This window comes from Moritella viscosa (assembly GCF_900120065.1).
Taxonomy (GTDB): Bacteria; Pseudomonadota; Gammaproteobacteria; order Enterobacterales; family Moritellaceae; genus Moritella; species Moritella viscosa.
Genome location: NZ_FPLG01000115.1, coordinates 1 through 57,671 on the forward strand (window position 1 = coordinate 1; position 57,671 = coordinate 57,671).

Sequence of the window (57,671 nt, forward strand, 5' to 3'; positions counted from 1 at the left end):
ATTTTAAACGGGGTTTAACAGTTGTAATAAGTCCCAGTTAGAGGTGTCAGGTTTGTCACCGTTAGAAATGTCATGTTTATTAGTAATGATTCTGTTCAAGCCATTCTATTTACTACAAAATTACCGTGCGCTACGTGAAATCTGAAATACTTTGCCACTATAGTTACAGCAGATTTCACACAGCGCACATGTCATTTTAGTGTTTGATTATTGAAATTACCTAGCTGACTTGATATTTCAGAACTCGAGGCAAACATTGTGTTACCACAGAACCATCATAATTTTCTTTAACGCGTTGCTACGTAAAATCTAAGTTAGCTTTCCTTGTGATTTACACAGCGCTCATTATAGATTTGTATTATCAATGAATAGATTCTGTGATCACTTGTCTGTTTTTGATTTAGGAATCGATTAGCTAAATTTGGATTTACAGTTCTTAGCCTGGTAATAATTTCTGCTTTAATCTAGCTGACCATTAAATATGATTTTGTTTACCTAGCATCATTTCAATGCGAATTCCTATTAGATTAATATGACTGAACCAATCAATTCTAAATATACGAATTGGAATTTAAGATGACATTTGAGCAGCTCCTAGATGAAATTTACTAACTAGGATGTTACTTACTGATTCAGATTTCACCTAGCGTCACGTAAAAACGTTATGTTATTGATTTAATTGTTAATAATAACGATAAAGTCTCGGTTTTGCGGAACGCTATTTACCACTGTGTTTATACACAGTCAAATATCTAACCCTGTAAAACCATGACTTTTAATTATAGTTTAGAAATATTTGGTACAAGCTCCCTATCCTTTTTTTATGCTGATAAGACGTTTAAATGTTAAGGTCGGACATAATAATGATTGTGTATAATGGTTCGTTTTTGGTGCATAATGGCGTTTGTCACGCCTAATAGTTGATTTATGACTCATTAAACAAGCTTGTATTTAATGCGCCATTTTAGGTTCATTATAACCACTTTGCGGTATAATTAGTATGTAGAACACATAACTAAGCCGAATCAAATTTAGAACCTTATGGCGTAATTTAGGGCTTTGATATTACTGTATATAACAAAACACTCTTTATGTTAAAGGAGCCGCATATTGCTGAATTTATCGCTCCAGATGAAAAACCCCGTCATTTATGTCGGGGATGTAAGTCTTTAATGCGTAGCATTAACATTACTTAGGTCTGTTTTGCTGTTCTATATAAGCTGTTAATACATCAAGTGATGCACCACCGCTAGATTGGATATAAAATGTATGACACCAACGCTGTTTATCAAACATTGGAAAAGTACTTTCCAGATGCACAAATTATCATTCCGCCGAAAGATAATACGTTTGCGGATGAGTTCCATCATTCAAAACGAATGAGTAATTTAATTGAAAGCTTTGCTTTAGGGATAATGCGCTGGCAGAAACTTCGGCATTATGGACGGCGAAATGTGTCAGAAACTGCGATGCAGAGGTATAAAAAAATACTTGGGAATAAGTTACACAGTAGAAATTTTAGTAATCAAAATCAGGAAATATTATTAGGTTGTTCCATATTAAATCGCTTCACTCATCTCGGGATGCCCAATAGCTACCGAGTTGCCTGATCACGTTCAAAGACAAGTGAGATTGAGTATTGCAACAAAGCCCTTTGCGACAGAACCTGTTTGGGTGCATAAGCAGGACGATACCTGCTTATGCCTATTATGAATAGTTAAATTTGAAGAATGTTAGTTGCCGCCGTAGACGGCCTATGTTCACGATGGTTAATAATTAAGAACTTGCACTAAATTCTTTTGATAAAGCCTTTGATATTGAAATTTTTCCTTCGCCTGGGCTAAGAGAATAACTTTCTGATAAAGATTTTACAATAATTTTATTATCAACTCTCGCCAATATAGTTGCCGATGTACCAAAACCTATCATACCATCATCAGTGTAGTAAGGGAAAGTGGACACATTATTATAACTAACGGTAATTACGCTGTTTGGTTTCGCCCTAGATGATGCGTACGTTATTAATGATTCATCAAAGTTTTTCGCTAAGTAATTGGCCAGAAAATCATTATTCATTATTCCTTCCACTTTAGGTATTGTAGTATCTTCGAGTAATTCGAAAACCTCAATTGCTTTTTTTACCCCTATTGTACTAGTGAAACCGTCCAGAATCTCTGATGTGCCTGTATGTACTTGATACAGATACCCCCCCTTTCGGGCGAGAATCGTGGTACAACCGCTCAGTTCTCCGCTCGTAATGATTACTGGTTTGTTTACCTTCACTGCTTCAAGCTCTATTTTGATACCATTTGCCCCACGAGTGGAATTTGATATGTTAATAATAGCCGCGTTATTGGTAAGATTATTTTCCTTCCAGTAAGTTAAGCCGAGTGCAGACGGATCTGCCATAATTTCACCAGTATAGGTGTTTAATGTTGGGAAACCATTCACCCCTATCGTATTATTATAGAAATGTCTGTCATAGCCAGCCTCATTAAGCGGACTTTTTCTAATGTAGAAATCAGTACGGAGCTCGTCTGCGTTGGCTGAAATAAAATTCAGATCAATTGTACGCTGACGTGTCGATGCTATATTTCCCCGCCCTTTGAGGACATTAATATCTCCCTTAGCTAATCTATTAAAGTTAATACTGGCTTTTTCAGCGATATTTTTTTTATAAAATATTCGGCGTAAGAATTTTTGTAAGATTGGTAATTCTAATGGAGATGGGGGTTCAGGGAACGAAAACCTCCGGTCAACAACAGCCAACACTTCAACAGGAGCTTCATCAATAATTGCCCAGTGATTAGCATGCGAAGTTTCATTATTACTTACGACAAACTTTAATTTTACTTTTACTACAACAAGAAAATGTCGTCTGCTCACCACATCTGCACTTTTATAATCTGTAGTGTACACAGTAGTGCTTACGCCCTCTTGTGGATTTGCATCTATAGAAATATCTTTTAATTCTCCGTCGCTTCCACCTGCTGTTTTGTTATTTGCAATATTCCATGCTTCTTGTTCAGTTGTCCCTCTCATCAGGATTAAATCCTGTTCATTAAATTGGGTACGATCCTCAATGAAATTATGCATATCCATTTCTGACGTTGGTTTCGGTAATCTTGAGTCCAAATCAGGATATAAAAGTGGGCTGTCATCGTTGATAAAATATAACTCATGAGATGAAGGTAATTCGGAATATGGTTGGTCTTCAAAAAACGTAGGTAGTTCGAGTGTATTAAAATCGAATGGTTTCCCACCGTTTAGCCCGCCACCACGAATCCATAGAATTTTATTATCATATTCGGTGCGATAAACTCTTCGTGAAAAAATTTCATATCCAGTTTTAATGTCCGCTTCATAATAGATACCGCTTAGAGCACTACCCTTGACAGCTATGATTTTATTGTTTTCATCACTAAGTTTTACGATATTTACAGACTGTTTGGTTTTTTCGATATTGATTTCTAATACACTCGTTGAAGATATTTCATCTTTATTAATGCTATATCCTTTAAGAAAATCATCAATATTTTTATCATTCAATACGTTCTCTTTATTACTTACAGATAGACCAAGTAAATTCTTGTTTGCAACGGCCTTACTAATGATGAATGGAATTGCAAAAGATAGACCTAACAATACTGAATTTGTCACCAGTCCCGGAATCGCTGAACGACGCTCTTCGAAAGTATCACCATTGATTAACTTATCAAAACTGAGTCCCACGCTGGTGGAAAGAATACCCAAACTAAGCGGAAGAGATAATTCTGGAAGTACGACATCAAATATTGGAGCCATTGATAAAATTGTCTGAAGCATATTTAGTGCGTCTTCTTTTAATGCTTCAGCATCTGATGTTATAAGTGTATCACCATCGCTAAAACTACGTTTCTTGACTAAAATAGCCATCGCCTCAAAAATATTTCTTTCAGTAATTTTTTTAGGGGAGTAAAAAAAGTAAGACTCATTAAATCCGTGATCTTTCTTTATTCCATTAAGAACTGTATTAACACCAGAATAGGAAGTTCCATCTTGTCTATCAAATAAAGAAAAATGCGTAGCAAATAAACTTGCGTTATCTTTTTCTTCTTTAATTAGTTCTTTAAGACGACCACGTAAACTATTACGGTTATTTGAAAATAAAAATGGATTTTTTGCACCGGGAATAAAAAGCATTACTTTTTCTTTATTCTCAGCCCAAAAAATATCAGAGGAGTAGTAACCATATACATCTAAGAAAAATAATGATATATTTTTATCTCGATTTAATGCATCCATGGCAAAATCATGTTCCTCTTTACTGACTAAGTTATTTTTATGAAGATATAAAATTGAGGAAACATAATAATTTTTAAGTAATAGTTTTAATCTTTCATAATATTGCGACCAATAATCAGATAAAGCTTTATTGTAAAGACCAGCAAAGTCACAATCGTATATAAAGCTCAGATATTCTGATGGGAGCATTTTTGCTTCGTTTTTTTCGTCAAATAAAGTTGCACTGCTTGTTCTATATATTCCCGCTACGGCGTTTGCATCGTCATAAGTTGAAAAACGATTACTAATATTAAGCATTGCTGCTTGTGTGAGTGTCATTACATTTGTTTTATGTTCATCTAGATGATCCCATCCTGTGTAAGATCTGTGATTACTTCGGGATTGAGAGAATTGGATAAAATAAAGATTATCAGGATCTGCCCAGTTAAACCAATGTAAGTCGGTGTTGAACCTATCTTTAATATAATCACTAATTATTTTTTCAGGTGAAGGAAATTGCGATATAAGTTCATTGTATTCATAAAGGTATTTTTGTTGCCATTGATCATTCATAATATTATTTCCTCATCAAAAAACACATAACATGTTCTTATGGATATTTGGGGGTGGTCATAGCTAAATGTATTTATAGAACAATACACTTAGATTAAAAAAGGCTTTGTCGCTTAATTAAGATAGAAGGTATATCTACCCCATTGAGCTTAATTCTTAAACGATATACTGAGTTTCGGGTATTCCTAGCCCTGTAAGCTTGTTTAACGCTTTAATCATTACATAAAAACTTTCTCGTCTGATATAATAAAAGCTACAAAATAAGATAATCTTTTTTGTTAAGAAAGCTATTAATTTATTGTAAGTCACTGTAAGTGCAATATAGTAATGTCACATTCTAACAATTTAGAGATGTCACATTTTTGTATACTTGGTCGTAACTAATCCAAGCATCGAATTGTGCCATGTTGATTACTATGAGCGAAAAAGAACTGCATCGTTTATGTGTTTGGTCATAAGCGGATCACTCAAATAGCGGCCGCTACACTGCTAAATCTAACCCGCAGACATATTTCAATAACTTGTTAATACATACCGCCTTCATGGCGATATTGGATGAGTATCTAAGCGCCGTAACATGCCGAGCAATCGGCGCTATCCAGCCTAATTTAGAGAACAAATCCTCAACATAGCTAAAGATAAATACAGCGACTTCAAACCCACATTTGCTTGTGAAAAACTATTAGAGAATCACAACATCAAGCTATCTAGTGAAACGCTCCGTCAATGGATGGTCGCAGATGGCTTGTGGACTGTTCGCCGCCGTAAAAAACGGCAAATCTATCGGCCCCGATATCGACGAAATTGTGTTGACGAATTAATTTAAATCGATGGTTCTCATCATGATGGGTCGAAGGCCGTTCACCTAAATGCTGTTTACTCGTATTTATTGATGGCGCGACAAGTAAATTAATGTCCCTTTATTTCTGTGAAGCTGAAACCACCTATGATTTATAGTTTAGAAATATTTGGTACAATTTTTTTATGCTGATAAGACGTTTAAATGTTAAGATCGGACATAAGAACGATTGTGTATAATGGCTGTTTTTTTGTGCATTATTAGCGCTTAGTGCGCCTAATGGTTGATTTACGACTCATTAAACAATGTTGTATTTAATGCGCCACTTTAGGTTCATTATAACTACTTTGAGGTATAATGAGTATGTAGAGTAGAGCACATAACTAAGCTGAATCAAATTTAGAATCTTATGGCGTAATTTAGGGCCTTGATACTGCTGTATAGAACAAAGACACTCTTTAGATTCTAATTTTAATAAGAGTAGATTATTAAAAACAGTTAACCTTGAGAAATCCTGCGATCTTGGCAAAACCGTATTGTTGCAGAGAGTTAACCCCCGTAAGACAGTACGGGTACTATAAATTTGAATTCATCGCATCGCTTTAAAAAGCAAAAAACCACCATATAAAACAGTGGCTTAGCTGTATGAATTCTAATATTTAGACAAGAGTACACTATTAAAGATAGTGTACTCTTAATTATCTACAGTGGATTAAAGCTCGAACCTTTAGTTCGAATACTTGGTGTTTTTTTAGTATCTGCATTTTCAAATATTAGCTCTGTATTACATTCTTCGTTTGGGCAATGAAATATGCAAGCTGGAAATATTTTATATACATCTATTGAAATTTCTTTTTCACAGTTTGGACATTTCAAATTTCGAGATAAAGTCATGATAAACCTTCTTAAAATATTATATAAAAGATAACAAAACTATATCATTAAGAGTTCTAAGTTTATGCGCAATATCCACCTTTATGATGCGGACCAGAACCTCCGTACGGATGTTCTCCTTTTGGACAGGCCATTGCAGACATTGATGAAACACCAAGTAAAACAACAATTGTTGCAGCTATTATCTTTTTCATAGTAAACCTTTTAAGTATTTGAAATTTTTTGAGATATTATCTCATAAATGCCATTCTTAAAAGATTGAAAAGTTATAGATACGTAGATTAATAGAATAGAATACATTATTAATTTTATGACTTCGCATAATGCGGATTATGTGTAAATACCGCTTCGCGGCCTGCCTGTTCCAGTGTTGCAGGCAGGTAAATGTTTAACATAATCACGTTGCTATTATGCGCAGTGTTGTTACAGGTCCCAGATAGAGATGTCAGGATTGGCACCGTTAGAAATGTCATATTTTCAGACTTAACGTAGTATTATGTAAACAGCTATACTATTGATTTTAATGTTAATAATGATTTCAAAGTCTCGATTTTACGGTTCCTTAATTAACACTGCATTTATATACAGTTAAATATCAAACCCCGTAAAACAATGACTTTTAACTGTAGTTTAGAAACGTTTGTTACAAGACCCCTATCCTTTTTTGCTGCTAGCAAGATGTTTCAGGCTGGCTATAATGTAATATTAAATTATAGCCAGCGTATAGGAGTTAATATTAATGGACATTCAAGAATTCATATCTAATGGAGGTGGAGAAACCGCCATTATTATCAGCTTGCTAGGTGCGCTCTGGGCTATATATTCGAATGTAATAACCAATAAACGAATAAAAACTCACAAAAGTAAATTGGAAGAGTTAACTCGTATTAAAAAAGACAGTGATTACCGAAAACTGGAACTATATAAAACTGTCTTAAAACCATTAACAGGCCTAGCGGCCAAAATGACTCAAGAAGACAAACTGAGTCTTGATGATATAAACCAATTTGATAAAGAACGACTAGAGATTTCAGCACAGTTAGCTTTATTTGCTTCAAGTGATGTATTTGACAAGTTCGCTGAATTAGTCGATTACATTCATAATTCACAAGAACAATTTAGTACTATCGACGAATTCGAATTTGAAGTGTTCCGCGTCAAAATGCTTAAACTCCTTAGTGAAATGAGACGTGATATAGGCTTTCACAAAGATGAAATTACTTACAAAGGCTATAGATAGATGTCAAATGGCGCAGTGTGAAACCTGACATGTTTCGCGGGCAAAGCACAGCAGGTTTCACACTGCACACATGTTATTATTCCGCTTAGTTAATGAAATTACCTATCTCACTTTAAACATCCTTCATCGCTATATTTTTATTCAAGTTCCCTATTCCTTTTACTGCTACCTGGATGTTAAAACTAATGCCGAAATTGAAGTAGTTATAGGGTTAGCAATTAAAACAATTAAATTAATGTTCCATTTAGTGAGCATTAATGTCACTTTTAACCTATAATGAGCACATAAGAGAACATTAAAGGGTTGATATGAATTATTCAAACATGACAGCACCTGCAATCGCCACGGTGATTGGTGAAAGACTAAAGACCTACCGCCTTAACGCGAACAAGACCCAAGCATCAATCGCTAAAGACGTAGGATTAACCCGTAAAAAGATAGCCAATGCTGAGAATGGGCAATGCTCACTCGAAACCATGATTATTATTATGCAAGCGCTAGACGTTATAGACCAAATAGATATTTTTCTTCCGGCAACTCAGATATCACCGGTTCAGCTTGTCCAACTACATGGGAATGAACGAAAAAGAGCATCTAGCCCAAGAGAACAACCAAAACAAGAACCCGAAAACGAGGATAACCTAGGATGGTAAAAGAAGTTATTGAGGTCAGTTACAACGATCTTGCTGTCGGCGCTGCCAGTTACGACCCAGTGACAAAACAAAGCGCGTTTGAGTACGATCCTAGCTTCATTTCTAGTGGCATTGAACTCTCTCCGCTAATGATGCCACTCTCTAAGAAAATTTATTCATTCCCATCAATAGATCACGCCACTTTTAAAGGTCTTTCTGGGCTTTTGGCCGACTCTTTACCAGATGATTTCGGTAATACAGTCCTCAATGCTTGGGTAGCTCGAAATGGACGATTACCCAGTGAAATAACCCCGCTTGAACGCTTAAAGTATACGGGAGCAAGAGGGATGGGGGCATTGTCTTACTCCCCGCCAAAGAGATACGGTAACTCTTTCAATAAATCGCAAGAGATAGAGATCAAGTCTCTGGTTTCTGTTGCTCAAAACATTCTCTCTGAGAGGCAAGGCTTTGGGGTTGAACTTGATCATGCAGGCCGTGAAAACAAAGACGCCATGTTAGAGCTTATGTCTGTTGGTATGAGCGCCGGTGGAGCCAGACCTAAAGCGGTTTTAGCATTTAACAAGGACTTTAGCGAAGTGCGTTCCGGCCAAGTTGAAGTCCCTGACGGATTTACCCATTACTTAATGAAATTCGATGGTGTCAGTGAACACAACAAGAACAAAGAGACATTTGGTGACCCACTAGGTTACGGCGCGATGGAGTATACATATTATCTCATGGCAAATAAGCTTTGCGGTATTGAGATGATGCCAACTCAACTATTGAACGAAGGTGATCGTCGCCACTTTATCACCCAACGTTTCGATAGAATCGGAAACAAGCGCGTACATGTACAAACCCTGAATGCAATGGCACATGTTAGCTACAAGCAAGCGGGCTCATACTCGTATGAGGAATTATTTGGAGTCGTCCGTCAACTAAGATTGAAAGCTCCCGAGGCTATGCAGCTATTAAGACGCTTGATCTTCAATATCATATCGCGCAACCATGACGATCACTCAAAGAACTTTGGATTCATGATGAACGATGCCGGAGACTGGTCTCTTTCTCCCGCTTACGACATTGCATACTCATACAAGCCAGATAGTCATTGGGTAAGTTGTCACTGGATGACACTCAACGGTAAGCGTGACCATTTTGAGCGTAGTGATTTCTATAGCCTGAGTACACTAAGTCCCCTATTTACTAAGAAACTTATAGATGAAACCATCGACGAAATCACACAGCATGTATCTACGTGGCGTGCGCTAGCTACCGAACAAGCTGTTCCGCTATCGTTAATTGATGAAGTCGAGTCAAACCTAAGGCTTCACATTTAGCAATTAATCACAGAGGTGCGACCAGAATATTTGGTTGCACCTTTTAAGCCCTTCACACTAAATGTAAACAATCATGTGTGACCTCTTTTGAAACAAAATCGTACTATGCTGATTCCGATGCAATCGTTTTGCTCGGATTGGACTTAGTATTGTGTAACTGATAGGTGACAGTTTGGTTTTGTATATTAAATTCCATTGTCGGTTGCCAGATACTTGCTTCCCTGTGTGTTACCACAATTACTGTCGCTTTTAGAGAATGAACATGTTCTGCGATAAGTCTCTCAGTGGTATCATCAAGCGCCGAAGTCGCTTCATCAAAAATCAGTATAGGTGCTTGCTTGATTAGAGCGCGTGCAATAGCCAACCTTTGTTTCTCGCCACCGGATAACGCCGCACCTTTTTGCCCAACAAGTTGATGAATGCCTAATTCAGAACGTTCTATCACCTCACTTAACTGAGCATGCCTTGCATATCGCTCGATTTCTTCATCGCTCGCATCGGGTTTACCTAAGCGGATGTTGTCTGCCAAAGTACCAGTGAAAACAATAGGATCTTGTGCAACGTAAGAAAAATATTGAGTGAGCACGTCGTAACGGGTTTGTTTTATGTCGACACAACCCAGGGTAATTCGACCTTGTGTAGGGTCATCAAATCGCATTAGCAAACCTAACAGAGTACTCTTACCACCGCCACTTGGTCCATTAATCACAACTTTCGCGCCTTCTGTAATTTCTGCGTTTGCACCAATAAAAATGTCTGAGCAGCCAACATTATACAACTGTAATTTGTGATTATTTGGCTGCAGAGCATTTTCTGGTTTAGGCTCTGGCAAGCTTGGTACCGTGGTTAAATGAATATAGTCTTTAATCGCCGCGCGTACATCATTAATCGCAAACCCAGCCAATGCTAACTCGCCCAAAGGCGCTGCTGCTCTAGTGATGAGTATCAAAAGCGATAAAATCAATAGTGGCTCTGTTATACCAGAGACAACCAAGTAACTCGCCATACCTGCCAGCGGTAAAATTGTCGCGAGCGTCGATACAAATGTGGTTTTAGATGCCGCACGGTTGATGCTTTTGTGAACTTTTTCTTGCTTAGTCCAACTTGCTTCAATTCGTTCAACTGCCCGCTTTGGACCCGCGGTCGCGCGCAGTAGATCGAGGTTGTCGATCAGTTCGAGTGTGTATTTGGTAGCATTCACATCTGCGCTGTGTCGATCGCTATCGGTATGGATCAGTGCCAATTGCGCTTTATATTGAATGAATAACGCGCTTGCGAGTAATGCTGCACTCAGCGCCGCTATGATTAAACCACCAACTAGGCCAATTCCAACCACCAGAAATAAAGGTAGGAGTGGCGCATGTAGGAAGATTTGCAGTTGGTGAGCAGGTATGCTCATAAAACCAGGAATACCACGCTCAGCCAGTTGAGTTGTTTGCGTTCTGTGATGGTCTGTAAACCAAGCTAGCTTTGCTTGGTTAAGAGCTTTACCGAGCGCTGAATAGAGATCACCAGTAAGTTTTGCTCCGGACAAAAAGCCAGATCGTGTGACAATCACTGTCGCCATGATTGCGGCAGCCGCTGCCACCAAAACATACATAGGTGTTTGCTGTTCAACGATGGCTAGGGCCAAAACAGTGTAGGCTGCAGCTTCCAGTACGGCAACGAGAACCCAACCAGTGCCAAGAAGGTACAGCCGACGCTTTGCCTGTTCTGGAAGTGCTTTACTAACGGAATTAGTGCTGTTGTTCGTCATACGTCTTCGTCCTGTTTGTCAGCGTTTCGAGTTAATTTCAGCGTAAAATTTGCTTGCTGAGCGAGGTCAGAGTCATGGGTCACCACAATAATGGTCTTACCTTGTTGGTGAGCCAGTGAACGCAAGTTTTGCATCACAAGCAACGCTGTTTCCTTATCAAGGGCGCTAGTAGGCTCGTCAAGTAAGATTATGTTGGCGTTACTTAAGAACACGTTAGCAAGAGAGATGCGTTGTTGTTGCCCGCCCGAGAGAGAGGCTGCGTCCGCTGCAAGATCAATAATCAACTGGGCGTGGCTCAGTGCATCGCGAAACGTATCGTCAGTGGCATCTGGTGTAGCCAATTGCAGATTCTCTCGCACCGTTGTTTTCAAAACACCAGTGTTTTGGGGTACGTAACGTATTGCATTATGTCGCGATACTTCATCAAGGTCTGATATGTCATCATGACCTAGGGTAACGGTCCCTGATGAAGGCTGTTCGTAACCGGATAAGATACGTAAAAAAGTACTTTTACCAACGCCACTCGGGCCCATGATGGCTGTAAAAGAACCCGGAAGAAAAGAGTAAGAAAGATCGTTGATGATCGTGTTTTGCTCGGTGACAACCTTGATGTGTTCGGCATGTAACGAGTCTGATTTACACTCTCGCTTGACTTGGCCTGAAGCGATGGTGCTTTCTTGTAAAAAGTCGCTGATGTGTTTAGCGGCGTTTTTACCTGCCGTTACATAGTCTAAGCCGTGGCCCAACTTTAGCACAGGTGTCACGATGGCAAGGCCAAAAAAGAAAACCGAAGCCATGGCCGCAGGGCTTAACTGATAGGAAATCGTGTAAGCGATAGCTAAAGTGGCGACCGCTTGTAGCAGCGCTACAGAAACCGCAGCAGCAAGTGCAACATTGCTAACCCACTTTACGATACCGTCTGTAAAGCGTTGCGTGGCATGTCGATAATTGGCAATGGCGCCAGATTGAGTACCATAAATACGGTTGACTCGGATGCCCCTTGTGTAGTCATTCACTGCAGTGACAATCTCACCCATAATGTTCATGCGTTCTACGCCATATTTGGCCGCATATTTGGGTAGAAATACCAGATAATAAAGTGAGGCGAGAAGACCTGGAATAAGGGCTAAAAGAGCAATTGGCCCTGCCAAACTCAACATGATGAGGATGGACGCCAATGGCACCAACATGAACGTGACAAATTCAGACGGTAAGTGGGCAATCATATGGTGCAGTGTATTAATGTCCTCCGAAGCCAAGCGACGAAGTTGATTCTCACCATATCGAGAGACGGTTTTATTTGGCAACCTGGCGAGATGCTGAGCCATTTGACGGCGTACCTGAGAGGAAAATTGGGCTTCAGCTTCATGCACCCACCAAGATGCTAATGAAGAGACCGCGGCGCTAACAATCCAAAGTCCGATTGCACTGTAAACCCATTTACTCGAGAGGTCGTCAATCAGTTGTATTAAACACAATAGTGCGCCTATTTTTGCAAGTGCAGCGACCACTTCAGCAAAGGTGCCCAACATGAGCTTGGCGATTGATGGTTGTAACGCTGGCATCAGCGTAGGAGTGAGATAGTGTTGGCTGATTTTATTTATCATACTCTTCCCCATTTATTGAAGTGATGGGAAAAGGTGTGGGATTGATATGTTGAGCGTATAAGACTCTCGCTAAGTTTCATATTAAGCCTATTCAATTTGGTGTGAAACGTTTAACTGATTGTTTATATTACTGACCTACCAAAAATTCATTACTAACTCGTTCTCACCACTGGCGCTTTGGATGCAGTAATCAGGTTTCAAGTCGTAAATAATATGTTCGATAAGTGAGCCTACTTTTAAATTTTATAGTAATAGGCATAATATGAGCAATATGATAAGAATTAGCAATTAATACTTTCAGTTATGTCGAAAAGTTAGCGATATAAATCAAAGTGTTGTAATTTAATAGGCATTCTATTAATACGTAAAATAGTTAGGTTATATATTATCCAGGTGGCACAATTACAATTCACCATGGGAATCGAATGTTAAAATATCAAATATGTTAAACTTATCTGAAAAAGCTTTCCATTCAGTGAAAACGAACGATTAAAATATAGATGAAAATTGAAACATGATGATAAAGAAGAATAAGCCAGTTAGGATAACTCTCGCTCATATCAATGACACGCACTCCTACTTTGAACCTCAATCACTGCAATTACAGCTTAACATTGAGGGAAAAAGTATATCGCCTTATGTTAGTAATGGCGGGTTTTCCCGTATAGCGACCAGAGCTAAGCAACTTAAAGCGACTGCCCTGCAAAATAATCGAGATTTTATATTTGTTCATGCCGGAGATTGCTTTCAGGGGACACTCTATTTCTCGCTGTTTAAAGGTAAAGCCAACTCAGATATGCTCAATGCACTGGGCATTGATGTGATGACAATTGGTAATCATGAATTAGATATGGGTAATGAACCTGTGGCTGCATTTTTAGATCGTATTCAGTTCCCACTGTTAGCGGGTAACTGGGACCTTTCTAACGAAATAAAAACGAAGTCTCATTATTTAAACGGCCGGCCTAACTTATTCTCTTATCAGGCTGATCAGCAGACGGCACGCTGGATGACTCGTGTTGTAGATGGCGAGCCCGTTGCAATATTCGGGGTATCATTGGATAAGATGGCCGATATAGCGAATGTAGATCCGGACACGCCATTTATTAATGCCTTTGAAACAGCCTGCAATACTGTTCGAGCTATCCGAAAGTCAGGTATTAATAAGATAATATTAGTGAGTCATCTTGGTTTTGATGGTGATTGTGAATTAGCGAAAGAAGTGGATGGTATCAGCTTGATTGTTGGCGGCCATAGCCACACGCTTCTCGGCGATTTCAGTGACCTAGGACTGAAAAAAGAATTTGAATACGGACATCAGGTTAAAGGTACATATATTGTACAAGCTGGTTTTCATTCACAGGCACTTGGTCACTGTGAGATTGATTTCGCCGCCGATGGTTCGGTTAGCACTTTCAAGGGCAAAAATGAGCTGCTTATTGGTCGCCGACTTTGTATTGATGCAAGCTTGTTAACAACCAATGATGATGAAGTCCATGCAAAGGCGAGCCTCTACCTCACTCAACATGAAAATGTGGTTGTATGTAAAAAAGATCCGATACTACAAAGCTTGCTACAAGATAAATATATCCCGAGAGTACGTAAATTACAAAATACCGTGATTGCTAAGTTAGCAGAGGATATGCGACATATCCGCATTCCTGATCTGAAGGGAGGTAGTGATATTGCCCCGCTAGTAGCCGAATCTTTTGCTCATATGATGAATAAAGATGGTTATCGAGTCGACTTTGCAATTCATAATGCTGGCGGCGTGAGAACGTCTTTACACCGGGGTAATATTTCCATTGGTGATATTGCTGGTAAGCTACTTCCCTTTGCCGTTCCCATTGGCGTTTATCGCATCAAAGGCAAATATATCGCACAGGCACTAGAGGGTGCAATCAACAACGCCACCAATAATGGGATGCTTGGCTCTGGCTCGGGAAGTTACCCTTATACTCATAACTTGAATTTCAGCTATTACGCTGAACGTCCCCGTGGTGAGCGAATTGCTAAACTTACTATTTATACGGAAGAAGATGGTTGGAACGATATCGATCATGAAATGATCTATTACGGAACCTCTTCCGCTTATACTATGAAAGGTAAAGAAGGTTATGAAGCATTAACCATGATGGAAACGGAAGGGATTGTTACCCAACATTCGATGGCAGATTGCTTCATTGATTTTATCCAAACAAACTATAAATAGGCTTCACATTAGCAGTTGTGATTTGGAACCGATGCGAACATATAATTGATGAATAAATGCTTTAAGCCCCATGATAGAACTGAAATGGCTTAGCGTTTGGGCTTCAAAGAGTTCGATCTTCATCACATTTTGTCATGCAAAATTTACCAACTAAGTGAATCCTACTTATGTGTAATGAAAAAACTAGATAGGTTGATTTTATACAGTGTTATTGGTATTTCGGTGAATGTAGTCTCAGTTTGTCAAAAGGCGGTCAAGTTTATCTTGTAGCCTAGAATTAATGTCAATATACTCAATTACATAGCTAGCCTTGTATATAACTTATAAGACTAAATAAATAATTTACAGGACGATTCATTTTCCCATCAATATGTAATCATTACTATCGCTCTACCCTTCACTCGTTCAGCCGGATTCGAAAACGATCCTTTATCTTAAGACTAACTTGATAGTGGTTTACTATTTGGTATATTAGTGGTTGTATCAATCTTTTAAACATTTAGGAAAAAATAATGAATAAGTTGTTCGTATTATTACTACTATTGGCCGCAAATTTCGCCCACGCATTTAATATCGGAGACGCGATACCTCGTTTTGAAATTACCGATCAATTTGACCAAGTGCATACAATCAAAGCGGATACCCAAAATATTATTGTCGCTGGTGATAAAGATACCAGTAGTATCATTCGTGATTTCTTATTAGCTCAGGACAAAGGTTTTTTAGCGGCTCACCAAGCTTATTATGTGGCTGACATATCAGGGATGCCAAGTTTAATTAGCAAATTCTTTGCTTTGCCTAAAATGAGAAAATATCCATTTTCAATTTTGTTATTAGATGATAGTAACAAAGACAAATTCTCAAAAAAAGAAGATCATATTACGATTTATACGGTAAGTGAAGGAAAAATATCTGAGATTAAATATATTAAAACAGCTACTGAGTTAGCCGCTGTCTTTGAATAAATCGTCATTTTCCTCTTGTTTGGTCGGTACTTTGATGCCTCAGATGTCAATCAAAAGGGTCAGAGTTATTGTTCTAGCTAATAATACACATTAAGGAATGAAGGCGTCTAATTGACGCCCTAACACGCGGTATAAAAGCCCAATACCCTCACCCTGAGAGGCCTATTGGACATAAATGAGCCATTTTACCACTCAGCCCCCCTGAACCCTTCAAAACCGATTTCAACCTATAATAATTTCGGATAGATAATGTTGTACTATTCTGGTTAATCTCGCTTACACGAACTTGATATTTGGATAAAAGGTTGAATGGTATCTGGGACAGATGTTTGTCTGATCTTGAGTCTGAAGTATTCGATAATAATTTGGAAAATAAATTGTAAATACCAACTGCTGAAAGTAACAATACAATTGGTTTCGTTACACTCAATTCATTGATTAAAGGAGCCATGAAAGAAAAACAAAGAGGTCAGAACACTTAATTACTGAACTGTTTTTGTGAGGATTTGTCAGAAAAAGTTACCTTGAATACGTCTTAAATATGTTAAAGCATTCTGTTAGAATAATAGGCTATTGATTAAAGAATACCGAGCCAGCATGTCAGAGTTTAAAGAATTTTCACTTTTAGAGTCAATTATTGACCGCGTTAGTCTTAAAGGCTATAAACAGCCCACACCAATCCAAAAAGAATGTATCCCAGCTCTTATTAATGGGAATGACCTTCTTGGTATAGCGCAAACGGGAACAGGAAAAACTGCGGCTTTTTCATTGCCTATTATCAATAATTTTGGGCGGAATAAAATAGATATCAAAGCTAAGAGCACGCGTTCACTCATACTAACGCCTACAAGAGAGCTTGCCTCGCAAATAATGCAAAACATTGACGACTACTCTGATGGTTTAGGGCTTAAAACTAAGGTTGTTTATGGTGGTGTAGGAAGACAAGATCAAGTTGACTCTATCGCACTTGGACTTGATATTTTAGTCGCCACCCCTGGAAGGTTATTGGATTTAATTAAAACGGGCGATATAAATTTTAAGGCGTTAGAAGTATTTGTGTTAGATGAAGCAGATACAATGCTTGATATGGGGTTCTTTAAGGATGTTCAAAGCATCATATCTAAACTGCCAAAGAACCGACAAACACTATTGTTTTCAGCTACTATGCCACCTAAAATAGAGATACTTGCAGAAGCAATATTAACGGATCCAACAAAAATTCAAATTACTGCTAAAACGGTTACTATCGACTTGATTAATCAAAGCGTATACCATCTTGAAAAATCGAATAAAGTACCTTTGCTATTTAATATCCTGAAAGAATCTGACTATAAAAAAGTCCTCATCTTCTGTAAAACAAAGCCTGGCGCAGACATCATTGTTAACGCACTCGAAGAAGCATCAATAACTGCCGCTAGCCTTCACAGTGGTAAAACACAAGCAGCAAGAGAGGAAGCGTTACAACACTTTAAAGACGCTAATTTAACCGTATTAGTTGCAACTGATGTTGCTGCTCGTGGGATTGATGTTGATAATATTACTTTAGTCATTAACTATAACCTACCTGAAGATCCAAGAAACTACATACACCGTATAGGACGAACTGCGCGTGCAGGGAAAAGTGGAATGGCCATTTCATTTGCTGTCGAAAATGATATAACGCTATTAAAGAGTATTGAAAAGAGCATAGGCCAAGTCATTCCTGTTGTTACAGAACAGCCTTTCCATAAAGAGTTTGCTGAAGCACCTAAAAAAGTCAAAAAAAAGGTTAAAAAAAGAAATAGAAGGTGAGAATACCGACTCTAAGCCATCCTGACAGGAATGGCTTAGAGCTTCAAAGATTATGGTTCACTAAAATTAGCGATGAATCTGATTGCTAAAATAACTTAATTACTACATTAACCATACTCATGATAATTTTAGATAGCCCTTATTTGAAATGCATTTATATAGTAAGACATTTCAAGTCAGTTAATTGCTTATCTTCCTGTCAACAGGCATCAGATTTTTTTCGTTAGCACTAATTATATTAGCAATTTCATCATAAACAGCTCTGATTCTTGGTGTAGTAGTTTCGCTAGCGTGGCTAACTAACCATAGAGGCTCAGGTTTAATCAGGGGCGTTTCAATTGGGGTTAAACCGTCGGATAAAAAATGAGGTAATATTCCTGCGCCTACACCACTACGAATTGCTGCTTCTTGGGATGCAAGTGTATTAAATCTAATATTAGGAGAACGATTAGTGAGTTTAGCCAACCACTTCTCTGAAGGTAAATCTATATGGCTATCCCAACCAACTAAAGGGACATTATCTAGGACTGATTTTTGGCCTTTTGATACAAACATTCCTGATGACATACTACCAACTTTGCGGACAGTTAATGATCCTTTTTCTGGACGCTTTAAACGTAAAGCAATGTCTGCATCACCTCTTGCTATACCTACATTATATATGCCTGTAACTATTTGCAATTCAAGCTTTGGGTAGTTCTGAATAAAGGGTTGCAATTGGGGGATAACAATACGTAACGCTATCATTTCTGGAAGAGCCACTCTCACAACGCCTTCGTATTCTTTGTTTTTAGTTCTGAATTGGGTTTTTAGAGATACTAACGATTTTTCTACATTTTCGGCTTCTCGGTAAAATAATAAACCATCAGTAGTTGGCTGGTAACCTGTCGGGTGCTTGATGAAAAGTGTCGTCCCGATTTCATGCTCTAAATTAGCGACTTTACGACCTACCGTTTGTGGACTAACGCCCAATTCAGATGCCGCTTTACTGAGACTTCCATTACGAATAACGGCAGTGAAAAAATAGATATTTTCAAAATTCATTTAAACTCCAAAAATGGAAATCTGTTTTCCAATGCTTTCCATTTTAAAGGGGCTTAAAAGGTTTTACAATTTGTAATCACTTTTAAATAACTACTGAGGCGTAAAATGGATACTCTTTTAGACACTGCACCGTTGTCTTCGATTGAAACAGTTAAAGCTTATTTGGCCGCTTTTTCCGAAAAAAATATCGAAAACGCACTTAAATATGTAAGTGACGATGCCATTTGGCATATTGATGGTGACCCCATTTTAAAAACGGTGGGTATAATTCAAGGTAAGGTTGCAATTAAACAATGGTTACAGCGTTTTCCCGAGGGTTTTCAGCCTATCGGCTTTACGCTAGAACCATTAATTGATTCTTCACCCGATGTCATCGCTATTGGTCACTTTCGTCACCGTATAGTGAAAACAGAAGCTATTGCGGACGGTCATTTTATGATTCGGTTCACCACAAATAATGGGAAAATAACGCGATATCAAATTTTTGAAGATTCTCTCATGCTGTCTAAAGCACATCACAGCAACAATCCTCACCGTTCAGCGTTAGTCAATGGTGTCCAATATGGCTGGGATGACCATGGTGGAGGTTCAACGTTAATATTTCTACATGGTTTATTTCTTGACCGAACATTTTGGTCTCCCGTTATTAGTCACATTGAGACACAATGTCGTTGCGTTGTATTTGATATGCCAGGTCATGGCTCTAGTGGTTGGCGTGACGGATTAGATCTAAATACTATTGCTGATGATATAGCTTTGTGGATTATTGAAAATAACATCAATAATGTAACCTTGGTAGGCCACAGCCAAGGGGGGATGATTGCTTTACGAATCGCGATTAAATATCCTCAACTGCTAAAGAAACTAGTGCTAATCAACACTACCGCACAAGCTGAGAATCCTTTGAATATACCTTTATGGCACCTGCGCCAATCTTTATTATTGTCATCAGATGATGACAATAGACGTAGTTTTTTTGAAGATATACAAAAGGTTAAATATTCCTCCTCTTGGTTAAAAGACCAACCTAACCACACAGAAAAAGAAATAAATAAACTGATGAATACTGCTCCAAAGTTGCTTTCCCATGCCATGGATGCAGCGATCATCCGGAGAGAAGATATACGTAGCCTACTAAAAAATATAACAATAGATACAATAGTACTTGTAGGAGATCAAGACTCTGCAACCCCACCAGATCATGGGGAAGAAATTACACAATTAATGCCTTATGCTACCTGTTATACTGTAGAAAAGGCTGGTCACTCTATTCCAATTGAAAACCCTAAAGCATTGGCGCAATATTTAGTATTGGCAATTCAAGAGAGTTGAATTGATCTGCACTGTGAATAACGCAGAGAGATAATCGTATAACCAGAGTTGCTTATTATGATAACGGGCGCTTACCAAACCGCACAACGCTGCTTTAATCCTTTGTATTCACAACACTTTGAAGTTTTTCCGCGGTGACAAAGCGTCCGTTCATAGCCATGTTAAGCTAAACTCTCTTGGTCATTTTAAGGTCAATGATAGTTTCACCTTCAAACTCCTCTGATACATAACCATCTACAAACTCGAAACCATGTTTCGAGTAAAAACGAATTGCTGGTTCATTGTTATCAAGTACATAGAGATTGATAGTATTTACGCCTTGAGCTGTCGCCTCTGTTTGTAAGAAATGCATGAATTTGCTACCTAAGTTTTTCCCATAAACACTCGGGAAAAGGTAAAGCTTACTTAACTCCAATTCTCTTGAAACCTGTGATTTCACACTAAATGACATAAAGCCAAGTATTTTATTGTTACTTTCTGCCACAACAACTTTTTCAATATTCATTGAAATTATTTTCTTCCATTCATCGACGCGAGATGACTCGGTATGACCAGATATGTACTTTTCTGGCATCAGTCCAGCAAACGAGGTTTTCCATGAGATCACATGTATATTGGCAATTTCTTTAGCATCCGCCAGTGTTGCTTTTCTTAAGTTAATATCCACAACTTCATCCTGAATCCTAATGCCCTGTTAACAGACAAAATATTGCTGGTTAGAATAACCAACTGTATTTTGTCCTTGTTTAAATTCTTGTTAGAAGCACTTTGTACTTAAAACTTAGACTCTATTTTACCAATAAATTTATCAACCTTTAATTCAGTGAGCTGTTCACTTTTATATAAAGATAACATCTTGAATTTACAATTAGTTGCGCAAGCACCTAACAAAGCTAATTTAATAACTTTTTTTACAGGTTTTCTCAAAATAAAAGTATCAACCCACCAAGGTGAACCAAGAGTTGTTACGACTTTCATTTCTTTTAAATTACCCAAGCATTGCTTAATAGGCCCATAATCCGAAGCATGTTCATATGCGTGTCCTGGCGCCCATACCCGATCAAACCAACCTTTTAAAATAGCAGGAAAACCAAACCACCAAGTCGGAAAAATTAGAACTAATGACTCAGCTTGCTTTAATTGAGTTATATCAGACTTCAATTGCAAGTCATCAAAGTGATCTTTGTAATAACTTTCTCTTTCAGATTTACTTAATACTGGATTAAAATTTTCGGCATACAGATCTTTGACGGTCACTTGATAACCTTGCTTCTTTAAATGAGCTATTGTTTTATCTGCTAAATGTTTGCAAAGACTATTTTCTAAAGGGTGTGCTAATACGACTAAACAGTTCACGATACCTCCTTGTGCTTCTAACAGTTTTTATACAGAATTCCGTATGATGTGAATCCGGTTTTAATTTAATTGCCATCAACAATATCAAATTTACTTTATATTACAAGTAGATATATAAAAACATCTGTAATCTATCAAATAAAATAAAAACGCAAACAAGATAAGCCAATTATACCTGTATATAAAACGAGGTTTACGATTGACCAACTGTATAACGCACTTTAGGACAATTCGGCTTAGATCGATCACAGCTTGTAGCGCTATGACTCTAAGCCATCGTTGGATAAAACGGACTTGAACTAGTCGATAGTCGTGTTATCAATGAATGTGAGTGGAGGCATCGTGCGGTGATCTATTTCTAAATGGAAAATAAAACACCCTTCACTTGATGGAGCGGACCGGCAACAACACCGCAAAAGGTTTAACGACGACAGCATCGCCAAATCCCCAAACCATACGTTCTGGGTTTATTGGCATTATTTTTCGGAGGCGGTTTAAAATGGCACTGTTAGAACCGATCACTACCACAGTATTAAATAATGTAGTACCGCTAAATTCCGAGTCAATCTCATTCATTCCCATCACCTAACTCAAGCTGGACGCGAACTAGAACCTATTGTGATGGGTCTGGGAGAATGGGGATCTCGTTGGGAGCGAAGTCAAATGTCGGATGATGATCTGAGTGTCGAATTGTTAATGTGGGACATGCGCCGCACTATTAATAGTTCAGCATTACCTCAGGAGCGCACTGTATTGCACTTTGAATTTAAAGATTTGGGTAAAGTTTATCGCAATTGGTGGTTGCTGGTAGAAAAAGGGCAACTTGGTTATTAGTGGTACCTCATATCTGATGAAAAACATCCCGCAATGGTTAGCTTTCAGCGAATTTTCTAGTATTAAGAGTGGCTAAATTCAATCCATCACTTATAAGAATTTCTTATTACGTATAAATATTATTAGTTATACTAATTTCAATGTCTTTTATAAACTGCCCACATCTTATGATTTTATCCATGTTGAACTTGGTATTATCAGTATTTTTGTCTGGAGCGGATTTATCAATGACACATATAGAAGACATTTATCAAACTAATATAAAATTATTAAATCAATGTGATATTGCGTTTAATGAATGGAAGCATGAACCTATCACTGATACCGAAACAGATGATAGAGTAATGGCTGAATTGAAAATTACAGGGGCTTTAACTAAAAGTTTATTTTTGAAAATTAAAGGCGGAGGTTTTGCTCTGTTTTTAACAGACAAGCGTAAACGATTAAATAGTAAGTTAATAAAATCCGTGTTGGGCAAGCGCGTGTCAATTTGCAGTGATGAAGAAATGATTGAACAAATTGGCTGTATTCCTGGTGCAGTGTGTCCTTTTGGTTTACCCGAACACATACAACTGGTGGTCGATACTGACCTATATGACAGTGATGAATTACTTTATACGCCGGGCTATCCAACAGGAACAATCGGCATTCCAGGGCCTAGTTTACCGATGTTGCTTACGCATTTACCAAATCTCGTGCATGAAATTTAAATGTATTGTAAGTTAACTGTGGATCTAACCCACTTTAAGGCCGAAACGGCTTAGTACTACAACACTTAGCCTGAACTGAAAAACCTTGTTAGATTACAGATTCTAACAAGGTTTATGGGGATTAAGCTACATGCCGCTACAACGGCAAGTCAGAATAAAATCCGGTTTGTGTGAAAACTTCTTTTATTTTTGAAGCTTTCTCAGAGTAACCTAGGGCGGATGCTGAAGATATCAATCCGTCTACTAGGTCTTTACTGCTTGAATAAGATCTGTTTTACCCGTTGTTTTAAACTGGTAGTATTCAGCTATTATAGCTGAGAAATGTTCTGACCAACCTCCTAAACTATCCCTAAAATCATTTATATTTTCGAATGAATGCCCCCTTTTTACCTGTGTAAGCATAGGTCAATTCATGAACTAAAACATCACTACTTGTACTAAGTGAATATATATATTCAATTTCACTACCATCATTATGTATACCATCGGAAATCAAGATATGATTTTTAAATTGTTGATGCTTTTCAACATCAGAGCGAACATACTGAGCGTTACTACCATACCAATAGTGCGATATGATTGGAGCACTACATTATTGGGATTTTAGTTTGCGATGGGGTGATATTATTAGTGATTATGAATGGAATTACAATTATGCATGGGCTGCTAACTTAGCAGGGACTAAACCTATACAATTTCAGCAAGTCGTTTTATAAAATTTTGATTAAGCCCCCTATATTTTCTGATTACTTTCAGGGTGCTTACAGCTGATTACGTTAAATCGACCTTGCGCTTAACTATATAATCGAAAGCAACACGCCCCCCGCTAAAGATAACAACTTGCAGCAATAGAGTTCCCCATAATACATGCTGAGCGTAAGCGGCGGCGGCAATATCTTCCAAGCTAATAACAGCCACAATATTGACGAAAAATAACCCCAATGCAGAGAAGCGACTTGCTAATCCAGCCATCAATAATAAGGGGAGAATGATCTCAGCAGCAGTCCCTAAATAAGCAGCTAGTTCATAAGGCAATAATGGTACGTGATATTCCTCTTCAAATAGAAATAACGTACTGTCCCAGTTGTTTAGCTTTGTCAGTCCAGATGAAAAGAAAGCCCAACCGACATAAAAACGTGCGGCCAGTAATGCAACAGGTTCTAACATACTTACTTTTTCTATAATACGTCGATAAATTTGATTAGCTGATAACAACAATGAGTTTGAAGTATTCATGGTTAACTCTCTTTAAAATAATGAATTAAGTTATGTTCGATTGCGCTAATCAACCAAACTTGAAATGAAAATCGACTATCATGCCGCACAGTATCAAGCGACTGAGCTAGTGAGTTACCTGACATTAAAGATAAAATGAAGCGCCCTTCACTCTCTGTTAACTTGGTTATTTGGGGTTGAAACTCAGATCGATAAATCATGACAATATGTTCCACCAGCACTGACGATAATGCCTGCTTAGCAAGATTAAAAGCACGATCCCGCTGCACTTGATTATCGTGATGGTGTGCGTCAAAAATCTCTACTACAGGATAGCTTGTGCTCAGTAATTTCACATTGTCGTTAAATGTAATAAAGACATGTTCAGGATCGCAATTAACCAGTAGTTGTAATGACGTTTGCTCTAATGTTTGATCTTGACCATGTAACGCACAATGAACATGCCAATCCAAAGCCGTACAACTAGCAAGATACGGATAATCCACACCAATTTCCGTTGCTGTGATAAATTCAGAAAATTCAGCGCCCCATTGTCCCCAGTCACCTTGAATTGGTGGGGATATTTTCAGAAACTGCTGGACCAAAAAAGTACTAATATCACTATCAAGTAATTCAAACACGGTCGGAAAAGTGATGCTTAGCGCACGTTCAGCATTAGCTAACAAATTACGACGATAAATGCTTATACCTTGAGCGCTAAAGCCATTTAGAGTTGCGCCTGATTCCTCTTCACTCCAAATCGTATCCAATAGTCGCTGTTGTTCATTGATAAAAGAATCATCCATCACTAGCCCCCAATACTGCATTAGCTATAGCACGTGCCTTTTCTGCTTCGCCAACTAACACTGACCACGCTGGTAAATCTGAATCCCATTCAACTAATGTTGGCAGAGCTCCAAAGCGTGTTAATGCTTGCCGATATCCTTCCCAAACTTCATCAGAAACAGGACACGCATGATCATCAATGACCATTTGCCCATCAGGAACCACACTGCAACCAGCGAGATGTATCTGCGCGACGCTATTCACTGGTAACGTATTTATATAATCAGTGACCGATTTCTGAATATTTCCGCCTTCAAAATTTAAGCTATTCACCGCAATATTGTTAATATCGAGTAATATTTTAGCGCCTGTCTGTTTACACAGTTTCGTTAGAAATTCGGCTTCAGAAAAATAACTTTCATCAAATTGCACATAAGCTGACACATTTTCAATAATCAGCTCACGCCCTAAGTACGATTGCACTTTATCTATTTGTTCGCACATTCGATTTAGATTATGACGCGTATGCGCTATCGGCAATAAGTCACCGCTGTGTATTAGTTGCCCATGCATTTGTTTTTGTAATAGTCCCCAGGTAAAACAAGCATGTTCAGACATTAGAAAAGGATCGATGGTTTGCGTTAATTGCTTTAAACGCATTAAATAACTCGCAGGTATATCCTGTAACGATCCAAGACCCATAGACGTTGAATGCAAACTAACAGGATAGGCCTCTCTTACTTGCTTAAGGACAGATAATGCAGCGCCACCTTGTCCAAAGAAGTTCTCTGAATGCACTTCCACAAAGTCAACTTGCTTAGCCGACGTTAATATGTCGGTAAAGTGTGGGTGCCTTAGTCCAACACCCACTAATATATCTTTACTATGTACCGACATAACATTCTCCTAAATCTTATTTAGAGGCCAAATATAATTGCTTGGCTTCTTGCTTTGACAATCCACCTAATGTTGAACAAGTACCTTTTGTGACTAATTTCCACTCACCTTTATCATTACTCAGGCTTGATTGACCTGCACATGAATGGGTACCGGCTAAGTTCGCACAATCGTTTTGACCCGCTTTCGCTATGCCATAACACTTTTCTTTTTTACTTGCAGCTTCAGCAGAGGCTATAACACCTGTAGACATCACAGCCGCTAATGCAGCACTTACTATTAATTTATTATTCATAATGGTTCCTATATCGTTAAAGCGTCATTAGTACGTTCCAAGGATTCAATATTAGTCGTACACTTTTTCGATTTGTTCTTCGGTTAATCCTTTAATATCAATCCAGTTAACTTGCGCTGTTTCGATATAACCAGGAATATCAGTGTTCCATTTTGTCTGAACAGCTTTGTTGTAGTTCAGGTACAATTTGTCGCCACGAATATGCCAAGCAGTTGGGTCTGTATCTAATTTTTTATTCAATGCCACACCCATCGCGCAAAAACCGCCATATTGTGGTGCATATTTACTTGGATCTGCTTTGAATAAATCGCGGTTATCAGCAGATGAAAACTGATAAATGGCGCCCTTGTAAGCGGCTGTGAAATCGTTCGACCCTTTAGTTGGTGTACCTTTTGTAAAGTAAGAAACAGTATCGTAACCACTGATTGCGATGTCATTACTGCTCGCATTTACTTCAATATTTGCAGCAAAAGTTAAGCTGCTAGCGACAAGTGCAGTCGTCATGAATGTTGATTTTACAAATGTTGAAAGCTTCATAGTATTCTCCGTATTTTATGAAAAGTTTAATGTTAACCATTTACGCGTTCGAAGGTTTTCTCCTTGGTTGTAAATATAGTGCTTTCAATCATTCAAAAGGGATGACATAGTCCTAACATTGAACCCAATCGTCCAAAATTGTTTTAAACGAGGTAATAATGGATCCGTTATCAGTCATTCTTCAACGATTCTCAATGAATACCGAAGTGTTTTTTACCGGTCATCTTTGTGGTATTTCTAATTTCAATCGAGAGCCAAACAAAGGCCATTTACATCTATTGCAAAGTGGTGAGATCACGATAATCGATGAGCATGGAACGTCACATTTAATCAATGAACCTACAGTGATGTTTTTCCCTACACAACATGCGCACCGTGTAATCGCCAGTGAAGAAAACCCGCCAAAATTGGTCTGTGCAAGTATCGTTTATAATGAAAATACAGTGAATCCGATTGCTGATGCCCTGCCAAGATTACTGTGCTTCAAACTCAGTGAAAACCAATCGCTAATGAAAACCGCGCAGTGGTTATTTGAAGAGGCATTTAATGAAGATAGCGGACGACTTCCAATGATTAACTCGTTGACAGATATCTTTATTATTTACGTGCTACGCCATGTTATTGATAACAATATTATGCAGTATGGTCTGCTCGCAGGATTAGCCCATCCGCAAATATCGAAAGTGTTATTAGCTATACACGAGACACCTGAGCGACAATGGGGGTTAGAAGAGATGGCTGAACTAGCGCTTATGTCTCGATCAAAGTTTGCCGACGTATTTAAGCGTACTGTTGGTCAAAGCCCTGGCGATTATATAATTGATTGGCGTATTGTTGTGGCTAAGGGTCTACTATTACAAAACAAGCCAGTGGCCCTTGTTGCTAATGCCGTAGGTTATGAAAATGGTTCAGCGCTAGCGCGAGTATTTAGGAAGAAACTTGGCATCTCACCTAAGCAGTGGATCGAACAAACGCCTTAATAAAAAAGGGTTAGCACAATGCTAACCCTCTTATTCTTTATTGCTATTTACAGCAAATTAGTACTCTGTTTTATACAAGACTCGTCAACATAGCATCTGAATATTCAACTAAATCCTTACCATCTCGAACACGCTCGACATAATCAGGATTGGCAATAAATGGTCGACCTATCGCCAGAAGATCAAATTTATCATCTGCAATTGCTTTGCTACCAGCTTCAGCGGTAAAGCTACCCACTCCCACTAATGTCTTGTTATAAATACTGCGAACATAACTTGACGCTCGACCACCTAAATAGTCAAATTCCATCGAATCATCGAAAATACCAATATGTAAGAAGGCTAAATCACGTTTCTCAAGTTCAGGAACAAGATAATCGAATACAGCACGATCACGGCTATCACCAGCCATATTGAAATATGCACCCGGTGATACACGCAGTGCAGTTCTTTCATTACCAATACGAGCAATGATTGCATCAACAACCTCGAGTGCAAAACGAGACATGTTTTCAGGTGTCTCGCCATATTCATCACTACGGCGGTTACTATTATGGTGTAAGAATTGGTCAATTAAATACCCATTAGCACCGTGAATTTCAACACCATCAAACCCGGCGTCTATAGCATTTTCCGCAGCTTGAGAATAATCACTGACTAACTCAGCAATCTTTTCAACCGATGCAGACTTTGGTATTTGGTAAGTCAGCTCACGCATTCTAGGTACACTACCTTCAACACCTACAGCAGAAGGCGCCATTACATCTTGGTTCCCCGTATTTGCTTGGTAAAAGTGTGGGTGTGCTACACGGCCTGTATGCCAGAGCTGTGCAAAAATTTTGCCACCGTTTTTATGTACCGCATCAGTTACGGTTCTCCAACCAACGATTTGTGCTGGCGTAAAGATACCTGGAGTATTTGGATAACCTTGACCGTCTGGACGTATGATCACCGCTTCAGAAATGATTAAACCGGCCTCACCCCGACGACCATAGTAATCAGCCATATCTTGAGTCGGTACCAATTCATCATCAGCCATACAGCGAGTCAGAGGAGCCATGAGAATACGATTTTTTAAAGATAAAGTCTTATTAAGTACATAAGTTTGAAATAAATTGTCAGTCATAGCGATGTCCGTTTCTTGAATGTACGTTCAAGATATTCTTTTTTGAATGATCATTCAAGATCTATTTTTGAATAAACATTCAAAGTTGATTACAATGGACTTCATTACATAATATGACTCAGCGATAAAGAGTCTCAAGAAGAGTTACCGACTAGCCATGCGTATTGCAGAATTTGATAGAGAGAAAGTACTGAGATCTGCTATGACCTCCTTTATGGATAAAGGTTACGGTAAGACCAGTATGCAAGATTTGAAAAAGGCGACAGGTTTACACCCTGGTTCTATCTATTGTGCGTTTGAAAATAAACGTGGCCTTCTCTTGGCCGCATTAGAGCAGTACCGACTGGATAAAAATGCAGTATTCACAGGGATATTTTCCGGTCAAAAACCGGTGCTTACTGAGCTTAAGTCTTATCTGGATCATATTGTTTTAGAGTGTCAGAGTTGTGATACCTCGCGAGCTTGCTTACTGACAAAAGCATTGAATGAAGTTGCCGAACAAGATGAAGAAGTACACGACATTATCACGCTTCATCTCGCTAACTGGCAACAAGCTATTACCTTAGTCTTGCAAAAAGCTATTGATCAAAAAGAAATTATCAGCGATCGCAACGCTGATGATCGCGCTCATTATCTGATGATGGGTATATATGGATTAAGAACATTCGCCCACACACACCCTGAAGGTAATACCATAAAACAGTTAGCTGAGCAGCTTTTTCAGGATGTGTGTCGATAACTAAATTTTAAAATATTCGGTTTGTGAACGCTTAAGCTTCCTACGGTACGACAGCCAAACACGCAAAGGCATATTTACTATTCATGTCTGCGGGTATGTACTTATTAGAATTAATAACAAACGTCCCATTTGGCTCTTTTGTAACATACGCTTGTGTCGAAAGGTAGATAGGCCATTGGTGCTTACCTGACGGAATAACACCGTCACTAAAATTAATTGCAGAGCTAATAACCCCTGGTGCACCATAGGTGCGTAAACAAAAATCATTGGCTTGTTTCGGTGTCATTTTAAGCCCCTTTACTGTATTGCCCCCTTCTCGAATGATGCTTGGCTCGGCAGAAAGAAACCCAGGATCTTTATCTAAATTCAGTTCTTTAAATTCGGCCCATGTATATGGACGTCTAATACGATATTTATTCCCTGCTACAATTACATTTACTTCACGTTTATAGTTCATTGCTATGCGGCTATGATCATTAAAGTCAAAAATCATTCCGCCCTTTAGTTTGTTGTTCGCTTTCATTTCTCGACAAATATCATCATCATTTTGAATGTCATCGTCGACTGACACACATAGCGATATAGGATATAGATTACTAAAGCTAGGGTCCGCAGTATCGACAGCTAGTGGTTTTACTTTATTATCTGTAAAATCTAACGCCATTGCTGTCGTTAGCATTTTAGAAGCTGACTTCCAATAAGACAGTTTAAAATCTGGATAACCTGCTAAGTAGGGTGTAATCACCCCACCTTCTTTAAATTCACCGTGTCCTTCAAACCATGCAATGTCTTCGGTTACACATTCTATACAGCCTTTCTCTTTTGCATTCACGGGGGTAACACAGAATCGAATTTGATTACCTTTACCTTCGTCGCTAATTTGTAGCGTGTAATTTTGAGCTCGGCTAACAACAGTATCAATGTTATTTTTAATCACACTCCATTCAAATAGACTACTTGTTTGGTGATCGTTGTTTAAATCAAAGTATTTATATTGGCCGGATAAGGTATGCTCACCAAAACGAACCCCCTGTATCCTAATATTCATTGCGCGTGGCTTTGAATCTTTAACAGCCCAGACGGTTTCTTCTGGAGTACAAGTTACGACACTGTTTTTAGGCAAACCTGTTTGAGCATAAGCTGTCACACAGCCTTTTAACTTAGCCCCTACCATACTATCTTTGAGCTGCAGTGATCGTGTCGAAGCAACTCTCGTTCCATTTTTATACCAGTTAAAAGATGTTTTACTAGTATCTTCTTTATCGCTATCACGGTCTGAGAAATTGTAAGTTAGATATAGGCTTTGACCTATCTCAATATTGCGAGGTAGCGGCGTCAAATCAACGTCTGGTCGCTCACCCTGCTGTGGTTGAATTGCGTTGGTTTTACCTGAGCAAGCTAATTTAATTTTTGTTTTCTTATCGAATACGCAAACTGAAATTTTCTGGCCTTCATCATCACTGGTTAATTGATATTGGTCTTGTGTTATACCTAAGATTGGTTGACTATTTCGGTACCACTGAATGGTAGTAGAATAATCACTGTCATCAAATACCCAAACATTTAAAGGAGAACCAACGATATTATTGGTTGCGGCATTAGGAATTGATACTTTAGGCGTAGCAGGTACATATTTACTATCGATAAGTAGTGGTGTCGAACACGTTTTATTTCCTTCTAAACGATCCCCTCGGTTAATCGGATTAACACAAAAATGTATTTCAAGTCCGACATAATTATTGTCCATTGGGATACGATAGCGACTACCTTTATGAACTAAGTTACCTCCTATTTCCCAAAATATATCTGATGCATCTTTTGCAGTTGGGATACTTGCAGAAATAAAAGTGTATGAGCCCTTCAATTCATCACCAAGTTCAATCACATCCCCGTCTAAATTTTTGAATGATACGTTTATTACTTCAGGATTTGATGCACTCTTCGTAGGTGCAGTACGGCAGTCTCCACCTCCGCTACCGCCGCAAGCAACTAGTGATGCGGTACAAACAGCAACGAATATTTTTTTCAACATGATTAACTCTTTTTATATTTCAATAGCATAACCGAAATAATTATCTCGGTTTACTCGGTAGGTTAAAGATTTCAACAATAGATTGTGCCGTTATTCCACTATGCACACTTACTATTAACTGCATGCATTCTAATTATTTTATAATTAAAGAACAATAATGGTTTTGTAAGTGTTTGTTGTATATATTTAATTGACAATAATAGTATTGCTTTATCACTGTAAACCGATTATCATCACCGCGTTTAATTCTATCTATTTAAATTCACCACTCAACTGTAAAGGAGAAATATTATGACAATTACATCGACATCCTTTGCAGGTCTTATCCGATAACGGGTTTACTTAGCTATTTCTTATTACATTAAGAAAGTCTAATACCTAATATCTGTTTTTCAGTTCACACCAAAAACACCAGACCTGCCAATTCGTTTTACGTTTAAATCCTATTTAAAGGAATTGGTATTATGGGCAAATCAGTCCAAAAAATCACTGACAATATAAGCCTTATTGCATCCAAAAACACTTGGGTAGAAGGTCTAGCAATCGAACAGCTTGTTAAAACATCAACTTTACCGGGCATGCTTCAAGCTGCAGGTATGCCTGATTTACACCCAGGTAGAGGTTACCCAATTGGAGCTGCCTTTTACACTCAAAACAAAATTTATCCCGCATTAGTAGGTAATGATATAGGCTGTGGCATGTCACTTTGGCAAACGTCAGCAAAAGTATCAAAAATAAACTTACCAAAACTATCAAAACGGTTTGCCAACATTGAATTGCCACTAGACGAAAGTTGGTCTTCCACGATTGAAACCAGGAAAAATGACAAATCAATTAAGACATCAAACTTTGACTATGCCCTTGGAACCATTGGAGGAGGTAATCATTTTGCTGAATTTCAGGCTATTGAAGACATTTATGATCAACAAATATTCGATACTCTGGGATTAGACAAGCGGCACTTACAGCTACTTGTTCATTCAGGTTCTAGGGGGTTTGGTCAATCTATATTAGTTGAACATATAACACAGTGTAATCACGATGGTCTTGTAACACACGGTCCTGATTTCGAGCATTATTTATCACTGCACAATGAAGCTGTACGCTGGGCAGAACTTAATCGAGAGCTCATTGCACAACGCTTCTTAACAGCAATTAAATCTCAAGGTCATTGTATCCTTGATATAAACCATAATTTGGTGTCACCCAAAAATATCAACGGGAAATCGGGCTGGTTACATCGTAAAGGTGCCACCCCGAGCGATCAAGGCTGCGTGGTAATACCAGGTTCCCGGGGCGACTACACTTACCTTGTAAAGCCACTTTTATCAAATATTGATATATCAAACTTAAGTTTGTTTTCATTAGCACATGGTGCAGGAAGAAAATGGAAGCGTGGTGAATGCCAAGGACGTTTAAGCCATAAATACAAGCGTAATGATATGATTAGAACAGCACTAGGCAGTCATGTTATTTGTGGCAATAAAACATTACTTTATGATGAAGCACCACAGGCATATAAGGATTGTGCCAGCGTTGTCGGAGATATGGTCGATGCTGGATTAGTTAAGATAATTGCAAAACTACGCCCAGTACTCACTTTCAAAACAAATGGAGATTGTTCATCATGATATTATTGCAATTATCAGCAGGCCAAGGACCACTGGAATGTAGTAAAGCCGTTGGTCTGGCTTTTCGTTCGATTGAAAAGCAATGTGCTATTGATAAACTTAAATTTGATGTTATTGATATCACTAAAACCTCAAAATCAGGCTGCTATAAATCAGTATTAATCCAACTTGGCGATAATCAGAGTCAAGCCCAAGCAAAAGCAATTACAATATCTTGGCAAGGTGTAATGCAATGGGTTTGCCAAAGTCCTTATCGCCCCAAACACAAACGTAAAAACTGGTTCTTTAGTGGTAAAATGTTCGAGGTAAATGAAATACAATTAGATCAAGCAATTAAGTTTCAATCTTGTAGAGCATCAGGTGCAGGAGGACAGCATGTGAATTGTACAGATTCCGCAATTAGAGCAACTCATATCGCTACCGGCTTATCAGTCCGTATAGAGAGCGAACGCAGTCAGCATGCAAATAAGCGTTTGGCCAAAGCATTACTATTTCAAAAAATTGAATCTAAAAAATTAGATGATATGACAAAACAAGAAAAGCAGCGTTGGCAGCAGCACTGGGATCTAGAACGTGGTAATCCAGTCAACACATTTCATGGTCCTAAGTTTACGTTATAACTTGATTTTTTGAATATTTATTCAACGCTGTGTTGACTCTGGTATATGATAAAATCACATCACGATATGGTTGTAAATTGCTAAATTAACGGTTTGAGGCCTTAACGATTCTTGGGAAGTCGTTAAGGCCTTGTCAACAATCATAAACTTTAACCTTGCTATTTTCAGAATAGCAAAAGGACTATATGGGTAAGGTATACTGCAATTAATAAATTATAAATATGAATACTCTTATTCAGTGTAAGCAAGCATTGTATTTAACGAGATCATTAGTGATAGGTACTATCAAAAATTAATTCAATTGTAACTAAAATTACAACTCACAAGTTGGACCTCTTTAATATTGAAAGTCCTTATTATTAAAGTTAAAGTGTTTAAATTATCCTTATAATTTATGATGTTGTAATATGAAGACAATTGCTCCCGTTAACTTTCTCGATAAAGTTAAATTTGAAATAGCTAAATATAATAATCCACAATATTTTGTTCAATTTTGGCAGTTAGATGGGCGCTTGGACAATAAACGCTTAAAATCCGCCCTTGAAAAAGTTTATAAATCTATTCCGAAACTGCAAACAAAACTAGTCTATCAAGATAATAAATACATATATCAATCATTTGAGTATAAAGACAACTTCATTCTAGAAGAAACCGAACAGTGTCCGGTAGCAGCTCTACAGTCTACTTTAAACAATAATTTTCAAAATTTAGTATCTGAGGCAAACTTTGCCCCTTTTATCGTAATCAAGTTTGATGAACGTGGTAGTGATAAATCGGTTTTGGGCTTGCTTATTAACCATGTATTTTGTGATGCACCATCTGGCTATTTATTTAAAAATCAGCTAATTACCGCATACAACAACATAGACGTGGATTTGTCTGACACAGAGTGGTGCTTGTCTGATGAGCAGTTTATACAGCAATCAGTTAGTGATCATACCGCGTTTCATGAAGCCTTAGAGCAGCACCGGTCACTATCTAAAAGCTTTTTATCTGAAGCTAATCAGGTTGATCTTTTCTATCACGAAAATACAGATAATACAGTTACTTTTGATTTCTTTGATATCGATACCACTACGATTAAAAAACCAGATGGTATGAGCCTTAATACACTGATTTCTTCTGCCATTGCCAAAGCTGTTATGCAATTGAAGACAGATACATTGCAAGGCCGTATATCCATGTCAATTACTGCAAATGCACGTAAAAATAAAGACAAGTTATTCGGAAATTTTGTAAGCGCTATTCCAGTCAAACTGGAAGAAGGTCGAATGGAACATATTACGTCAGCGTTTCAGCAGCAAATTGACACCTTTAAAATCAATCCTCTAAAACCTTTGTTATCTTACGCGGGGTTTTCAACTAGCTTTGCTAATGCAACACCAAATCAGTTGATGGATACCTTCAGGTTACTCAGCTCTAAGTCTAATCTTTATATCTCGAATTTTGGTCATTTTAATCGTAACCAAGATGAACATTTAGAGTTTTATGGCTCGACGACAATAAAAGCTGGGGGCTTCAATTTCCCATTACAAGGACATTATGGTCTGATAGTTACTTTAGTTCCCAGTGGCGACAACATTGGGGTTGGGGTTGCTGTTTCTCCTTCAGTTTTTAATGAGGTCGATTTAAACCGCTTTAAAAGTCTGGTTCAAAAATACCTTAGTTCTATTTAAATTTTTGCCGGTTTACGTAAACCGGCAAAATTAGTATTTTATTTTTGACTCATAGATTTTAAGCGACTACCTCTATCAGTTCTTCATCCAAGTCAAATGAAGCATTGATCAGTTTTTTAGTGTAATCGTGCTGAGGATTGTGGAATATTTCCTCAGCCGTCCCCTGCTCCATAACGCACCCTTTTTGCATCACCAATACCCGGTCAGATAGTGCTTTGACGACTGAAAGGTCATGGCTGATGAAAATGAAACCAATGTTATGTTTTATCTGGATCTCTTTAAGCAAGTCAATCACGGTGAGCTGAACAGAGCGATCAAGCGCAGAGGTAGGTTCATCCAACAAAATAAAAGACGGATTCAAGATCAGTGCTCTCGCAATTGCAATTCGTTGACGCTGACCACCCGAAAACTCGTGCGGATAACGATTGATTGAATTCGGTTCTAAGCGTACTTCTTCAAGAGCCAGACAGGCTTTTTGTAAACGTTCCTTTTTGGACATCAAAGGTTTGTGAACCCTTAAACCTTCAGTAATAATTTCACCAACTGTCATACGCGGTGACAAAGATCCGTACGGGTCTTGGAAAACCATCTGTACGTCTTTTTTGAGTTCAAATTTTTCCTTATCACTGAGTAAACTGAGATCTTGACCTTTATAGGAGAGATTACCTGTAAATGGCAGCAAGCCAATGATAGCACGGCCTAGAGTTGATTTACCTGAGCCTGATTCACCGACAATACCCAATGTTTCTCCCTGTTTAAGTGTGAGTGAAATACCCTTCACGGCCTCAAAATATTCACACTTACTAGGGATGAAGTGTGATTTAATCAAGTAATTAACGCGGATATTTTCAGCTCTAAGCAGCTCTATAGCCGTTGCTTTGACTGGCTGTTTTTGACCTTTCGGAATAGAGTTAATTAGCATTTTTGTATATTCGTGCTGTGGTTCTCGGAAAAGTAGTCCGGTCTCACCTTCTTCCACGATTACACCTTTACACATCACGAGCACTCTGTCTGCAAGGTGTTTAACAACACCGAGGTCGTGTGTTATAAACAAAATTGCCATGCCCATTTTTTTTTGGATTTCTTTAATTAAATCCAACACCTCTGCCTGCACTGTAACATCTAACGCAGTGGTTGGTTCATCGGCAATTAAAATGTCAGGTTCATTGATAAGTGCCATTGCAATCATAATGCGTTGTAGTTGACCGCCTGAAAATTCATGTGGAAACTTACTGTAAGCTTGTTCTGCATTTGGTAAATGAACGAGATTAAAGAGCTTCAAGACATGTATTTTGGCCTGCTTTTTCGACACTTTTCGATGGCACATCATGGCTTCAGCAACCTGAGTTCCGACCCTTAAATATGGGTTAAGAGAGGTCATCGGCTCTTGGAAAATCATGCCAATACGGTCACCTCGGATAGATTGCATTTGACGTTCTGTTTTATCTAAGATCGATTGGCCTTCAAAAATAATACTCGATTTAGAAGAGACGATCCCATTATCCGGTAATAGGCTCATTAAGGCACTTGATGATACCGATTTACCGGAACCCGATTCGCCGACAATAGCCAGGGTCTCACCGGATTTCAAATCAAAGTTAACATTTTTCACCGCATCAACAATTCCGTCATTGGTAGTGAAACTGACGGAAAGGTTACGAACTTGAAGAATAGGTTGGTTTAGCATGATAATCCTTATCAATTTAAAAGATGCGTTGAATGGTGTGAGTCAGAGGTCACTCTTAACTTAGCAAAATGATGATGCGCTTTCTGGATATTTTCGTATTGAAGCATCCACTGCTCATCGCGTTGAGCGTGACAAAAAGCGCCCATATGGCGTAAAATATCTTCACTTTTATTATCAATAAGCGTCATTGTTCGTTGAACAAGATCGCTTGTTTCAAGAGAAATAAATTGGAATAGCGCATAACACTGGTTTAATGCTGCAAATACGCGTTTCTGCTGCCCCATTTGATTGAGAATTTCAGACTGTGCAACAGTGGCATCTCTTAATCCTAATAACAAGCATGAAAACTGACATGGTTTAATATGCTCGTTTTCTAAAGCCTGATGAATATGTATAGGTAGATTATCTAAAACCTCCCCATATAGTTGATGAGCTTCAGGCCAATGCCCATGTTCCATTAGCTCTTCAGCCCTTAGGTAACGCATCCAGCATTGCTGCAATTCCATAATAGACCTCAAATTTGTAAGACAAATTAATATTAATGAGAATTGATTTCAATTGCAAATCAAAATCATTCTCGTGGTGAGATGTATCACTAAAATAATAACGTCGCACTATTTATACGGTATTTAATCAATTGTAGAGGCGAATTAAGCTATAAATATCGATGACTAAAACAGAAATAAAAAATCTGATAATTTACAAACTAACTAAAATTAATCCTTTTAAAAACCGGATTTAAGAGCTTAAAAAGACTAACCCCTTATAAGTAGATACACCCGAATTAACTAACTATTTTAGAGTAATATGCTAAAAAAAGGTGACAAAGTTAACAGAACGTAACCAACAAAACGTTAGTCGCATATCATCCGCATAACACCATTTTGCGATACAACGAGCTACACCGACAACCAGCAAGCAGTGCGTTACACCTGAAATTCCCACTCGCTCGATACAATAATCCGCCATATGTCAATGCCAATTGTTGAGAAAATGTTTATTTATTGCTAATTTATTTTTCCATGGAGCGGGAAATACCATATTGAATAGTGAATTATTCTACTGGTAGCGCTTAAATAAGATAAAACATGGATGGAATTGAATATGATCTCTAAGGTTAGTTGCTACTTTGCTGTAATATTAAGCATGTTTACCTCTTCGGCTTTTGCCGCCAGTGAATCAGTCGGGTTTGATAAGGCTGTTGATCAGTTCTTTAATGAAAACCTCAGTTGGTTTGCTAACACTATTTTCACCTCAGTTCCTGTTAATGGGACAAACTTCCCCATTATTGTAGGCTGGTTATTTATTGCTGCCATTATTTTCACATTTTATTTTGGTTTTGTTCAGTTTAAGCGTTTTGGTTTAGCGGTTAAGATCGTCAAAGGTGACTTCACTGATCCGAACAATAGTGAACCTGGTCAGGTTACTCACTTCCAAGCGTTAACAACTGCACTTTCTGGAACGGTCGGACTTGGTAATATTGCCGGTGTTGGTGCCGCTCTAGCCATTGGTGGTCCCGGTGCAACGTTCTGGATGATTCTGTGTGGCCTACTCGGTATGGCTTCAAAGTTCTGTGAATGTACACTTGGTGTTAAGTACCGTAACGAGCTACCAAACGGTGAAGTATCGGGTGGCCCAATGTATTACCTAAGTCGAGGTTTAAAAGAACGTGGGTTTGCCAACTTAGGTAAAGTATTGGCTGTCGGCTTTGCAATTATGACTATTTTAGGCGCACTTGGTGGTGGCAACATGTTCCAAGGTAACCAAGCTAATGCAATGATTGTACAAACCTTGGGTCTTCCTGATGGCTATGGCTGGGTTACAGGTGTTATCTTAGCGACGATGGTTGGATCGGTTATTATTGGTGGTATGCCGTCAATTGCAAGGGTAACGGGAAAACTTGTTCCTACAATGGCACTGTTATATGTAGGCATGTCAGTTATTGTGCTTGTATCTAATGCATCTATGATTGGTGATGCATTTGCCCAAATCATTGAAGGTGCCTTCACTGGTGCTGGTGTTGCAGGTGGTTTTGTTGGAGCATTAATCCAAGGTATGAAACGTGCTACATTCTCAAATGAAGCTGGTGTCGGTTCTGCAGCCATTGCGCATGCAGCAGTAAAAACGAAAGAACCTGTGACTGAAGGTTTAGTTTCAGTACTCGAACCATTCATTGATACCGTGATTATTTGTACCATGACGGCTCTAGTTATCACAATTTCAGGTATGAACAACGGAGAGCTAAGTGGCGTAACGCTTACAGCTGCAGCATTTACTGAAACGGCAGATATATTCCAGTATATTCTTGCTGTTGCGGTGGTGATGTTTGCTTTCTCAACGATGATCTCATGGTCTTATTATGGACTTAAGGCTTGGACTTATTTATTCGGTGAAGGTAAAACGACAGAGCTAGTCTATAAAGTTATGTTCTGTGGTTTTGTGGTCATCGGTGCAAGCGTTAGCTTTGGCGCTGTGATTGATTTCTCTGATGCGGCTATCTTTGCAATGTCTATCTTCAATATCATCGGTTTGTATTTCTTAATGCCAGTTGTTAAAAAAGAGCTACAATCCTTTATTGCCCGTGTAAAATCCGGTGAAATAAAAGATTATAGTAAAGAAGGTGTACTGGTTTCAAAAGAGTTAAATAACTAATTTAATAAGTCTCCTCTTTTTAAATAATAAATAGTCCGGTCAATCGTATTGACCGGACTATTCCTATCGCACAGCATCAAATTCAGACAATCTCTTATAAAATAGCACTCCGTCATTCATTAACCCAGTAAATGCAGGTAGTTACAACTGTTCTCATAAATTATCAATTCAGATTGAATGAAATGACAAATTTGGAATTATAAGTTGCCTATCTATAACATTTCGATATATAACACTGCTATTGATTGTTTTGTGTATACTTATAGAATATAATCTCGCATCTCTTGCTTGGCAAGCAAGAAAAAGATCATTAAAAACAGTTAGTTATATTGTTTTGTGATTGTTATTTTATAATTATATTTAAACAGGTAATAAAATGAAGACGATCTTTAAATGTGCACTACTTGCATCAACGACTATCCTATTATCTGCGTGTGGCGGTGGTGGCAGTGGTGGTACTCAAAATAAAGTTGTCCCGCCAACTGAAGCGATAATCGTCCAATCAGGTCTATATAAAGTGGATGGTCAGGAAGCATTTTTAATGGTTTCTCAGCAGGATAAAACGAAACCAGCAATATTAAGCTACAAAGACTTAAGAACAGATCCAGTAACGATTAAAAAATTAGTTTCTTTTGCTCTCGTATTTGACGATACTGAAATAACAGATCAATCATTCATTACAGCAATGGGATATTTTAAAATACCTAACACGCAAAATATAGAGCCAGAACCAGTTCAAGTAAACATTACTGGTACATCCCCATTAAGTCTTGAATGGATAAATCACAATAAAGATTCGGATTCTCTTGGTAACATGTCGCGCAGTATTTTACAGTCAATACCGGTAACATCTTTAGGTGGTACTTGGGAAAATGGTGATGTAAGTATGACTATAAATAATTCAAATGTCGAAATTACAACTTCAAAATGTAATGTAAGCGGTGAATTACTTAAAGATTTTACAACTTACTATTCTGACAATATCACTGGTAATACAGGTGATTGTAGAATTAACGGATTAGTAATGATGAGCCATGAACATAATTGGTTTGTTACTTTCAATCGCAAAGACGCAAGCAATCAATTTTATAAGTTAACAAAAAAATAATTTTTATTGTTAATCCGGGTGTCCATACATTCGGATTAACTTAATCATCCCTCCGTAACATAGCGAATGAGATTTAAAAAATTGGTATGGTATTATCAGACTTTTCACTTTTTAACTCAACTTTTCCAATCTATTCCTAATTCATTAATATCTATAATAAAAACATTATAAAATTGATACTAAAAACAATCAAAATTTAATTTTGATTGTTAAAAAACTTATTTTGATTATATAATACGTAGCTATAATTTCATTTTTCAACGGTATATTGGTTTGGAAGTCAAAGAATTAAAAGTCTTGTTTGATAATGGTGGTCTTAAATCTGTCACTATAAAACGTGCACCCTTAATGGATGGTTATATCTTAATTGCAGAAACAACGAATAAGAATGTACATGTGATGACCTCACAACGTGAGGAATCAAATACACCACGTGCATTTAAAAGTATTGATGCAGCAGCTGCGAATGCACAAAAGATTGGTTTTAAGAAGATAAGTATCGATTTAAGCTAGTTTCAAATATAGCTGTATATAAACACAGTTATATTTAAATCCCCGTAGAAGTAACAATTCTACGGGGATTCTATTATTTATTCAGCACTAAATAGGCTATATTGATTGCTACTAACCGGTCTTTTTCTTCCTCTGAAATAAAACTGGCCTCAATAGCATTAAAAGTGAATTGTGCAATTTCTGATTTTGACATGTCGTGCGCATTACTCACTGCCATGAAGTTATCTGTCATATAACCACCAAAGTATGCCGGATCATCAGAATTAATCGTAACGCATACATTCTTTCGTAATAATTCAACAATGTTATGTTCTTCCATTTTTTCAAATACCTTAAGCTTAATATTTGATAACGGGCAAACGGTCAGCGGCGTTCGCAGTGTTGCTAACTCTTTAACTAACGTTTCATCATCAGAACAACGTACACCATGATCAACACGCGTAATTTTCAACAGCTCTAATGCATCGCGAATACTACTCGCAGGACCTTCTTCACCAGCATGCGCAACAGTTAAAAAACCTTCATTCATCGCAGCTTTAAAAACACGTTCGAATTTACTGGCTGGATTGCCACTTTCTGACGAATCTAACCCGACACCGACAATCTTATCTTTGTATTCAAGTGATTGATTTAATGTTATAAATGCGGATTTTTCATCAAGGTGGCGTAAAAAGCACATTATTAATTGGCTTGTAATACCAAGCTCTTTAACCGCTTTAGATAATGCGTTATGAATACCGTTCACAACAGTATCAAAACTAATGCCGCGTTCTGTGTGTGTTTGTGGATCGAAGAATATCTCGGTGTGAACAACATTGTCATTTTTACAACGCAGTAGATAAGTCCATGTAAGATCGAAAAAATCTTGTTCTGTGATTAATACATTAGCGCCTTGATAATAGATATCTAAAAATGATTGCAGATTATGGAAATTGTAAGCATCTCTAACATCTTCGAATGACTTGAAGGGAATATCAATATCATTGCGTGCAGCAAGTTCGAACATCAGCTCGGGTTCAAGCGTACCTTCGATGTGTAAATGAAGTTCGACTTTCGGTAAATTTTGAATAAATTGTTTCATGATTAAGTTCCTAATAAAATTTATTAAGTACTTCTCTTTAATAACAGACACTACAAAGAGAAAAGTACTAAAGTACTAAACTCTTCGTAATCAGGAATTATTGGCTCCTGGTAGAGACCCCTAATCCATATCATTAGGGTTATACGAAGGGAAACTAATTACAGAATCAAAATACTGAATTAGCTTGAAACTGATTGTACAGAATGTAATTTAGCAAGTCTATGGTTTAAACATAGCAGCTTGACCACGAAAAGCGCCATTGTTATCAATAAGGTTCCACACTGTTGCATTTTCTATCCAAAAAGTACGGCCAGTAGAGGAAATACGTAAACCACGATAATCATCAATAAAACCAAACGCTGTGACTCTCGCCAATAAATCCTGTCTTTCATCACGGTCGAGGGGCTTTGCTGACTTTCTCGATGGCAAAGCCACAAATTCTGACCAGTTAAGTTCAAATGATTTTAATGCAGACTTGTTGCCATAATTAAATATCGGATCACTTTCAGTGCCATGCGATACCACGACAAAGTCAGCGTAAAACAAGGTTTTACCAATATCGACATGACGACAATTAATGAGTTTTTTGCCCGTCAGGCGTTGGTAACTCGATACTAAAAGTTCGACATGTTCGTGGAGATATCCATTTTCTAAGCTGGGTTGATTCATTGATAAGGTCCCTGTTATCTATGAAGAGTAGAGTCAAGAACCTTATTATTACATAACTATTCGTATATGTTACAACACTATGCGTAAACAATCGTTGGATCAACACATTCAAATATTTGTTTCTTACTCTTATCTTGAAGTAATAATGCATGGACCAATCGTGCAACTTCGTGACGAGTGATCATTCCGTGCACTTCCTTAGCTTGTGATAAGTCACCGGCATTAGTCACCTCACCGTCTTTTAGTCCACCCGGTCGCAAGATCGTAAAGTCTAACGTGCTAGTTTGTAAGTAAGATTCTGCAAGTGACTTTTCTCTTACCGCATGACCAAAACCAGCTTTAGATCGTGCCGACATAAATTGCCAAGAGTCACCGCAACCCAATGAAGTTACTAATAAAAATCTGTTGATACCCGCACTTTCTAATGCATCAATAAGATGCCGATGACCGATATAATCAACAGGTACATCAGCGCGAAAACTTCCCATAGTTGAGATCACGATAGCGTCTTTACTAAGTGATTCAACAATATTTAAAACTTGCGCTTTATCAGTTGCATCACATTGATACGTTTTATCGCACAATGTCGAAAGTTTATTTTTTTCAACGTTACGCGCAACACCAATGACTGATACCCCATTACTCATAAAGTAATTGACCATCGCCAGTCCTAATCCACTTGCAGCACCAAAAATTACTACTTCATTCATATTATTAGCCATTACGTTATTGATAATGATTCTCATTATATATTTATATTTTTATCTGTCACGATATAATTAAAATACCTAAGGTGTCCTGACTACTTTAACCTGTTGATTTAGCGTTCCTACGTGAATTTAACTAGCTAGGTTCCCCACTACGGCTTCAGATTTCACGTAGCGCACGAAAACAAAGACCATTTTCACTGGTTGCTTATACAGTTGTAGATGTTATAATTGCACCGTTAATATTTTAGATTAAGCAACCAAATGGGATTAAAATGCCTAAAGCATTGATAAATATAGGTAATAGTTCAATAATTCCATCAACTAACCTTAGTGAAGAACACATCGAAAACCTGATCAGGTTTCGTGATCGTAAAGAACAGTTCGAAGAAAATACACTTAAATCGCTGTATTTCCATGTGAATAAATTCAATAAATATTGCCTAAGTCGTAATGTTATCCCTTTACCATTACAGGATGCGACAGTGCTTGAAGCATTTCTGATAAAGGAAAATGAGCGAGGCTGTAAAGCTCAAACACTTCGAATTTACGCCTGGGCAGTTTCAAAGGTACATGCTTTAGCGGGTTTAGAAATACCATATTTCAAAACAGTTATCACAGCTAGGTTAAAAATAATCTCAAAGCAAGAGGTAAAGCTGGGCGTGAAACGTAAGCAAGCTGTGGCATTTTCTTATGAGCACCTTAAATTTGTAAATGAACAACTTGATATATCATCCTTGATTTCTATCCGAAATACATTATTACTCAACATTTGCTATGATGGTCTACTCCGTGAAAGTGAGGCTTGTCAGCTATTCATAGATCAATTACATAAAACCAACGGCCTTTATACTGCTAATATCACGAATACAAAAACAGATAAATCGTTAGATGGTTCCATTGTTCACTTAAGTAAATTTACATCAAAACTATTACCACTGTACCTTAAAAAAATAGCCGAACATCATGGTCAATACCTATTTAAACGAACAACACCACGAGGTGGTAAACTAGAAAAGCTAAAACCGAGTTCCCTATCACCAAATCCAAATGACAAACCAATATCAACGAAAACGGTTGAACTTGTGTTTGCAAACACCTGGCATCAAATTAATACGTATAATGAATCTGTCAGTTTTGATTTACATATCGACTTACCCGAGCGACCTTTTAGTGGTCACTCTGCTCGAGTTGGTGCATCTTGTGATCTTGTCGGCGCTGGTTTTGATGATTCGTTAGTTATGCGGGCAGGTCGCTGGAAGACTTTACGTATGGTTGAACTTTACACCCGAGGTGTGAATAATAAATTTGCGACGGTACGTGAATTCAGAGAAAGATTGGAAGCGATGGCAGCTGATTAAAAATTAATATGTATTGGAAAGGTCATTCCCTTTCCAATTATAGTTAACAGTCTTTAGCCATCAATCAAATTTACCATCTTATTCAATATTGAATGGAACATGCAGGTTGTATCATTATGGCTAAATTCATTACCATTTAAATTAACTGTAATTTCTGTTTCATCATTATCCGTCTCGACATAAAGTGTATTTTTTATTTTAGGATAATTTTCGATCAGCACATTTTCAACATGCCTCTTTGTTATTTTATTACTAAGATGAACAGTAATAATGCCCGTCCCTAATAATAAATCATCCATACCATTTTCAAAAACGTCAACAAGCATGCCTTCGACAAACTGGCTCTTAGATACATTACATTGTTCACTTATACTTTCTAACTTTTCGAGCAAGTCTTCATACATTCTTATCGTACTATTTTTTCGAACTGCGTCTGGTTTAATCTTCATTATATTTACCACGGATTAAGTTAAGAAGAATGCTTTCTTTGAAAATAAGAAATTAATTGATTTTATTATAACATCATTTAAGTTCATTATACGAATCAATTAAAGATACACACTGAGTTCATTTAAAGATTTAATATGATTATCTTTGTCTAACTTAAATTATTCCTATTAATACTAACAATAAATTATTTATATACTCAATGATTAATTCACCTTGAAATTGCAATGATATCAACAACTTTATTTCGTTTAACGGTCATTATACGAAATAAGAACATTTACGATGAACTTTATAATTAAAATATAAGTTCACCATATGGTGTCACATTAAGGCTGCTCAATTACCTTTTTATGCCTTTTATATCAACCATAAACAAATCTAATATTTATTTTTAAGTTTTAATTTAAAGTTTTAATTTTAGATTAAATAAAATGCATTATTATTTAACTTAATTACTCTAAATAGAGCTCTTTAAAATAGGTCTATTTTTTGATTTTATAGCATGGTACTAGTCAACATTTATCAGAATTTACGTACAGCGTCATAAAATAAGCCTAAAACCATATTTATGATTTAAATATCAAGTAGATAGGTGTGATAAATACATTTTAAATGGCGTTTATTTTATATAAATGGATCAATTACACCCACAAATACTCAATAATACACAGACAACAAACACTGTTTATACATACAGCCTTATTCTATATACCGTAAAAAGGAGACTTAATTTGATTATTATGAACTTATAAGTAGTCTTAAATACCAAATAAATACATAGTTATCAATGTATTTATATAACCATCCCTGACTCCATCAATTAATCATCAGGAAACTTGTAATTCTAGTTTCACTACTAACTGAACATAACAACTTATCCTTACAAAGACTTACAAGAATCAGGCCTCATATCATTGTATAAAATTGGATAGCCTTTATAATAGGCGCTATAAAATAATGTATACACACAAAATAAAGGTAAAAAAAATGAAATCAATTACTGTATTAGGCGCTTTGGCTGCGATCGCATTAACTACAAGTGTTCAAGCAAATCAAGATGTTTCAGGCTTCTATCTTGGTGGTGGTGCAGGTTCAACAACTGTTAATTTAGACGAAAAAAATTATGCTTTCGATGAAGACACTGATGGTAAAACACTAAAATTCATTACTGGTTATCAATTTAATCGTATAGTAGCAATTGAGGCACAATACACAAAGTATGGTGAAATCACGCCGGATAAGAATATTACACGTGATGGTAAATTATATACATGGGATGCAACAACGTTTTCTGTATCAGCTAACCTGGGTTACACTTTCCAAAATGGTTTACGTCCATTTGGTATTATTGGTCTTTCGAGTCTAGATTTAGGTCAATCATCAAAAGCTCTTAAAGATGATAACGCAACAGCAGTTCATCTTGGAGCAGGTCTAGAATATACACCAGCTGCATTATCTGGTGTAAGTTTCCGTGTTGGTTATGAAGCTGAACTTTTCGCAATTGAGGCAGACGCTAGTTCTGAAGATATTGATGTCCTTGTAGGTTCACTATACGTAGCTGCAACTTACAAGTTCTAAAAATTATTTGAGATGATAATAATCCCTTTTGTTATCATCTCATTGTAAAATGTTATTCTAACAAATGTGATTTCGCTTTAATGGGTTCTGGTAAGTCCGTCTCCCCATCATCTCAAGTAAACTAATTTCAACATTTCTCGATATCGAATGTAACGGTAATCCCAAAAAGTATAAGCCACAATAGCACCTGACCTTGTGAAGTAATTTGTTCATAGCGCGCTTGAACTACAGTCACTGATATGATGTTTTCATCAATACTTTGAACCAAAAAATCAGACAATAAATTTTACAATATCATCCAAGGTTCCGAATAGCGAAACTGATACAGTAAAATATGATTAAAAACGATAGTCAGGCCTGCATCAACTCCGCACTTTCTTTATGACCATCTATAAATGAATATACTTGCCAACCCATACTTCAAGAATTAACAATTAACTGTCCCCATAGTTTTACCGCGTCCTGCCAAGGCTCATAACATGCGCTATTACGAAATTCTGAAAACAACGACAGTGCTACACCTAGCAAGGTAAACGGTGTAATAATATATGTCGGATAAATATTGGACATTTAAAATATGCGATTTAAACAAAGTGCTGAGTAATGTAATAAACAAGATCGGTGGAAATATTAGCGGAATAACTGAACCTTAAGAATAAAAATTTAAATACACTTGGATTATTACAAAATATAATAATTAACAACAGAACATACTTAATAAACACTGAGTACATTACGTATCTCTTTGTTATTATAATATTTTATTATTAAATTTATTTATTCTAATTTATTATTTAGATAATAACGAATAAATATAAAAAGTAAAAATAACGGTTATTACCTTTGTAAAAATAATTAATATTATCTGATTAGTGCTGTAACTTTACATTTTATACATTATTATTTACTTAATAAACAAATACTACTTTGAGTATATACACTGATACGAGGCAATATGTCTCACCTTGTATCCGTGCTTTTACTTACCCTATAGCTAACTAAATGAAATAGGCAGTCATTTTCATACAATTATTGCCGTAGAGCTCGAATTTTACACTGACATTACCAACAAACATAGATAAAGCCTCCATAGCATAGTTTTACGATTTAACACTGTAAATTGATATTTTTTTCAATTAATTTCGTGTCCTTTCTTATCAAATACTTAGAAATTGAAACCAATCACTTACGAACGATATGGGTTAAACGGCATAAACTCAACCGCTTGTACTGGTCAAATAATGCCGTTAGTATGCTTACGGTCATATGAAAATAGGCTTGGCATTCATTTTAAATTATTACTTTATGCTTTTACATCCACATTTTTATCAGTTTATTGTGCCAAGCGTAGAGTATACAAATATATCCATTATATATAATTATTAATGAGAATAACGGCGAATGCACAGTGGTTCACACAACCACTTAGTTATTAAAAATAAAACATAAATGATTAATTCACAATTGGCTTTGTTATTTAGCAAGGCTAATTTTTTATGTGTAAATTACATCCAGTGAATAAAAAGTAACTGCATAAATTTACTGTAACTAATAAATACCAAGAGGTTTAGATTTGAAAAAATTATTACTTTGTGCTTTTACATGTATATTTTTAGTTGCATGTGGCGGATCTTCATCAACAGATGAAAAAACTCAAACAGAACCAAAACCGACTCCATCACCAAGTCCAGATCCGGAGCTAGACCCAAGTAATATTCATGATGTTGTGCCAAATGTAGATTACAAAAATGCAGTAGGTATTATCAATAATATCAATTTTGATCACCATCAGGACGGTGGATATACAGTTGATATGTTCAATGGTGACTTTGAAAATGAATGGGGAAAGATTACTGGAAGAGCGAATATTGTTGATAGGAATGGTTCACAACAGTTAGCTGTTACCCACCCTAAAGATCAATACAAACAAGGGATTTCAAGTGGTAAAAAATTAAATGAATATAATGAATTATATTTTTCATACCAAATTACATTTGGTAAAAATTATGACTTTTCTATGGGCGGTAAATTACCTGGATTAGCAGGATTGAACCCGAACTCAAGTAACAATCCTGATGGTTGTAATAGTGTCGGCAAAGATGACGGTTTTAGTTTGCGCTCAATGTTCCGTGAAGATGGCCGTGCTATAGGCTATTTCTATCACCAAGATAAAACTAGAAAATGTGGTGATGAAATTGATTATCAACACGAAGGCAAGAACTTCTCGTTTAAAAGAGAAAAAACATATCTTATCGAACAGTATGTAAAAATGAATGATGCAAACCAAGCAAATGGGATTGTAACAATCTATGTGAATGGCTTTAAAGTTCTTGAAAAAACTAATATGACGTTTTCTGAAAACGGGATATATGCCATAAACTATCAATACTTCCAACTTTGGCATGGCGGTAATAATAGCGACTGGGCTGTAGATCGAGATTCGACAGCATACTTTGATCATGTAACGCTGAGTACTAAAGCTATAAGTTATAAGTAGTAGCAAAGACTAGTCAGCCGTCAGTCTTGTCTGACGGCTATTCACAACGCTCTCTCGTGAATAAAATGAATTTATCTCAAGCTAAAATTGTGATTTGAAATAGGTAATTAATCTTCGAGACGGAATACAACATCAACTTGATCTCGAATAATAATTTTCTCATCTTGATAAGATGATTCAACATTTTGCGCAGAATCCATTGCCATACTTCTCATTAACATTAGACGAGGTTGTGATGATCGGTAAGTGATCTTCCAAACGCCATCAACCTTTTCATCAAACCCCTTCGCAAGTGACTGTGCTTTTTCTTTTGCATCTAAGATTGCAGCTTGTCGTGCCTGTTCTATAAATTTAGGCTCGTTACTTACTTTCAGTTGAATATTGTTGATGTTATTAATACCATCACCAAGCGCACCATCCAAATAATTATTAAGTTTATTTAAATCTCTGACCGTTACTGTCACATGTCTGTTTGCACGGTATCCTATGAGCTTAGGTTTTTGATCTTTCTTGTAGTGATACTCAGGACGCAGTGAAATGTTAGAACTTTCAATATCGGTACGAGCCACCCCTTCCTTTTTCAAGCGCCCATTAAATGCTACAACTGCATTATCGACAGCTTCTTTTGCTTCTTTTGCTGTTTTACGCGTTTCAGATACCTGGACAGAGAATACAGCCATGTCTGGCTTAGCAATAACTTCGCCCATACCTGTGGTTTCTAAATGAGGAAAATCGACATCTGCCGCCATAACACCTGTAGAAATAAATGTACTAGCACTAAAAATAGCCGCGAATAAATGTTTGTTCATACGAATAACCTCTCATTATTGTTATTTATCTACCTTTATAGTCCGACAGTAACAAATTGAAAATTATCCTTATATTGAAAAATATGTACGATTATAGTGAAGTAAGACGATATAAACCCTTTTCGTTCATTTATTATACTTGAATCAACATCAGGATTAATATGAAAAATTGGAACGTAAGGCTTAATTGCGAGCTTGATTTATAATCAAATTTTCAGCATCTACCATCGATAATGCTTTGTCAAAATAGTAGCCTTGCGCATAATCACATCCTAGTGTTTGTAATAAATCTCGTTGTGCTAAGGTTTCGACACCTTCAGCTAATACCTTAACATTTAAGACTTTTCCTAATTCAATGATTTTTCTTGCAAATTCTTTATCTAATGTAGACTCACATATATCGGCAACTAATGAGCGATCAATTTTCAACGTATTGAGTGATTTCCGTAATTTTCTAACAAGGCTTAGCGACGAATAACCGGATCCAAAATCATCAATCGCAACAAGAATGCCAAGACTACGTACAGCTCTAATGTTATTGATTAAGGTATCCATATTACTAATTGAAGCAGTTTCGGTTACTTCAATCTCGAGTAAATCTTTTGGGCAACCTGTTGATGCAATTATGTATTCTAGTCGGTAAATAAAGTCGATCATTTCAAGTGTTTTAAATGATATATTTATTGCTACTTTAGGTGTGGAAATACCTAATTTTTGCCATTCCACAACTTGGTTACAAACTTGAGTAAATACCCATAAATCAAATTCAAAATGAAGTCCTATGTCTTCCACAATTCGAATGAACACATCTGGAGGAATATAGCCTAGATCTTTGTGTATCCACCGCGATAGCGCCTCGAAACCCACCAGCTGTTTTGTCGTCAGATCGTACTGAGGCTGATAATGAATTTTAATGAGTGACTTTTCAATTGCGCTAGGAAGTTCATCAATAATAAACTTATTGGCCATCAATTCTGGTTTAATTTCGGGTTTAGCAAAGCAGTAATAAGAATGACTATGGCGTCTAGACTCCTTCATTGCGGTCTCGGTCGCATTCTCCATTGCAAAATAACTTTCATACTTAGTATGTTCACAACTAATACCAATACTGAATGATTTATTTACTCTAATACCATTATTTAATACTAATGAGCCTAAAGATAAATCACATAAATACTGGCAAAACATGGTTATATACGCATTAAAATCGGCAGATGATAATTGATGTTTATTCTCGATTAAAATACCATAACGCGCATTAGCTAGTCGAACCACCAGCCCATCACCACTCACTGTCGCTTGTAATTTCTTACCGAGTGCAGAAAGGTAATTATCCCCAGTGTCAAATCCATAACGAAAGTTGATAGTAGAGAAATTATCCACACTTAGCATCATCAAACGCATTTGTGTATTTGGTAATTTGAATAAATATGTGGCGCGTGCGCTTATCGCCCAACCATTCGGTAGACCAGTAATAGAATCAATTGATTTATTCTCAATAACGTTAAAGCATAATTTAAACGTATTATCGAATTGACTTTCACTTCGACGTTGGCAGTGAAGTTCCACTTTACAACGATGAAAGTTAACATCCATCAGTGTTGCTTTAACAAAGCATCCAGTTTCACTAACGCTTGCAGCGTTCAATAATAGAGAGATATTACTGACAGCTGAGGTTACGTCACCATCCAAATGCAAATGTTCATGTAAAGAGCGATTGATGAGTTCACTTTCACTTATACCAACTAATGTTGAAAACATGTGATTACAAGAATTAATTATATCTTTAGTGACTATTAATACGGGTAAAAACGAATCTTCAATTTCCATCATTCCGCTACTCATCTTAATCGCATTTAACAAAATAGTTACTTCACGCCATACACTTCATGACATATGTTCACATATATACCTTGATCTTTTTAAACAAACAAGCTGTTATAGACTAAATAAACCATGATATATGAAAAAATATATAATATTAGCAATAACTTATGTAAGCTTACATAATATTCACTATATGATTTTATATTGATTAGTTGTGATAGGATATGATCTTGTATGCAAAACATCCATAATTTTATAGCTAATGTAGTCCTATAGGTCTACTAACTCATCTATTTAGGCCTAAAACACTAAATTTGAACTTGTTTTTAGTTTGTCAGGCAAAAAATAGGACATATCGACAACGTCATTGTGTCCAAGTCAAATCGGACTACGATAAAATCATATTAGATCCGTCATTAGTACTAAAAAAATCAGCCAAATTCATAATTTTGCTCTAAAATATTAAGTTATACAGGAGAATTATTAAGGATAGTATTATGAATAATAAGCGTCACTTTCAACGGATATTATTTGATCATAATGCCACGTTAACTTGTAATGGGCATCAATGGTCAATAAATGTAATCGATTTATCTTTACGAGGTCTATCCTGTACCAGACCAAGAAATGTAAAGTTCAATATTAATCAACTAATGACACTGTCAATCAGCCTAACCCAAGAACAAGTCATTATCATGGAAGCCATTTTAGTTCATAATGAAGACCATGTTTTAGGCTTACGTTGTACGAGAATTGATATTAATAGTATTTCAGAACTCCGTCGTTTAGTTCAGTTAAACTTAGCTGATGAATCACTTTTACATCGAGATATAGAACACCTTGCTCACTCCCCCCCTAAATTATAACCAGTTAGTTAATCTAAAACCGACACCAACTCTCGAAACGTGTTGATCATAATATATAAGGCTTTCGCCGTAGCCATTAAAATACTCGACATAACCAAATAAATGCTTACTCAACGGAAAGGACCAGCCTACTTGTATTGAACCTTTATTATCCGATCTTAGATTATTTCGTAATTTAAAATCCAAACTATTACTGTAAGGTAGTTTCCAAACCATATTTAAATCACCATAACCTAAATATTTTTCGATATCGGGGTTATCATCGCCTTGTGATGAATCCGGAGTTAGCTTCTCGTCTTCAGGTACACGCCACCAGCCACGAACAGCCCAAACAACATCATCATGAGCAAATGCCATCGTCCCTATGATACGGTTCCAACTTCGAGACAAACTGCCAGATTGACCATTAGATTGATGATTTAAAGAAAGCGCAGTGATGGCGACAGGTAATCCAAACAAATCCCAAGGTTCACTATATTGAAATATCATCTCAGGTTCATAATTTGTTTCTCTAAATGGTGATGAACTGTCGGAGTTATAAGCTTGCCACCAACTCACAGACGTAAAAGCAAGTTGCACGTCAAACCCCGGCGTCATAAAATCTTCTGCAACGATATACTTTAATGACACTTGAAACTTTATTTCTACATCATCAAAATCATATTCGCTATCAAGATTCTTATAGGGTTCTGTTCTTCCCTTTGAATAAGTCACTGGTAGAATATAGTTAGGTTTATAGGGGATTAAAGCAAACGGGTTGTTTTCAGCGCTTTTTTCTAATGCCCTACGCTGATGAAGCGGATTCGGTTTAACCTCATGACAAAACGTCCTTAGCGCTTCAACAGTCATCGTTCCTTTCACAGACGTCACATTCGATGACAGACACGCATTCATTTGATCTTCTTTCTGCTTTTCTGAACTAAAGTAGGCTATTTCATGCGGAAAAGTAAAATAACGGTCTTCAGCAACCGTTGAATGAGCCAGTAATAAGTTTGTAGTGAAAACAATCCCAGTTAAATACTTGATAGTCGCTAATCCCCGTAGATACCAATAAATTAGGTGTAATCATAAACAGATATAACAAGCATGACCATTAAAATAGAGTGATAAAAAATACCGTAGCGATATATATATAATATAAATATTTGTTAATTTAAAAAACAATAGAGTGTTAAGTGGCAAATTATCTAACCTCTGACATACTTAACTCTGATAGTGGAAAATGTTGTATACATGTTCCAGAGCTAACAGATAGAGGTATTTCATGAACAGTAAATTACTCATTGCTGGATTGATTGTAAGTTCAGCACTCATTGGAGGTTGTGCAAATAACGCCGATCTACAAAATAGTGTCGGTAGCCTAACATCTCAAGTCAGTAAATTAACCTCCCAAGTGAAAATGTTAGAATCTGAACAAGGAAGTATGAAGTCTGGCATTGGATCTAACGCCGCAGCGGCTCAACAAGCTTTGGAAGAAGCGCAACGAGCGAACTCACGCATCGATAATATCGCCGCATCTTATAGTAAATAATTAACAACATTGTTTTGTAGTGGTCAATACATTGGATAGGTTAGCAATAGTGAGTGTTGACCTATTTCCCCTATTAACAATTCAACTTCATATTAAATACTGACATTAACAGGTAACCCGTAGTGTAGCAGTAACGCATTATTGAGGGCCTTTTCATCAAGCTTATGGTGTTCAAATCTATCTATAGTCTCTGCCATGTTAAGATCTCCATCTAATGTTTCAGAAGATAAGGGGGTATGAACCTCAACTAAATACTGACCATTTGGTTCAATCGTAAATTTAATTGGCTTATTTATAATTCTTACAGGTTCATTTATCGCTACGCGAGTATATAACAACTCAATATCGTCTGGATTCATTCGAATACAACCCGCACTTATCCTCATCCCAATACCAAAACGTTGATTCGTTCCATGAATAAGATAATTACTTTGCCCATAAGCAAGTTGTAATGCGAAACGCCCTAATGGATTATGTTCACCGGCATCCACATAACGAGGCAACACAGTTTTAAACTTCTGTAAATACTCTGCACGTGTAGAGGGGGTTGGCGTCCAGATTGGATCTTTGAGCTTCGCTTTAACAAAGCTGTTCATCTGTGGTGTCGTACGTCCTTCCCGTCCAATACCAACCGGAAATACATGCACGATGTTTTTTCCTTGAGGAAAGTAGTATAACCTGAGCTCAGGTAAGTTAATCACAATCCCTTTATATGGCGCGTCAGGCAGCAGCATACTGGTTGGTAACTCTAGCACAGTCCCAGGTCGAGGTAAAAAGGGATCAACAGTCGGATTCGATGCCATTAACGCCATCATACCAACATTGTATTGCTCCGCAATCGCATGAAAATAATCCCCCACTTTCACTGTGTATTGTATCGGCTGACCAATTAGCCTTGAACCGAGTATGGGCATAGCGTAAGGCTGAGAATGAACAGGTTTATGCAATAGTAAAATAACAAGAATAAAACAAATTGATGGAAGGCTAAGATTCAGCTTTAGGTTGACCATACTTACGCCCTAGATAAATATCTTATAGCGTAAGTATAGGCCTATTAATATAGAGATATTCTCAATTTTAGTTTCTTCGACGATATAGTAGAAAACCCGTTAATATAAGTAGGTATGAATAACCTATCCCGCCACCTTTTTTACTCTGTGGTAACGGCGCCACTTCAGCCGTAAATATATCTTGTGTAAAAGAAGAGGCAGGTTCTGTATATACACAAGTTTTGTTAATCACGTCTATAATCCAATCGTAAAAGCTACTAACTTCAGTGTAAACATCAGGTAGTGAATTTAAAGCGCATTGTTGCGAATTACCAAAACTGACGACACCAGCTAATCGGTAACCCCGATCATTATCGCTAATCGCATTTTTATCTTGCCATATGAGTGGACCGCCAGAATCGCCACTGCAAGAACCTTTGTTATGTGCATTTGCACAAATAAAACTTGTTTCGAAACCCGACCGGCCCCAAGCGAGGGCGCAGGTATCATCAGCCACACCATCAAGCATTACTTTTTGTAAAATGTTCGTACTTTTTGTACCATCAGTGGATGTACGCCCCCAACCGGATAAGACTAGATTATCTCGGACTGCTTGACCAAACTCTAAGTCCGCATCCACTTGCAATACGTTATCCATTAACCTAATTGCTTGTGCAGGTAACTCTACAGGTCCAGATAATTGAAGTAACGCGATATCCCCAGTGTTTAATGAATGATCATATCCTGGATTTGCAACTACCTGTATAACACTATTACTCGACATGCCAGCATTCAATGACCGATCTATCCCGCCGGAGTAAACGGTGAGTTGGTCTGCATCAATAGGACTAAACACTGAATTGCTCACAAATTTATTTATGCAATGAGCAGCGGTGACAACCCACCTATCAGTAACTAACGTACCACCACAAGCATAGGTGGTACCGCCCTTTTCTATCTCTAAATATATCTGCCAGGGTAATTCTAATGCTTTCCCATCAACACCACCGACTACATAAGGTTTAACCTCGGGCGTTATAGTTTCGATATTACCATTAGCATATACACCTAATGAGACCGCTAAACCGGCCATTGCTATTATTTTCGCTAGTATCAAAATTCCTCTCTCAAATTTGCCATCATACTATTCGCTATCTACTCATTTATTATAACCAAGTATCGCGATATCCAGAATAAATATTAAGAATATTAAATCAACTTTCTTTGCTTAAATTTGAAAAGAGACACAAATAAACCCCGCACAGATCACTTTATGAATTAAATAAAATAATTTCACCGACATTTTATGTCAACTAGTGTAAATAGTAACCAAAGGCAATTGACGCCTGCGACACCATTGCTATTATGCTGTTACGTAAAATACGCGTACGACATTTGTATTAATTGAAGGGATATAATGAAAAATATTTTAACTGTTCTAATGATGGTATTCGCTTTCTCATT

General features: G+C 37.3%; 51 protein-coding genes, 1 pseudogene and 1 riboswitch (1 of these 53 running past the window's edge). Of the genes and pseudogenes, 25 read left to right on the top strand and 27 right to left on the bottom strand.

Going from position 1 to position 57,671, the window contains the following annotated elements; all coding sequences use genetic code 11:
- Positions 1-1,265: 1,265 nt before the first annotated feature.
- Complete coding sequence (locus tag BT797_RS23905) at positions 1,266-1,610, top strand: transposase (RefSeq protein ID WP_075473214.1); 345 nt, start codon at positions 1,266-1,268, stop codon at positions 1,608-1,610.
- Between the two features lie 166 nt (positions 1,611-1,776).
- On the opposite strand, the gene cnf is transcribed toward BT797_RS23905, so the two are convergent.
- Positions 1,777-4,836 (bottom strand): CNF1 family cytotoxic necrotizing factor, encoded by a 3,060-nt coding sequence (gene cnf, locus BT797_RS19420; protein WP_045110427.1) that lies wholly within the window; start codon positions 4,834-4,836, stop codon positions 1,777-1,779.
- Between the two features lie 404 nt (positions 4,837-5,240).
- Here cnf and BT797_RS24735 point away from each other — a divergent pair.
- A pseudogene (locus tag BT797_RS24735) lies at positions 5,241-5,787 on the top strand (transposase family protein); the annotation flags it as partial.
- Positions 5,788-6,591: 804 nt separating this feature from the next.
- Here the strand turns inward: BT797_RS24735 and BT797_RS24615 are convergent.
- The gene (locus BT797_RS24615; protein WP_280173730.1) at positions 6,592-6,723 is read right to left on the bottom strand and encodes a hypothetical protein; all 132 of its coding nucleotides are present in this window, start codon (positions 6,721-6,723) and stop codon (positions 6,592-6,594) included.
- A gap of 545 nt (positions 6,724-7,268) precedes the next feature.
- Between BT797_RS24615 and BT797_RS19430 the strand changes: the two genes are divergently transcribed.
- The 3 genes from BT797_RS19430 (at position 7,269) to BT797_RS19440 (ending at position 9,741) form a co-directional block, all read left to right on the top strand.
- Complete coding sequence (locus BT797_RS19430; protein WP_045110426.1) at positions 7,269-7,769, top strand: hypothetical protein; 501 nt, start codon at positions 7,269-7,271, stop codon at positions 7,767-7,769.
- 308 nt (positions 7,770-8,077) lie between these two features.
- Complete coding sequence (locus tag BT797_RS19435) at positions 8,078-8,422, top strand: helix-turn-helix transcriptional regulator (protein ID WP_045110425.1); 345 nt, start codon at positions 8,078-8,080, stop codon at positions 8,420-8,422.
- Positions 8,416-9,741 (top strand): type II toxin-antitoxin system HipA family toxin, encoded by a 1,326-nt coding sequence (locus BT797_RS19440; RefSeq protein WP_045110424.1) that lies wholly within the window; start codon positions 8,416-8,418, stop codon positions 9,739-9,741. The genes BT797_RS19435 and BT797_RS19440 overlap by 7 nt, the downstream gene beginning before the upstream one ends.
- Before the next feature lie 103 nt (positions 9,742-9,844).
- Here BT797_RS19440 and BT797_RS19445 read toward each other — a convergent pair whose 3' ends face one another.
- Both BT797_RS19445 and BT797_RS19450 read right to left on the bottom strand, forming a co-directional pair.
- Positions 9,845-11,497 carry an ATP-binding cassette domain-containing protein gene (locus tag BT797_RS19445; protein ID WP_075473215.1) on the bottom strand — a complete coding sequence of 551 codons (1,653 nt, stop codon included), beginning with the start codon at positions 11,495-11,497 and terminating at the stop codon, positions 9,845-9,847.
- Entirely contained in the window at positions 11,494-13,104 is a 1,611-nt protein-coding gene (locus BT797_RS19450; RefSeq protein WP_045110422.1) for an ATP-binding cassette domain-containing protein, read from the bottom strand. The genes BT797_RS19445 and BT797_RS19450 overlap by 4 nt, the downstream gene beginning before the upstream one ends.
- A gap of 514 nt (positions 13,105-13,618) precedes the next feature.
- Between BT797_RS19450 and BT797_RS19455 the strand changes: the two genes are divergently transcribed.
- The 3 genes from BT797_RS19455 (at position 13,619) to BT797_RS19465 (ending at position 18,072) form a co-directional block, all read left to right on the top strand.
- Complete coding sequence (locus BT797_RS19455; RefSeq protein ID WP_170860795.1) at positions 13,619-15,316, top strand: bifunctional metallophosphatase/5'-nucleotidase; 1,698 nt, start codon at positions 13,619-13,621, stop codon at positions 15,314-15,316.
- Between the two features lie 512 nt (positions 15,317-15,828).
- Positions 15,829-16,281, top strand: a complete 453-nt coding sequence (locus tag BT797_RS19460) for a hypothetical protein (RefSeq protein ID WP_052678317.1) — start codon at positions 15,829-15,831, stop codon at positions 16,279-16,281.
- 597 nt (positions 16,282-16,878) lie between these two features.
- On the top strand, positions 16,879-18,072 hold the full coding sequence (locus tag BT797_RS19465) for a DEAD/DEAH box helicase (protein ID WP_045110419.1): 1,194 nt from the start codon (positions 16,879-16,881) through the stop codon (positions 18,070-18,072).
- A gap of 180 nt (positions 18,073-18,252) precedes the next feature.
- Here BT797_RS19465 and BT797_RS19470 read toward each other — a convergent pair whose 3' ends face one another.
- Positions 18,253-19,116: a LysR family transcriptional regulator gene (locus tag BT797_RS19470; protein WP_075473217.1), complete on the bottom strand. Its 864-nt coding sequence runs from the start codon at positions 19,114-19,116 to the stop codon at positions 18,253-18,255.
- Positions 19,117-19,221: 105 nt separating this feature from the next.
- Here BT797_RS19470 and BT797_RS19475 point away from each other — a divergent pair, with 105 nt between their 5' ends.
- Entirely contained in the window at positions 19,222-20,448 is a 1,227-nt protein-coding gene (locus BT797_RS19475) for an alpha/beta fold hydrolase (RefSeq protein WP_075473218.1), read from the top strand.
- Positions 20,449-20,614: 166 nt separating this feature from the next.
- On the opposite strand, the gene BT797_RS19480 is transcribed toward BT797_RS19475, so the two are convergent.
- The 3 genes from BT797_RS19480 to BT797_RS19490 all read right to left on the bottom strand — a co-directional run bounded on the left by BT797_RS19480 (position 20,615) and on the right by BT797_RS19490 (position 22,380).
- Positions 20,615-21,115: a GNAT family N-acetyltransferase gene (locus tag BT797_RS19480; RefSeq protein ID WP_075473219.1), complete on the bottom strand. Its 501-nt coding sequence runs from the start codon at positions 21,113-21,115 to the stop codon at positions 20,615-20,617.
- A 107-nt stretch (positions 21,116-21,222) separates the two neighbouring features.
- Positions 21,223-21,804: an NAD(P)H-dependent oxidoreductase gene (locus BT797_RS19485; RefSeq protein WP_075473220.1), complete on the bottom strand. Its 582-nt coding sequence runs from the start codon at positions 21,802-21,804 to the stop codon at positions 21,223-21,225.
- 381 nt (positions 21,805-22,185) lie between these two features.
- Complete coding sequence (locus BT797_RS19490) at positions 22,186-22,380, bottom strand: hypothetical protein (RefSeq protein WP_211705553.1); 195 nt, start codon at positions 22,378-22,380, stop codon at positions 22,186-22,188.
- A gap of 87 nt (positions 22,381-22,467) precedes the next feature.
- On the opposite strand from BT797_RS19490, the gene BT797_RS23910 reads away from it, so the two are divergent.
- Positions 22,468-22,638, top strand: a complete 171-nt coding sequence (locus BT797_RS23910; protein WP_170860796.1) for a hypothetical protein — start codon at positions 22,468-22,470, stop codon at positions 22,636-22,638.
- 227 nt (positions 22,639-22,865) lie between these two features.
- Positions 22,866-23,348: a YbaK/EbsC family protein gene (locus tag BT797_RS19495; protein WP_045110414.1), complete on the top strand. Its 483-nt coding sequence runs from the start codon at positions 22,866-22,868 to the stop codon at positions 23,346-23,348.
- A 771-nt stretch (positions 23,349-24,119) separates the two neighbouring features.
- Here the strand turns inward: BT797_RS19495 and BT797_RS19500 are convergent.
- Genes BT797_RS19500 through BT797_RS19520 form a run of 5 tightly spaced genes read right to left on the bottom strand, consistent with a single transcriptional unit; the run spans position 24,120 to position 27,078 of the window.
- Positions 24,120-24,584 (bottom strand): DoxX family protein, encoded by a 465-nt coding sequence (locus tag BT797_RS19500; RefSeq protein ID WP_045110413.1) that lies wholly within the window; start codon positions 24,582-24,584, stop codon positions 24,120-24,122.
- Between the two features lie 2 nt (positions 24,585-24,586).
- Positions 24,587-25,369 (bottom strand): HvfC/BufC N-terminal domain-containing protein, encoded by a 783-nt coding sequence (locus BT797_RS19505; protein ID WP_082293738.1) that lies wholly within the window; start codon positions 25,367-25,369, stop codon positions 24,587-24,589.
- A complete protein-coding gene (locus BT797_RS19510) occupies positions 25,362-26,246 on the bottom strand; it encodes an MbnB/TglH/ChrH family RiPP precursor modification enzyme (RefSeq protein ID WP_075473223.1) in 885 nt (294 codons plus the stop codon). The genes BT797_RS19505 and BT797_RS19510 overlap by 8 nt, the downstream gene beginning before the upstream one ends.
- 16 nt (positions 26,247-26,262) lie before the next feature.
- A complete protein-coding gene (locus BT797_RS19515; RefSeq protein WP_045110410.1) occupies positions 26,263-26,541 on the bottom strand; it encodes a BufA1 family periplasmic bufferin-type metallophore in 279 nt (92 codons plus the stop codon).
- A gap of 51 nt (positions 26,542-26,592) precedes the next feature.
- The gene (locus BT797_RS19520) at positions 26,593-27,078 is read right to left on the bottom strand and encodes a YHS domain-containing (seleno)protein (protein WP_045110409.1); all 486 of its coding nucleotides are present in this window, start codon (positions 27,076-27,078) and stop codon (positions 26,593-26,595) included.
- Between the two features lie 158 nt (positions 27,079-27,236).
- Here BT797_RS19520 and BT797_RS19525 point away from each other — a divergent pair, with 158 nt between their 5' ends.
- On the top strand, positions 27,237-28,058 hold the full coding sequence (locus tag BT797_RS19525; RefSeq protein WP_075473224.1) for an AraC family transcriptional regulator: 822 nt from the start codon (positions 27,237-27,239) through the stop codon (positions 28,056-28,058).
- Positions 28,059-28,128: 70 nt separating this feature from the next.
- On the opposite strand, the gene BT797_RS19530 is transcribed toward BT797_RS19525, so the two are convergent.
- Positions 28,129-29,184: an alkene reductase gene (locus tag BT797_RS19530; protein WP_075473225.1), complete on the bottom strand. Its 1,056-nt coding sequence runs from the start codon at positions 29,182-29,184 to the stop codon at positions 28,129-28,131.
- Positions 29,185-29,341: 157 nt separating this feature from the next.
- Here BT797_RS19530 and BT797_RS19535 point away from each other — a divergent pair, with 157 nt between their 5' ends.
- Entirely contained in the window at positions 29,342-29,923 is a 582-nt protein-coding gene (locus BT797_RS19535; protein ID WP_045110406.1) for a TetR/AcrR family transcriptional regulator, read from the top strand.
- A gap of 40 nt (positions 29,924-29,963) precedes the next feature.
- Here BT797_RS19535 and BT797_RS19540 read toward each other — a convergent pair whose 3' ends face one another.
- Entirely contained in the window at positions 29,964-31,955 is a 1,992-nt protein-coding gene (locus BT797_RS19540) for a hypothetical protein (RefSeq protein WP_075473226.1), read from the bottom strand.
- A 464-nt stretch (positions 31,956-32,419) separates the two neighbouring features.
- Here BT797_RS19540 and BT797_RS19545 point away from each other — a divergent pair, with 464 nt between their 5' ends.
- From BT797_RS19545 to BT797_RS19555, 3 genes are all read left to right on the top strand, one after another.
- Positions 32,420-33,586 (top strand): RNA ligase RtcB family protein, encoded by a 1,167-nt coding sequence (locus BT797_RS19545; RefSeq protein WP_075473227.1) that lies wholly within the window; start codon positions 32,420-32,422, stop codon positions 33,584-33,586.
- Positions 33,583-34,206, top strand: coding sequence for a peptide chain release factor H (gene prfH / locus BT797_RS19550; protein ID WP_075473228.1), 624 nt, complete (start codon positions 33,583-33,585; stop codon positions 34,204-34,206). Before BT797_RS19545 ends, prfH begins: the two co-directional genes overlap by 4 nt.
- A 407-nt stretch (positions 34,207-34,613) precedes the next feature.
- Positions 34,614-35,882, top strand: coding sequence for a condensation domain-containing protein (locus BT797_RS19555; RefSeq protein ID WP_075473229.1), 1,269 nt, complete (start codon positions 34,614-34,616; stop codon positions 35,880-35,882).
- 58 nt (positions 35,883-35,940) lie between these two features.
- Here BT797_RS19555 and BT797_RS19560 read toward each other — a convergent pair whose 3' ends face one another.
- On the bottom strand, positions 35,941-37,569 hold the full coding sequence (locus BT797_RS19560) for an ABC transporter ATP-binding protein (RefSeq protein WP_075473230.1): 1,629 nt from the start codon (positions 37,567-37,569) through the stop codon (positions 35,941-35,943).
- An 11-nt stretch (positions 37,570-37,580) separates the two neighbouring features.
- On the bottom strand, positions 37,581-38,075 hold the full coding sequence (locus BT797_RS19565) for a hypothetical protein (protein WP_075473231.1): 495 nt from the start codon (positions 38,073-38,075) through the stop codon (positions 37,581-37,583).
- A 598-nt stretch (positions 38,076-38,673) separates the two neighbouring features.
- Here BT797_RS19565 and BT797_RS19570 point away from each other — a divergent pair.
- The 3 genes from BT797_RS19570 (at position 38,674) to BT797_RS19580 (ending at position 41,842) form a co-directional block, all read left to right on the top strand.
- On the top strand, positions 38,674-40,221 hold the full coding sequence (locus BT797_RS19570; protein WP_045110399.1) for an alanine/glycine:cation symporter family protein: 1,548 nt from the start codon (positions 38,674-38,676) through the stop codon (positions 40,219-40,221).
- A 376-nt stretch (positions 40,222-40,597) separates the two neighbouring features.
- Complete coding sequence (locus tag BT797_RS19575; protein WP_075473232.1) at positions 40,598-41,329, top strand: hypothetical protein; 732 nt, start codon at positions 40,598-40,600, stop codon at positions 41,327-41,329.
- 273 nt (positions 41,330-41,602) lie between these two features.
- Positions 41,603-41,842 carry a hypothetical protein gene (locus BT797_RS19580; RefSeq protein WP_045110397.1) on the top strand — a complete coding sequence of 80 codons (240 nt, stop codon included), beginning with the start codon at positions 41,603-41,605 and terminating at the stop codon, positions 41,840-41,842.
- Positions 41,843-41,915: 73 nt separating this feature from the next.
- Here the strand turns inward: BT797_RS19580 and BT797_RS19585 are convergent, their stop codons facing one another.
- The 3 genes from BT797_RS19585 to BT797_RS19595 form a co-directional block, all read right to left on the bottom strand.
- Entirely contained in the window at positions 41,916-42,923 is a 1,008-nt protein-coding gene (locus BT797_RS19585; RefSeq protein ID WP_075473233.1) for an adenosine deaminase, read from the bottom strand.
- 67 nt (positions 42,924-42,990) lie between these two features.
- A riboswitch (purine riboswitch) is annotated at positions 42,991-43,090 on the bottom strand.
- Between the two features lie 52 nt (positions 43,091-43,142).
- Positions 43,143-43,592 carry an MEKHLA domain-containing protein gene (locus BT797_RS19590; protein ID WP_075473234.1) on the bottom strand — a complete coding sequence of 150 codons (450 nt, stop codon included), beginning with the start codon at positions 43,590-43,592 and terminating at the stop codon, positions 43,143-43,145.
- Positions 43,593-43,669: 77 nt separating this feature from the next.
- Positions 43,670-44,302, bottom strand: a complete 633-nt coding sequence (locus BT797_RS19595; protein WP_075473235.1) for an SDR family NAD(P)-dependent oxidoreductase — start codon at positions 44,300-44,302, stop codon at positions 43,670-43,672.
- A gap of 272 nt (positions 44,303-44,574) precedes the next feature.
- On the opposite strand from BT797_RS19595, the gene BT797_RS19600 reads away from it, so the two are divergent.
- Positions 44,575-45,660 (top strand): tyrosine-type recombinase/integrase, encoded by a 1,086-nt coding sequence (locus BT797_RS19600; RefSeq protein WP_075473236.1) that lies wholly within the window; start codon positions 44,575-44,577, stop codon positions 45,658-45,660.
- Positions 45,661-45,713: 53 nt separating this feature from the next.
- On the opposite strand, the gene BT797_RS19605 is transcribed toward BT797_RS19600, so the two are convergent.
- The gene (locus BT797_RS19605; protein WP_045110392.1) at positions 45,714-46,109 is read right to left on the bottom strand and encodes a CopG family transcriptional regulator; all 396 of its coding nucleotides are present in this window, start codon (positions 46,107-46,109) and stop codon (positions 45,714-45,716) included.
- A gap of 988 nt (positions 46,110-47,097) precedes the next feature.
- Between BT797_RS19605 and BT797_RS19610 the strand changes: the two genes are divergently transcribed.
- A complete protein-coding gene (locus BT797_RS19610) occupies positions 47,098-47,688 on the top strand; it encodes a porin family protein (protein WP_075473237.1) in 591 nt (196 codons plus the stop codon).
- A 420-nt stretch (positions 47,689-48,108) separates the two neighbouring features.
- Here BT797_RS19610 and BT797_RS24385 read toward each other — a convergent pair whose 3' ends face one another.
- Positions 48,109-48,258 (bottom strand): bestrophin family ion channel, encoded by a 150-nt coding sequence (locus BT797_RS24385; RefSeq protein ID WP_244534252.1) that lies wholly within the window; start codon positions 48,256-48,258, stop codon positions 48,109-48,111.
- A gap of 1,003 nt (positions 48,259-49,261) precedes the next feature.
- Here BT797_RS24385 and BT797_RS19620 point away from each other — a divergent pair.
- On the top strand, positions 49,262-50,185 hold the full coding sequence (locus BT797_RS19620) for a polysaccharide lyase (protein WP_075473238.1): 924 nt from the start codon (positions 49,262-49,264) through the stop codon (positions 50,183-50,185).
- Between the two features lie 107 nt (positions 50,186-50,292).
- Here the strand turns inward: BT797_RS19620 and BT797_RS19625 are convergent, their stop codons facing one another.
- Positions 50,293-50,994, bottom strand: a complete 702-nt coding sequence (locus BT797_RS19625) for an oxidative stress defense protein (protein WP_045110389.1) — start codon at positions 50,992-50,994, stop codon at positions 50,293-50,295.
- Positions 50,995-51,177: 183 nt separating this feature from the next.
- A complete protein-coding gene (locus tag BT797_RS19630; RefSeq protein WP_244893729.1) occupies positions 51,178-52,827 on the bottom strand; it encodes a putative bifunctional diguanylate cyclase/phosphodiesterase in 1,650 nt (549 codons plus the stop codon).
- 491 nt (positions 52,828-53,318) lie between these two features.
- On the opposite strand from BT797_RS19630, the gene BT797_RS19635 reads away from it, so the two are divergent.
- Positions 53,319-53,687, top strand: a complete 369-nt coding sequence (locus BT797_RS19635; RefSeq protein WP_045110388.1) for a PilZ domain-containing protein — start codon at positions 53,319-53,321, stop codon at positions 53,685-53,687.
- Here the strand turns inward: BT797_RS19635 and BT797_RS19640 are convergent.
- Positions 53,682-54,581 (bottom strand): phospholipase A, encoded by a 900-nt coding sequence (locus tag BT797_RS19640; protein ID WP_045110387.1) that lies wholly within the window; start codon positions 54,579-54,581, stop codon positions 53,682-53,684. The genes BT797_RS19635 and BT797_RS19640 overlap by 6 nt on opposite strands.
- 370 nt (positions 54,582-54,951) lie before the next feature.
- Here BT797_RS19640 and BT797_RS19645 point away from each other — a divergent pair, with 370 nt between their 5' ends.
- Positions 54,952-55,218, top strand: coding sequence for an Lpp/OprI family alanine-zipper lipoprotein (locus tag BT797_RS19645; RefSeq protein WP_045110386.1), 267 nt, complete (start codon positions 54,952-54,954; stop codon positions 55,216-55,218).
- A 92-nt stretch (positions 55,219-55,310) separates the two neighbouring features.
- Here the strand turns inward: BT797_RS19645 and BT797_RS19650 are convergent, their stop codons facing one another.
- On the bottom strand, positions 55,311-56,228 hold the full coding sequence (locus tag BT797_RS19650) for a L,D-transpeptidase family protein (RefSeq protein WP_075473239.1): 918 nt from the start codon (positions 56,226-56,228) through the stop codon (positions 55,311-55,313).
- Positions 56,229-56,295: 67 nt separating this feature from the next.
- Positions 56,296-57,324 carry a S1 family peptidase gene (locus BT797_RS19655; protein ID WP_244534253.1) on the bottom strand — a complete coding sequence of 343 codons (1,029 nt, stop codon included), beginning with the start codon at positions 57,322-57,324 and terminating at the stop codon, positions 56,296-56,298.
- A 300-nt stretch (positions 57,325-57,624) separates the two neighbouring features.
- On the opposite strand from BT797_RS19655, the gene BT797_RS19660 reads away from it, so the two are divergent.
- Positions 57,625-57,671: the 5' end (the start) of a Tim44 domain-containing protein gene (locus tag BT797_RS19660; protein WP_045110385.1), read on the top strand. The gene runs 787 nt beyond the window's last position; only the first 47 of its 834 coding nucleotides appear in the window; its start codon is at positions 57,625-57,627; the stop codon falls past the right edge of the window.

Bases quoted from the DNA above. Each gene is read 5' to 3' on its own strand.
- BT797_RS19460 (WP_052678317.1), top strand. From the start codon at position 15,829: ATGAATAAGTTGTTCGTATTATTACTACTATTGGCCGCAAATTTCGCC.
- BT797_RS19535 (WP_045110406.1), top strand. From the start codon at position 29,342: ATGCGTATTGCAGAATTTGATAGAGAGAAAGTACTGAGATCTGCTATG.
- BT797_RS19605 (WP_045110392.1), bottom strand. From the start codon at position 46,109: ATGAAGATTAAACCAGACGCAGTTCGAAAAAATAGTACGATAAGAATG.
- BT797_RS19455 (WP_170860795.1), top strand. From the start codon at position 13,619: ATGATGATAAAGAAGAATAAGCCAGTTAGGATAACTCTCGCTCATATC.
- BT797_RS19645 (WP_045110386.1), top strand. From the start codon at position 54,952: ATGAACAGTAAATTACTCATTGCTGGATTGATTGTAAGTTCAGCACTC.
- BT797_RS19470 (WP_075473217.1), bottom strand. From the start codon at position 19,116: ATGAATTTTGAAAATATCTATTTTTTCACTGCCGTTATTCGTAATGGA.
- BT797_RS19640 (WP_045110387.1), bottom strand. From the start codon at position 54,581: ATGAATGCGTGTCTGTCATCGAATGTGACGTCTGTGAAAGGAACGATG.
- BT797_RS19490 (WP_211705553.1), bottom strand. From the start codon at position 22,380: ATGAATGAGATTGACTCGGAATTTAGCGGTACTACATTATTTAATACT.
- cnf (WP_045110427.1), bottom strand. From the start codon at position 4,836: ATGAATGATCAATGGCAACAAAAATACCTTTATGAATACAATGAACTT.
- BT797_RS23910 (WP_170860796.1), top strand. From the start codon at position 22,468: ATGTCGGATGATGATCTGAGTGTCGAATTGTTAATGTGGGACATGCGC.
- BT797_RS24385 (WP_244534252.1), bottom strand. From the start codon at position 48,258: ATGTCCAATATTTATCCGACATATATTATTACACCGTTTACCTTGCTA.
- BT797_RS19510 (WP_075473223.1), bottom strand. From the start codon at position 26,246: ATGTCGGTACATAGTAAAGATATATTAGTGGGTGTTGGACTAAGGCAC.
- BT797_RS19435 (WP_045110425.1), top strand. From the start codon at position 8,078: ATGAATTATTCAAACATGACAGCACCTGCAATCGCCACGGTGATTGGT.
- BT797_RS19465 (WP_045110419.1), top strand. From the start codon at position 16,879: ATGTCAGAGTTTAAAGAATTTTCACTTTTAGAGTCAATTATTGACCGC.
- BT797_RS19635 (WP_045110388.1), top strand. From the start codon at position 53,319: ATGAATAATAAGCGTCACTTTCAACGGATATTATTTGATCATAATGCC.
- BT797_RS19610 (WP_075473237.1), top strand. From the start codon at position 47,098: ATGAAATCAATTACTGTATTAGGCGCTTTGGCTGCGATCGCATTAACT.
- BT797_RS19595 (WP_075473235.1), bottom strand. From the start codon at position 44,302: ATGAATGAAGTAGTAATTTTTGGTGCTGCAAGTGGATTAGGACTGGCG.
- BT797_RS19570 (WP_045110399.1), top strand. From the start codon at position 38,674: ATGATCTCTAAGGTTAGTTGCTACTTTGCTGTAATATTAAGCATGTTT.
- BT797_RS19585 (WP_075473233.1), bottom strand. From the start codon at position 42,923: ATGAAACAATTTATTCAAAATTTACCGAAAGTCGAACTTCATTTACAC.
- BT797_RS24615 (WP_280173730.1), bottom strand. From the start codon at position 6,723: ATGAAAAAGATAATAGCTGCAACAATTGTTGTTTTACTTGGTGTTTCA.
- BT797_RS19445 (WP_075473215.1), bottom strand. From the start codon at position 11,497: ATGACGAACAACAGCACTAATTCCGTTAGTAAAGCACTTCCAGAACAG.
- BT797_RS19555 (WP_075473229.1), top strand. From the start codon at position 34,614: ATGAAGACAATTGCTCCCGTTAACTTTCTCGATAAAGTTAAATTTGAA.
- BT797_RS19515 (WP_045110410.1), bottom strand. From the start codon at position 26,541: ATGAATAATAAATTAATAGTAAGTGCTGCATTAGCGGCTGTGATGTCT.
- BT797_RS19505 (WP_082293738.1), bottom strand. From the start codon at position 25,369: ATGGATGATTCTTTTATCAATGAACAACAGCGACTATTGGATACGATT.
- BT797_RS19495 (WP_045110414.1), top strand. From the start codon at position 22,866: ATGACACATATAGAAGACATTTATCAAACTAATATAAAATTATTAAAT.
- BT797_RS19520 (WP_045110409.1), bottom strand. From the start codon at position 27,078: ATGAAGCTTTCAACATTTGTAAAATCAACATTCATGACGACTGCACTT.
- BT797_RS19500 (WP_045110413.1), bottom strand. From the start codon at position 24,584: ATGAATACTTCAAACTCATTGTTGTTATCAGCTAATCAAATTTATCGA.
- BT797_RS19625 (WP_045110389.1), bottom strand. From the start codon at position 50,994: ATGAACAAACATTTATTCGCGGCTATTTTTAGTGCTAGTACATTTATT.
- BT797_RS19545 (WP_075473227.1), top strand. From the start codon at position 32,420: ATGGGCAAATCAGTCCAAAAAATCACTGACAATATAAGCCTTATTGCA.
- BT797_RS19540 (WP_075473226.1), bottom strand. From the start codon at position 31,955: ATGTTGAAAAAAATATTCGTTGCTGTTTGTACCGCATCACTAGTTGCT.
- BT797_RS19630 (WP_244893729.1), bottom strand. From the start codon at position 52,827: ATGATGGAAATTGAAGATTCGTTTTTACCCGTATTAATAGTCACTAAA.
- prfH (WP_075473228.1), top strand. From the start codon at position 33,583: ATGATATTATTGCAATTATCAGCAGGCCAAGGACCACTGGAATGTAGT.
- BT797_RS19475 (WP_075473218.1), top strand. From the start codon at position 19,222: ATGGATACTCTTTTAGACACTGCACCGTTGTCTTCGATTGAAACAGTT.
- BT797_RS19600 (WP_075473236.1), top strand. From the start codon at position 44,575: ATGCCTAAAGCATTGATAAATATAGGTAATAGTTCAATAATTCCATCA.
- BT797_RS19430 (WP_045110426.1), top strand. From the start codon at position 7,269: ATGGACATTCAAGAATTCATATCTAATGGAGGTGGAGAAACCGCCATT.
- BT797_RS19525 (WP_075473224.1), top strand. From the start codon at position 27,237: ATGGATCCGTTATCAGTCATTCTTCAACGATTCTCAATGAATACCGAA.
- BT797_RS23905 (WP_075473214.1), top strand. From the start codon at position 1,266: ATGTATGACACCAACGCTGTTTATCAAACATTGGAAAAGTACTTTCCA.
- BT797_RS19530 (WP_075473225.1), bottom strand. From the start codon at position 29,184: ATGACTGACAATTTATTTCAAACTTATGTACTTAATAAGACTTTATCT.
- BT797_RS19450 (WP_045110422.1), bottom strand. From the start codon at position 13,104: ATGATAAATAAAATCAGCCAACACTATCTCACTCCTACGCTGATGCCA.
- BT797_RS19575 (WP_075473232.1), top strand. From the start codon at position 40,598: ATGAAGACGATCTTTAAATGTGCACTACTTGCATCAACGACTATCCTA.
- BT797_RS19565 (WP_075473231.1), bottom strand. From the start codon at position 38,075: ATGGAATTGCAGCAATGCTGGATGCGTTACCTAAGGGCTGAAGAGCTA.
- BT797_RS19590 (WP_075473234.1), bottom strand. From the start codon at position 43,592: ATGAATCAACCCAGCTTAGAAAATGGATATCTCCACGAACATGTCGAA.
- BT797_RS19440 (WP_045110424.1), top strand. From the start codon at position 8,416: ATGGTAAAAGAAGTTATTGAGGTCAGTTACAACGATCTTGCTGTCGGC.
- BT797_RS19650 (WP_075473239.1), bottom strand. From the start codon at position 56,228: ATGGTCAACCTAAAGCTGAATCTTAGCCTTCCATCAATTTGTTTTATT.
- BT797_RS19560 (WP_075473230.1), bottom strand. From the start codon at position 37,569: ATGCTAAACCAACCTATTCTTCAAGTTCGTAACCTTTCCGTCAGTTTC.